This window comes from Roseomonas genomospecies 6 (genome assembly GCF_008365375.1).
Taxonomy (GTDB): Bacteria; Pseudomonadota; Alphaproteobacteria; order Azospirillales; family Azospirillaceae; genus Azospirillum.
In genome coordinates this window covers 279,200-334,716 of the sequence record NZ_QOKW01000003.1, presented here as the reverse complement: position 1 = coordinate 334,716, position 55,517 = coordinate 279,200, and the positions used below count along the sequence as shown (strand labels likewise).

Here is a 55,517-nt window from a genome sequence, read left to right as displayed (position 1 = left end):
ACCGGGATGATGTATTCCGGCCCGTAGCGCAGGCGGCGGCCCGAATAGGCGGCGTCCACCTCGTCCGGCACATCCTCGCGCGCCAGGGCGGCCAGCGCCTTGGCCGCGGCGACCTTCATCGCCTCGTTGATGGTGGTGGCCCGCACGTCGAGCGCGCCGCGGAACAGGTAGGGGAAGCCCAGGACGTTGTTGACCTGGTTGGGATAGTCGGAGCGGCCCGTCGCCACGATGGCGTCGGAGCGGACGGCCTTCACCTCCTCCGGCGTGATTTCCGGATCGGGGTTGGCCAGCGCGAAAATGATCGGCTTCGCCGCCATGGACCTGACCATCTCCGGGGTCATCGCGCCCTTGGCCGACAGGCCGACGAACACGTCGGAACCGGCCACCGCCTCCTGGAGCGTGCGCTTGTCCGTTTCCACCGCGAAGGACGACTTCCACTGGTTCATGCCGTCGGTGCGGCCCCGGTAGACGACGCCCTTGGTGTCGCACAGGATGATGTTCTCGCGCGGCACGCCCATGGTCGTGAACAGCTCGGCGCAGGCGATGCCCGCGGCCCCGGCGCCGTTCACCACCATCGTGATGTCCTTGATGTTCCGCCCGGTGATGTCGCAGGCGTTGATCAGGCCGGCGGCGGCGATGATGGCGGTGCCGTGCTGGTCGTCGTGGAAGACGGGGATGTCCAGAAGCTCGCGCAGGCGCTCCTCGATGATGAAGCAGTCCGGCGCCTTGATGTCCTCCAGGTTGATGCCGCCGAAGCTCGGCCCCAGGAAGCGGACGCAGTTGACGAACTCGTCCACGTTCTTGGTGTCGACCTCCAGGTCGATGCCGTCCACGTCGGCGAAGCGCTTGAAGAGGACCGCCTTGCCCTCCATCACCGGCTTGGAGGCGAGCGCGCCCAGGTCGCCCAGCCCCAGCACCGCCGTGCCGTTGGAGATGACGGCGACGATGTTGCCCTTGGCCGTGTAGTCGTAGGCCGTGCTGGGGTCTTCCGCGATGCGCAGGCAGGGAACGGCCACGCCCGGCGAATAGGCCAGCGACAGGTCGCGCTGGGTCGTCAGCGGCTTGGTGGGCGAAATCTCCAGCTTGCCCGGACGCCCGGAGGAGTGCAGCAGAAGGGCTTCTTCGTCGGTGACGCGCTTCGTATCGGGTTCGGTCATCGGGGTTCGGTTCCTGAGCGTAGGCTGTCGCAGCCGTTCTTCTTTGGGCCGGTCGTGTTTCTTGTGCGTGGTGCCGGCCGTTCGGGCGGGGGATGTTAGCCCGCGCGGGCGCGTCCCGCCAGAGCGGGATCGCACGAAAGATGCGAATTCTGAACGGAACGCGACATATCAGACCACCGAAATGATCGAAGCGATCATTTCGTGTCCGTAAGGAGGCTCAGCAGCCCTCGGCCATGTCGTAGATGGCGTCCATGTCGCTGATGAGGACCTTGTTGCCTTCCTGCAGCGAGATGGCCCCGGCGGTCTTCAACTGCGTGAAGGTGCGGCTGACCGTCTCGGTGGTCAGGCCCAGGTAATCGGCGATGTCGGCCCGGCTCATCGGCACGTAGACGGGGTTTTCCTTGTGGCCGCGCCGGGCGGCGCGCTGGGACAGCATCAGCAGGAAGGAGCAGATCTTCTCCTTCGCCGTCTTGCGGCCGAGCAGCAGCATCTGGTCCTGCGCCGCCGCCAGCTCGTTCGAGGCCATGGAGAAGAGACGGCGCTGCATCTTCGGGAACTCGTCCATCAGCGCGTCGATCTTCTTGCGCGGAAAGCGGCAGAGCGTCGCCGTGGTCACCGTCTCCGCGGTGTACGCGTAGCTTTCGTTGACGGCCAGCCCCAGGAAGTCGCCGGTGACGAGGAAGCCGGTGATCTGGCGGCGCCCGTCGGGCAGCAGCTTGTACAGCTTCACCGTGCCGGCGGTGACGTTGTAGAGCGTGTCCGCCGCGTCGCCTTCGCTGAACAGGGTCTGGCCGGCTTCGACGCGCGCGGTCTGGAGGATGTCGGCGAGACGGCGCAGCTCCTCGGGGTCCAGAGCGGCGCAGACGGTCAGGCTGCGCACGGGACAGGCCCCGCAGGGATTCATCTCACTCGCCACGCCCTTTTCGCGGGCGCGTCCCATGTCGAAGGGTGGCATGGCATGTCCCAACCCTTAGCCGTACATCGCGCCCATAATCGTCATAATCGGTCCGCTTCGCAACGGTGCTCACACGGGCCGTCACCGAATTGCCATAAGGCCCCCGGTGCGAGGGCTTATTTCTTGTCGGCGTCCGGGCGCGGCGGCTCGTCGTCGAACAGGATGCGGTGGGCCGCCCCGTCCAGATCGTCAAACTGCCCGGACTTGAGAGCCCACAGGAACGCCCCCAGGCCCATCAGCCCCAGGCTCAGCGCGATCGCGATCAGATAGAGAAGCTCGGTCATCCGTCAGGTCCTTGGTCACCGCGCCGCGGCTGAGCCGCAGGGCGTTGGCGATAACGATCAGAGAGGAGGAGGACATCGCCAGCGCGGCCAGAAGCGGCGTCAGCATGCCCGCCATGGCGATGGGCACCGCGAACAGGTTGTAGACCAGCGCGATGGCGAAATTCTGGCGAACCAGCCGCCCGGAGCGGCGGGACACCTCGAACGCCTCCAGGATGGGGCGCAGGCGGCGGCCCTGGAACACCACGTCGGCGGCGGTCTGGCTGACGTCCACAGCGGTGGACGGCGACATCGACACGCTGGCCGCGGCCAGAGCCGGGGCGTCGTTCAGCCCGTCGCCGACCATCAGCACCTTGCGCCCCTCGGCGGCCAGCGCGTCCAGAACGGCGGTCTTGTCGGCGGGCGTCTGGCCGGCGCGCCAGTCCTCGATGCCCAGTTGGGCGGCGACGGCGGCCACGGCGCCGCGGCGGTCGCCGGACAGCAGCCGCACGTCCAGGCCCCGCGCCTTCAGGGCGCGTACCACCGCCGCCGCGTCGGCGCGCGGCGCGTCGAGGAAGGTGATGCGGACCGGGGCGGCGCCGGGGCGGGCCAGCCACAGCTCCGGTCCGGCGGCGTCCTCCGCCGCGTCCGGCGCACCGGTGAAGGCGCGGCTGCCCAGCCGGATTTCCCCATCCGGGCCATCCAGGGCGAGGCCGGCGCCGGGAATCTCCCGCACGCCCGCGGCGACGGGGACGTTGGGCAGCGCACGGCTCAAGGCGCGCGCAAGCGGGTGGCGGCTGGCCCCGGCGAGCGAGGCGGCGAGGCGCAGGTCGTCCTCGGCCACCCCGTCGAGCTGCGGAACGGGTCGCCCCTCGGTCAGGGTGCCGGTCTTGTCGAAGACCACCGTGTCGATGACGGCCAGACGCTCCAGCGCCGTGGCGGTCTTCAGCAGGATGCCCTGCCGCATCAGCCGCCCGCTGGCGATCACCTGCACCACCGGCACGGCGAGCGCCAGCGCGCAGGGGCAGGTGATGATGAGGACGGCGACCGCGTTCATCAGCGCGTCCTGCCAGGGAAGGCCGCCCAGCAGCAGCCAGCCCAGGAAGGTGCCCAGCGCCGTCACATGGACGACCGGGGCGTAATGGCGCGACACGCGGTCGGCGATGGCGACGTATTTGGCGCGGCCCTGCTCGGCCACCTCCATCAGCCGGACGATCTCGGCCAGCAGGGTGCCCTCCCCCACCGCCGTGACGGTCACGCGCAGGGGGGCGGTCAGGTTCAGCATGCCGGCGAACACGCGGTCGCCGGGGCGCACGCTGCCCGGCACCGTCTCGCCGGTGATCAGCCCGGTGTCGAGGTCGGAGACGCCGTCGGCCACCGTGCCGTCCACCGCGACCCGCTCGCCCACCGCCACCAGGACGGTGGAGCCGGGGCTGACCTGATCCGGCGGAACGATGGCGCTGCGCCCGTCCTCGCTCAGAACCGTCACGGAGGTGGCGTGCAGGCCGAGAAGCTGTTCCGCCGCCGACCGCGCCCGGCCCCGCGCCCGCTGGTCCAGGTAGCGCCCGATCAGCAGGAAGAACAGCAGCATCATCGCGCCGTCGAAATAGGCGTGGTGGCCGCTGTTGATCGTCTCGAACAGGCTCATGCCGGTGGCGAGCAGGACGCCGATGGTGATCGGCACGTCCATGTTCGTCCGCCCGCGCCGCAGCGCCTGGAGGGCGGACCGCGCGAAGGGGCGCACGGCGTAGGCGATCGCCGGCATGCAGATCAGCGCCGACAGCCAGTGCATCAGGTCGCGCGTGGCGCTGCCCATGCCCGTGGCGTGGCCGGCCCAGACCGACACCGACAGAAGCATCACGTTGCTGGCGCCGAAGCCGGCGACGGCCAGCGAGCGCAGAAGCTCCTTCTCCGTCTTCGCTTGAGCGTCGCCCAGCCGTTCCGGATCGAAGGGAACGGCCCGGTAGCCGATGCGGGCGATGGTGTCGACGACGGTGTTGGCGTCGGTCTCGGCCTCGCGCCACGTCACCGACAGGCGGCGCGTGGTCATGTTCAGCCGCGCGTGGGTCACCCCCGGCTGGCGGGCCAGAGCGGTTTCGATCAGCCAGACGCAGGCGGCGCATTGCAGCCCGTCCACCATCAGGTGCAGCGAGGCGGTGCCGTCGCCGGCCTGCTTGGCGTGGGGGGCGTAGTCGAGCGGCGGCGCCTCCCCGTCCGGACGCAGGGGCCGGGCGGCGGGATCGACGCAGCGCCGCTCGTAATAGCGTTCCAGCCCGAGCCCGCGGACGAGGTCGTAGGCCGCCGCACAGCCGGTGCAGCAGAAGGGGCCGGCGCCGTCGGAGGCGGTGGTGCCGGTGCCCTCGGGATGCTCCTGCCCGCAGTGGAGGCAGACGGTCATGTCACGGAACCCGTATGCTCGTTTGTCCAGACGATCACTTCACGAAGATGCGCTGCTCGTCCTGATAGTCGCCGGTGGCGTGGTGGATTTCCACGCGCAGGTCCCACTGGCCGGCCAGCGGCAGGGAGACCGGGGCGGCGAAGCGGCCCTCACCCAGATAGGGCAGGTCAAGGCGCACGTCGTGGCCCTCGCTGGTCGGGCGGATGAAGGCGGCCTTCACCTCGGCGTCCTTCAGCAGGTTGCCGTGCTTGTCGCGCAGCGTCAGGGCGAGGATGCCCTTCTGCGGCTCGGTGCCCGTGAATTCGGTGGCGACCTTCCAGCCACGCTCGGCCTGGGCGCGGGCGCCGGCCAGATCCTGGTTGTACTTCAGGCCCTTCATGAAGTGCTGCTCGGTCTGGACGCCGGTCCAGCTCGAAAAGGCGAAGTGCAGCATCACGCCGTTGACCGCGATCACGACGGCGAAGCCCGCCACGAAGATCCAGGGGATGTACCAGCCGGGCTGGCGGCCGGTCCGGCGGGGCGGGTTGCGGCGGTTTCCGGCGTCGGTGGACAGCGTCATCGTCGTCTTGACCTTCAGTAAATGCGGCACAAACAGCCGGTCGGGATCAGTTCGCCGGCCCCATGAAGACGGAGTCGTAGGTCGCCGCCTCACCATCCGCCGAGGTTAGCCTGAAAGTAAGGGGCTGGGAGGCGCCTTGCAAACCGGTGCGGGGCACGGTCACGAAAATTCTGTAGGTCGCGACCATGTCCGGACCGGCGGTCAGGCGCTGGGTGCCGGCCTGCTCTTCCTGGCCTTCCCCGGCGACCGACAGGCTGGCCTCGTTCAGCCCCGCGACCGCCAGCGTGTAGGAGCGCGGGTCGCGGGTCATGTTGGAGATCTTGAAGGTGTAGGCGTTGCGCACCGACCCGTCGGACAGGGCGACGTACAGCGGGGCGCGGTCGCGCAGCACGCTGATGTCCAGCCCCGGCTTCAGCATCAGCCCGATCCCGATCGCGCCGGCGATGACCAGCATCATCAGCGAATAGAGGATCGTGCGCGGGCGCCACAGCCGGTAGGGCACCGGTTGGCCGCCGGTGGCGACGGCCACCTGGTTGGTCTGGGTGTCGAACGCGATGAGGCCGGTCGGGCGTCCGACCTTGGTCATGATCTCGTCGCAGGCGTCGATGCACAGGCCGCAGCCGATGCACTGCATCTGGAGCCCGTCGCGGATGTCGATGCCGGCGGGGCAGACATGGACGCAGTTGAAGCAGTCGATGCAGTCGCCCAGACCTTCGGCCTTGCGCTCCTCCCAGCTCTGCGACTTGCGCATCAGGCTGCGGCTCTCGCCGCGCCAGTCCTGGTAGGTGACGACCAGGCTGTCCTCGTCGATCATCGCCGACTGGAAGCGCGGCCACGGGCACATGTAGGTGCAGACCTGCTCCCGCGCGAAGCCGGCCAGGAGGTAGGTGGTGGCGGTGAACAGGCCGATGAAGCCGAGAACGGTCGAGGACACCTCGAAACGCAGAATCTCGCCCATCAGGGTCGGCGCGTCGGTGAAATAGAAGATCCAGGCGCCGCCGGTCGCCAGGGCGATCAGCAGCCAGATCAGGTTCTTCAGCGCCTTGCGCCCGATCTTCCGGGCGGACCATCCGCCCTGGTCCAGCCGGATGCGCTCGCCGCGGTCGCCCTCCACCAGCCGTTCCACCCAGACATAGAGGTCGGTCCACACCGTCTGCGGGCAGGCGTAGCCGCACCAGACACGCCCGGCCAGCGAGGTCGCCAGGAAGAGGCCCAGCGCCGCCAGGATCAGCGCGCCGGTCAGGTAATAGATCTGCTGCGGCCACAGCTCCACGAAGAAGAGGTAGAAGCGGCGGTTGGCGAGGTCGAGAAGCACCGCCTGATCGGGCGCGTCCGGCCCGCGGTCCCAGCGGACCCAGGGCAGCACGTAGTAGATGGCCAGCAGAACCGCCAGCGCCGCCCATTTGATGCGGCGGAACGTGCCCCGCACCGCCTTCGGATAGACCTTGGCGTGCTTCTGGTACATGGAGCGCGACGCGCGGCGCTGCGCCTTCGGCGGCGCCGCGGCAGGGGCCTCGCCGGGCACGACGCCCTGGGGCGCATCGGTTTGGAGCGGCTTCTGTTCGGTGGTCGTGCTCATGACCTCGCCTTTTTCTTCTGGCGTCCGCCCTGGGGCGGCTTGGCCATGCCGACATGGTTCGGCCGTGGCGAGGGGACTATGGCGGCAGAAGGTCACAGGGGCATTGCGATGGATCAAAGGATTTTTGCGGGGTCCCGCTGCCCACCGACCCGCGCTCGGCCCCTCGTTCCGGCAAAAGAAAAGTGCCGGGGAGTCGCCTCCCCGGCACCGAAGTCCGATCAAACCCGCCGGAGGGTGTCCCCCGGCTGGGGCGGCTTACTTGCCGCCGCCCAGGTTGTGGACGTAGACGGCCAGCGACTTGACCGTCGCGTCGTCCAGACGCTTCGACCAGGCGGGCATCACGCCGGCGCGGCCGTTCGTGATGGTCTCCACCAGCGACGCCTTGTCGCCGCCATACAGCCAGTTGGCCGTGACGAGCGGCGGAGCGCCGACGTCCAGACCGGCCGCGACCGAGCCCTGTGCATTGTCGCCGTGACAGGCGGCGCAGTTCTCGTCGTAGACGGTCTTGCCCTTCGCCGCGGCGGCGGCGTCGGTCGAACGCTTGTTCAGCGACAGGACGTACTCCGCGACCTGAGCGATCTGCTCGCGGTTCAGGATGCCGTCCTTGCCGAAGGCGGTCATGCCGATGCCGACGGTCCCGCGGGTGTCGGCGTCATCCGCACGGATGCCGTGCTGGATGGTCTTGTAGATGTCGGCGGTGGTGCCGCCCCACAGCCACACGTCGTCGGCGAGCGTCGGGAAGCCCTTGGCGCCCTGACCGCCGGCGCCGTGGCAGGCCGCGCAGTTCTCGTTGAAGTAGGACCGGCCGCCGGCCATCGCGAAGGCAAGGAGGTCCTTGTTCTTCTGGATGTCCTCGACCGAGGTCGCCGCGATGGCCGTCAGGTACTTTTCCTGAGCCTTCTTGCCTTCGGCGATCTTCTGAACGACTTCCTCGCGCTGCGAGTAGCCGAGCAGCCCCTTCGTGTAGCTCTTGCCCAGCGGCCAGGCCGGGTAGAGCACGTAGTAGACGAGCGCCCACGCGATGGAGGCGTAGAAGATGTACAGCCACCACTTGGGAAGGGGGTTGTTCAGCTCCCGCAGGCCGTCCCACTCGTGGCCGGTGGTTTCGACGCCGGAAAGGGCGTCCTTTTCCTTTTGTGCCATGGCCTAAAACTCCTGACCATCTTCCTTGAGCGGGATCCGGGAGGCGTCTTCGAACTTGCCCCGGTTGCCTGGCCACATGGCGTAAACCACGATGCCGGTGAAGAGCAGGGCCAGCCAGACGGTCCAGAAGGACCGCAGGGCGACAGTGATCGAATCCAAATCCATGGACCCCTCCCGGTTACTGCTGGAGCTGCTTGGGCGACTGGTACTTGGTGAAGTCCACCATGGTGCCCAGGACCTGCAGGTAGGCCACCAGCGCGTCCATTTCGGTGACGCCCTTGTTGCCAGTGAAGTTCGCCACGACGGCCTTCGGATAGCGCTTCAGCAGAGCGGCCGTGTCGGCGTCCGGGTTCTTCTGCGCTTCGAGGTCAGCCTTGGCGTTGGCGATCTGCTCGTCCGTGTAGGGGACGCCGACGATGCGCAGGGTCTTCATGTGATCCTGGATGTCGGTGTACTTCAGCGGACGATCCTTCATCCAGGCGTAGCCCGGCATGATCGATTCCGGCACCACGGCGCGCGGCTCGACCAGGTGGGCGACCTGCCAGTCGTTGGAGTACTTGCCACCCACGCGGGCCAGATCCGGACCGGTGCGCTTGGAACCCCACTGGAAGGGATGGTCGTACATGCTCTCCGCGGCCAGCGAGTAGTGACCGTAACGTTCCACCTCGTCGCGGAACGGACGGATCTGCTGGCTGTGGCAGTTGTAGCAGCCTTCGCGGTAGTAGATGTTCTGGCCAGCCAGTTCGAGCGGCGAATAGGGACGGACCCCGTCCACCTTCTCGATCGTCGACTCGATCGTGAACAGCGGGACGATCTGGACGAGGCCGCCGATCGACACGGTGATCAGGATCAGGACGATGAGCAGAAGCGTGTTCCGCTCGATCGTGTCGTGACTAAAGCCCTTTTTTTCCTCAGCCATTTTCTCAGTTCCTCCGGCGTCAGGCCGCACCGACCGCCGCCTTGTGCGGGGCGGAGGCATAGGGCTTCTCGATGCGGACGTCACCCTTGGCCGTGCGCCACAGGTTGTAGACCATGATGAGGGCACCCGCCAGGAACAGGACGCCGCCCAGAGCACGGATCACGTAGAAGGGATGCATGGCCGCGACCGTCTCGACGAACGAGTACTGGAGGAAGCCGAGGTTGTCGTAGGCGCGCCACATCAGGCCCTGCATGATGCCCGACACCCACATGGCGGTGATGTAGAGCACGATGCCGATCGTGGCGGTCCAGAAGTGGTAGCTGACCAGACGCATGCTGTAGAGCTGCGAGCGCTTCCACAGGACCGGGACCAGATAGTAGATCGCGCCGAAGGAGATGAAGGCCACCCAGCCGAGCGCGCCGGAGTGCACGTGACCGATCGTCCAATCGGTGTAGTGCGACAGGGCGTTGACCGGCTTCACGGACATCAGCGGGCCTTCGAACGTGGACATGCCGTAGAAGGCCACCGACGTCACGAGGAAGCGCAGGACCGGATCGGTGCGCAGCTTGTCCCAGGCACCCGACAGGGTCATGATGCCGTTGATCATGCCACCCCAGGACGGCATCCACAGCATGACCGAGAAGGTCATGCCCAGCGTCTGCGCCCAATCCGGCAGAGCGGTGTAGTGCAGGTGGTGCGGGCCGGCCCAGATGTAGAGGAAGATCAGGGTCCAGAAGTGCACGATCGACAGGCGGTACGAATAGACCGGCCGCTCCGCGCGCTTCGGAACGAAGTAGTACATGATGCCGAGGAAGCCGGCGGTCAGGAAGAAGCCGACCGCGTTGTGGCCGTACCACCACTGCACCATGGCGCTCTGCACGCCCGAGACGAACGGGTAGGACTTCATCCCGGTCAGCGACACCGGGACGTTGACGTTGTTGCCGATGTGGAGGATCGCGACGGTCAGGATGAACGCCATGAAGAACCAGTTGGCAACGTAGATGTGCGACTCCTTGCGGGTCATCACGGTGCCGATGAACTGGATGGCGTAGATGACCCAGATGACCGTCAGGTAGAGGTCGAGAATCCACTCCGGCTCAGCATATTCCTTGCCCTGGGTGTAGCCGAGCACGTAGCTGAGCGCCGCCAGGACGATGAAGATGTTGTAGTTCCAGAAGACGAACTTCGCGAGGCCCTCGCCGCCGAACAGGAACTGGCGGCTGGTGCGCTGCACGGAGTAGAGCGAGGTGGCGAACAGGACGTTGCCGCCGAACGCGAAAATCACGGCCGAGGTGTGGACCGGCCGCAGGCGCCCGAAGCTCGTCCACTCAAGGCCGAGATTCAGCGCCGGAAAAGCGAGCTGCAGCGCAATGAAGACGCCGGCCAGGAAGCCGACGACACCCCAGAACACTGAAGCGATGACGAAGAGTCGGACGGCGTCTTCGTAGTAACGCACATTTTCCGACACCCGCTGGCTGCCCAGGGCGGCCCCTGGCGTCAGAGTCGCTGATGTCATTCAATCTCTCCCGTTTGCCCCGGGCGGCTCGGGCCGCTCCCTCTGAGGTTGCACCACCGCTGGGTACGTACTGTTAAGGAGGGGGGCAGGTTCACATACGATGCACTCTATGCGGACGCCGGTTGCGCCTGCCTCCAATAATCCCAATATGTGTAGGGGTGGACCTTGCAACATTGATCTACGTCAACGACCGGTCTTACCGGTGTTTGCCATCGTTCACCGTCCTTCACGCGGTCGGACGGGCATGGACGAAAGCTTCATCGCGAAACCTCTCGGTCAGCGTCAGATCGACCAGGCCTATCCGCTGGTGCGGGCCATCGCCCCGGACCTGCCGGTGGAGCAATGGCGCGCATTTGCCGCAGCACTTATCGGGTCGGCCGATACCCCCGTGACGCCGTCCGGCATCATGACCGTGCAAAACGCACGGGGGTACCTCCATGGGCTTTTCTCATACGCCATTGCGGAGCATCTTCGCCATGGTCGAATTCTGGCCGTGGAGAATTTCGTCGTGCTCGACCTGTTCGACATGACGGGTCCGGCGGAGACGTTGCTGCGGTCCATGGACCGTCTGGCGCGCAGCCACGGCTGTGCCGCGATCCACACGGCCCTGCCGGAATCGCTGGCCGGGCGGGCGGAGTCCCGCAGCCCGCTGCTGTCCTGCTTCCACCAGGAAGGACACCGCACGGAAACCTTGCGGCTGTGCAAGGCGATGGACGGCGCCAACGACAACCGCGCGCATCCGTCGCAGGTTGAAACGCCGCACGGCATACCATAGGGCACGCCGGAAAAGGCCGGCGCGCCGGCCCGCCCTTCGAATCCGCCCTCGCCTCCCCCGAATCCATCAATGTGACCGTTTGCTCGGCGGGCGCGAGCGGCTAGGATGCGGCATCATGACCGACACCCCCACCACCCCCGTCAAGTACCGGGCGATCCATCTGCAGGCCGGCCGCCAGCGGCGCGTCCTGCACGGCCACCCCTGGGTCTATTCCAACGAAGTCCAGATGGACACGGCGGCCAAGTCCATCCCGCCGGGCAGCCCGGTGCGCCTGCTGGACCCCGGCGGGACTCCGCTGGGCATCGCCACCTTCAACCCGCACACGCTGATCGCCGCGCGGATGCTCTCCGCCGATCCGGCGACGGTGGTGGACCACGCCTTCCTCGCCGGGCGCCTGAAGCGCGCGGTGGAGATGCGCGAGGCTCTGTTCGACCGGCCCTACTACCGCGTCGTCCACGCGGAGGCCGACGGGCTGCCGGGGCTGATCGTGGACCGCTACGGCGACGTGGTGACGGTCCAGGCCAACAGCGTCTTCATGGACCAGCGGATCGACGCCATCCTGGCCGCCATCGACGAGGTGCTGGCCCCGCGCGCGGTCATCCTGCGCAACGACAGCACCCAGCGTGGCCTGGAAGGGCTGCCGGAGGAAAGCCGGCTGGTGAAGGGCGAGATCGACGGCCCGATCCGGCTGGAGGAGAACGGCGCCACCTTCTTCGCCGACCCGCTGGGCGGCCAGAAGACCGGCTGGTTCTACGACCAGCGCGACAACCGCGCCTTCATCGCCAAGCTGGCGAAGGGCAAGCGGGCCATCGATTTCTTCAGCTACAACGGCGGCTTCGGCGTGCTCTGCGCCGTCGAAGGCGCGTCGTCGGTGGTGTCGGTGGACCGCTCGCAAGGGGCGCTGGACAACGCCATCCGCGCCGCGGAGGCGAACGGGGTGGCCGACCGCTTCGAGGCGCGCCGCGCCGACGCCTTCAACGAGCTGGAGCGGCTGAACGCCGAGGGCGAGCGGTTCGAGGTGGTGATCGCCGACCCGCCGGCCTTCGTGAAGTCCAAGAAGGACCTCGCCGTCGGCTGCCGCGCCTACCGCAAGATGACCCGGCTGGCCGCGAAGATCACCGCGCCGGGCGGCTTCCTGCTCTGCGCGTCCTGCAGCCACAACGTGGACCCGCCGACCTTCGCCGAGCAGGTCGCCCGCGGGCTGCACGACGCCGGGCGCACGGGCCGCATCCTGCGCAGCGCCGGGGCCGGGCCGGACCATCCGGTGCACCCGCATCTGCCGGAGTCGGCCTACCTCAAGGCCATCGTGATGCAGTTGGATTGAGTGGTTTGGGGGGCGGAGGTTTTCACCACGAAGACACGAAGGCACGAAGATTTTCACGAAGGGGCATCGGCTGGCGGAGGACCGCTTGGCTCTGCTGGACCTTCTTTGTGAAATTCTTTGTGTCCTTCGTGTCTTCGTGGTTCCCCGTCTCCATCGCAGCACTTACCGGGTGAACACCCCGACGACCTCGACATGGGCGGACCACAGGAACTGGTCCACGGGGTAAACGCGGTTCAACACGTACCCCCCATCCACCAGGGTACGGGCGTCGCGGGCGAAGGTCGCGGGGTTGCAGGACACCGCCACCACGCGCGGCACCTTCGACCCGGCCAGGGCCTGCGCCTGGGCGGCGGCACCGGCGCGCGGGGGATCGAAGACCACCGCGTCGAACCGCGCCAGCTCCTTCGCCGTCAGCGGGTTCTCGAACAGGTCGCGGCGCTCCGTTGTCAGGCGCAGCGCCCCCGCCGCCTTGTTCAGAGCGGCCAGCGCCGGGGCGTCCCCCTCCACCGCATGGACCGCCGCCCGCCGGGCGAGCGGAACCGCGAAGGTGCCCAGCCCGGCGAACAGGTCGGCCACCCGCTTCGGCTCCCCGATGTTGCCGAGGACAGCGGCGACCAGAGCAGCCTCCCCCTCGGCGCTCGCCTGGAGGAAGGCGCCGGGCGGCGGGGTCACCGGCAGGCCGGCGAAGGACACCGCGACCGGGCGGCGGTGGGCGATGGGCTCCGATCCGCCACGGCCATCCGGCTGTCGTTCATCCGCCTGCCAGGAGATGCGGGCCACACCCTCCCCTTCTCCGAAGGCCACCAGCCGTTCCCGCGCCGCGCGGTCCAGACTGCGCGGGCCGACCAGAACAAGGTCGATGCCGCCCTCCAGATCGGTGGCGATCACGTCGCAGCCGCCACCGTCCGGCAGGACCGACAGCAACAGCGCACGCAGCGGCTCGACCAGGGCGAACAGCTTCGGTAGCAGGACCGGACACTCCGTCAGGTCGGTCAGCCGGTGGCTCATCCGCTCGTTGAAGCCGAGCCAGACGCGCCGCCCCCGTTTCAGCGCCGCGAAACGGGCGCGTCGGCGCGCTCCCGGCGGTGTTCGGGACAGCGGTTCCAGAGGCACGTCGCCCAGCCCGACACGGGCCAGCGCGCCCTGCACCAGCCCGACCTTCCAGGCGGCGTAGGCCGCGTCCTCCATATGCTGGACCGTGCAGCCGCCGCAGGACCCGAAATGGGAACAGGGCGGCGCGGCGCGTCCGGGGCCGGGTTCCAGAATTTCCAAGAGATCGGCGCGCAGGCCCTCCCCTTTCGCGTTGGCAGGGTCCTTCACGGCCACGCGCACATGGTCGCCGGGAACGGTCAGCGGCACGAAGAGCTTGGTGCCTTCGAAAGCGGCAATGCCGTCGCCGCGCGCCCCGACCTCGGTGACGGTCACGTCTGCGGTGCAGGGGGCGGTGCTGCGGGGAGCGGTGCTTCGGGGGGATGGGCGGTGGTGTTTGGGGGCTGGTCGTTTCACGCGGTCACTCTCAGGACGGCCATCATGCCGGTCTCCTGATGCTCCAGAACATGGCAGTGGAGCATCCAGTCGCCGGCCTCTTCGGCCACGAAGGCGATCTCGGCCGTCTCATTGGGGCCGAGCAGGACGGTGTCGCGCCATTCGCGGTGCTCGGCCGGCTGGCCGTTGCGCGACAGGACGCGGAAGGGAAAGCCGTGCAGGTGCATGGGGTGCCACCAGCCGGTTTCGTTGACGAAGGCGGTCACCTGCGTCTGGCCGCGTTTGACGGTGATGAGCGGTTCCAAATGATGATGTCCCATGGCCGCCACGCCGTTCAGCGCCCAGAAGGGGCCGCGCGGCCCGGCGTTCTTCGGCATGGCGCCGTGCATCCCGCCGTCCAGCACCACGTCCTGGCGGACGGCCCCGGCAAGGTCGGGTTCGGGCAGCGGGTTCGGAGCCAGCGCGATGGGCGCGTCCAGCGGTGAGTCGCGCAAGGGCGCCTCGGCGCTGTAGGTCAGCCGGGTCAGCCGGTAGGCCATGCGCGGGTAGAAGCCGTCGACCACGTCGAACCCCTCGCCCGGCCTGCCCGCCATGTCGATCACGAGGTCGGCGCGCTGGCCGGGTCCCAGCACGACCTTGCCGCCCGGCGGGGCGTGCGGCGTCACCGGCTGGCCGTCCAGAGCGATCACCCGCGGCGCGTGCCCCTGGAAGTCGAGCGCGAAGACGCGCGCGTTCGCCGCGTTGATCAGGCGCAGGCGGACGCGCTCCCCGGCGCGGACCGGCACGCTGTCGCGGATGGCGCCGTTGATGGTGACGGTGTTTCCGATGCGCCCGGCGTGGGTGGCGTCCATGGGATGGCCGAAGCCGCCGGCCAGTTCCGCCTCCTTCGTCAGCCGCCAGTCGCCGAGCAGCCAGAGCAGGTCGCGGTCCACGCGGATCGGCTCCCGCTCCTCCACGATGAAGGCGCCGGTCAGGCCATGGGCCACCTGCACCCCGCTGTTGACGTGGGGATGGTACCAGAAGGTGCCGGCGTCCTTCAGCGGGAACTCGTAGTCGAACCGCCCGCCCGCCGGCACCGGCGGCTGCGAGAGGCCCGGCACCCCGTCCATGGCGTTGGGAACGCGCAGGCCGTGCCAGTGGACGGTGGTCGGCTCCGGCAGCTTGTTCGCGAAGGCGATGCGCGCCGTGTCGCCTTGGCGGAAACGCAGCTCCGGCCCGGGAATCCGCCCGTCATAGGCCCAAACCGACGTGTCAGGAAAGCCCTTCCCCGCCAGATTGACGCGGGCCGGACCGGCGGAAAGGGTCACGCCCCTCCCCTCCCCCACCGCCGCTTGGGCCGCCGCTCGGGCCGCGCGCGGCAGCAGGAACCCGGCCCCGGCGAGCAGGGCGGAACCGGTCAGAAGGGTGCGGCGGTCGAGGGAAAGGGGCGGCACGGGTGTCCTCACAGATAGCGGGCCAGAGCGTCGCGCAGATCCGCCGGAACCGGGGTCGGGCGGTGACTGTCCTTGTCCACGATGACGCAGACGGCCTCCTGCACGGCGATGCAGCGGTCGCCCTCGAAGATCGCCGCCCCCAGGACGACGGACGTGTTGCCGACCTTCACCACCCGCGCCCCGATGCGGACGTCCGCCGGGAACAGCAGTTCGGCCTTGTAGTCGATGACGCTGCGCGCCAGCACCACGGTCCAGGGGGAGTCGCCACGGAAACCGCCGCAGTCATGGACCAGCGACACGCGGAGCTGCTCGAAATACACGCCGATGGCGTTGTTGTTGACATGGCCGAGCGCGTCGAGGTCGGCGAAGCGCACATGCTCCGCGATCCAGAAACGGTAGAGGTCGGGGCGGGTCGGATCGGTCATGGTCGCCTGTCGGATGGTGGTTCCGGCCGAATGTGGCCGGTGCGGCGGGCCGGGGCAAGCCCGGGCATGACGGTCATGCCCCGTACCGTCCCGATTTGCCGCGCCAAGCCGGGCGGGCCGGTGTTATAGGAGTCGCACCACACACCCGCAACGGACCGCAAGATGAGCAAGGACAGCACCAACCAGACGGCCGAGGCCCTGTTCGAGAAGGCCCTGTCGGTCGCCGAGAAGCATCTCGACGCGGCGATCAAGGAAGGCGGGGTCCTTGGCCCCTACATCGCCGTCGCCATGATCGAGGCCGCCGTGAACACCGCCGTGGACGAGACCAGCCACGAGGACGTCATCGACATGCTGCGCGATCTGGCCGCCCAGATCGAGGCGGACGCGGACGAGACGGAAGAATAAGGTCTGCCGCCGTCACGCGGGGTCCGGCTGCCGGCGCGCTTCGCGCCGGCGCAGGATTTCGTAGACGACGGCGCCCAGGATGGTCAGCGCGATCAGGATCAGCGACAGCGCGTTGACCGCGGGCGTCAGGCCCGTGCGCACCTTCGAGGCGATGTAGATCGTCAGCGTGGTGTCCAGACCGCGCACGAACAGCGTCGTGTTGTAGTTCTCGAAGCTCTGCAGGAAGGCCAGGAAGGACGCCGACAGGATGGCCGGCGTCAGATAGGGCAGCGTGATCCGCCGGAACACCTGCCCGTGGGTGGCGCCCAGATCCAGCGCCGCTTCCTCCAGCGTCGGATCGAACCGTTGCAGCCGCGCCAGGAACAGCAGCATCGCATAGGCCGCGATGAAGCTGGACTGCGCCAGGATGGTCAGGAACAGGCCGCCGGTCACCCCGAACCACTCCCGCCAGAAGACCAGCGTGGAGATGCCGACGATCACCCCCGGCGTCAGCAGCGGCGACACCATCACGGCGTAGAGGAAGGTCCGCGCCCGGCTGTGCAGCCGGTCCAGCAGCAGCGCCGCCGCCAGCCCCAGCGGCACCGCCACCGCGATCACCCCCGCCCCGACGAGAAGGCTGGTGCCCAGCGCCTGCCACATCCGCTGGTCGGCCCACAGGGCGCCGAACCATTGCAGGGTGAAGCCCATCCAGGGGGTGATGGTCGGGAAGCGGCTGCTGTTGAAGGTCGCCGCCGCCATGATCCCCAGCGGCAGGAACAGATAGCCGAAGAACAGGACCAGATAGGCTCCGGTGACCCAACGGCGGAAGCGTTCGGCGGTCATTTGGCGATATCCGTGAGGCCGACGCGGAACAGCCGCATCATCAGCAGGATGAAGGCGATGCACAGGATCAGAAGGATGAAGGCGTAGGCCGCCCCCTGGTTCCAGTTCCCGCCCTCGAAGAACCAGTTGTAGATGACCTCGGTGAACCAGCGGCTCTGCGGCCCGCCCAGCAGGGCCGGCACGGCGTAGCTGCCCGCCGCCAGCATGAAGGTCATGATGCAGCCCACCGCGATGCCCGGCTTGGAATGGGGGATGACGATGCGGCGGTGGATGCGCAGCCACCCCGCCCCCAGGTCGCGCGCCGCCTCGATCTGGTTGCGGTCCAGCGACTCCATGGCGTTCATGATCGGGAACACCATGAAGAGGATGTAGACGTAGACCATCCCGACGATCACCCCGACGTCGCCGCCCAGAAGCCGTTGCGGCTCCGAGAAGACGCCCAGCCCGACCAGAAGCGCGTTCAGCGGCCCGTTGTAGGCCAGGATGATGTACCAGGCGAAGGTGCGCAGAAGCTCGTTGATCCAGAAGGGGATCACCAGTATCAGCACCAGCGTCGGCAGGCGCCGCCGCGGCGCCACCTGCGCCAGATGGAAAGCCACGGGGTAGCAGACCGCCAGCGTGACGGCGGTGACGAGGCTGCTCGCCCAGATCGTCTTCAGGAAGATCGCCAGATGGATCTGGTTGGTCCACAGCGTCGCGTAGTTGCGCAGCGTGTAGACGTCCTCCGGCCCGCCGGCCTTGCTGGGCGGCAGCGACGGGCGGAAGGAGAAATCCACCATCAGCACTTGCGGCAGCACGACCAGCAGCAGCAGCCACGCGGCCACCGCCAGCAGGATCGCCGCGGTCAGCACCGGACCGTACCGGCGCAGAACGCCGCCCATGACCACCCCCACCCGCCGATATTCTAGGATCGAAAGCCTCTCACGACCCTGGGCCGGAGCGCAAGCGAGGCCGTGCCCCGGCAAAAGACCACATTTTTATTGCCTTTTTTCGGTTCCCCGACTGTGCCCATAGTGGCGCCATGCGTGCATGGCGGACCTCTGGCGTGATGAAGGACGTGACAGCGTGGTGCGCCGCGCTGGTGCTGGTCTTCCACGCCCTGGTCATGGCCACCCATGTCCCGGCGCCGCTGGCGTCGGTGCTGGTGGACGCGCAACGCGCGATGGCGGGCTCCATCTGCCATTCCGGCGCCGCGCCCGACGCCTCCGCGGCGCGCCATGCGGACCATGGCCCCGCCCAGGACGGCACGCCGGGGCACGTCACCTATTGCCCGATCTGCCTGTCGCTGGGCGGCGGGTCGCTTTTGGGTCCGGCCGTGGCGCCGGCCCCGCTGCCGCCGGCTGGGACCGTGCTGGCCGCCGTTCCGTTGCCGAAGGACGACGAGCCCGGAACCGGGCGCGCCCCGCGCGCCTTCTCCGCAAGAGCGCCTCCGGTGGGTGTCTGAACCGAGATCCCTCACGGACACACGACATCCATAGGCGCGGACCTGCGGCTGAACGGCCTTTCCCGACACGCGATCACCTCTCTTCCCGTCGCTTCCCATCGTCGCTGACGTTGCCCCCACCCCAGCCCTCTCCCGCGAGAGCGGGGAAGGGCTGGGGTGGGGGCCAGTTGTCCGAAAGCAACGCTTACGCGCGAAAGCTGGAATACGGTCGAGAGACGCGGCAAGTGGTCGGAAGAAGGCCGAACGGCTGAAGCCAGCGCCTTCACACACCGGAGATTGCCCATGATCCGCAACACCCGCGGCGCCCTGCTGGCCGCCGCCGCCGTCCTGGCTTGCCTGCCCCTTTCCGCCGCCCTCGCCCACACCACGCTGGAGACCAAGCAGGCTCCCGCCGCCAGCACCTACAAGGCCGTGCTGCGCGTCGGCCATGGCTGCGGCGCCTCCCCCACCATCGCCCTGCGCGTGCGGATTCCGGAGGGCGTCATCGCCGTGAAGCCGATGCCCAAGCCCGGCTGGACCCTGACAACCAAGGAAGGCCAATACGCCAAGGCCTATGATTACTACGGCGAGCCGCTGAGCAAGGGCGTCACCGAGATCGCCTGGACCGGCGGTTCCCTGCCCGACGCCCATTACGACGAGTTCGTGTTCCGCGCCCGCCTGCCGGACGCCGCCCCCGGCACCGTGGTCTATTTCCCCGTGGTGCAGGAATGCGAGACGGGCGTGCACCGCTGGATCGAGATCCCGGAGCCGGGCAAGACCGACCACGATTACAAGGAACCGGCCCCCGGCGTCACCCTGACCGCCAAGCCGTAAGGAAAAGGGGAAACGCATGCGCCGGCTGGTCGTGGGGTGGATCGCCGCCCTGATGCTGCTGTCCCTGTCCGCGCCGGTCCTGGCGCATGCCGTGCTGGTGGACAGCGCCCCGGAGGACGGGACACGGTTGGACAGCCCACCCGCCGAGGCCGTCCTCCGCTTCAACGAGCCGGTGCGCCCGGTGTCGGTGAAGCTGCTCGGCCCCGGCGGGGTGGACCTTCCCCTCTCGGCTTCGCCCGCCGCGGGGGATGGGGAGTTGCATGTCGACCTGCCCGGCGGGCTGGCGGCGGGGACCCACATCCTCAGCTACCGGGTCAGCTCGGCGGACGGTCACCCGGTCGCCGGATCGATCCTGTTCGGGATCGGTGCGGAACCGGAACGACCGGCGGAGCTGGGCGGAGCCACCCCACCGGCCACGCTGCTGGCCGCCGCGGCGGTGCGGGCGCTCCATTACGGAAGCCTGCTCGCCGCGGTGGGCGGCGGGCTGTTCCTGGTGCTGGTGGCGGGGCGGTGGAGCCCGCTGAACCGCCGCCTGCGCCCCGGCCTGTGCCTGGGTGTCGGCATTGCCGCGCTGGTGGCGGTGCTGAACGCCGGGCTGGCCGGCGCGGTGCTGGAAGGGGCACCGCTGTCCGCTCTGGCCGGCGCCCCGCCCTGGATCGCCGGGCTGACGAGCACGGCGGGGCTGAGCGCCGTCCTGGCCCTGCTGAGCCTGATCGCCGCCGCGCTGGGGCTGGCGCTGGAGGAGCGGGGGACGGCGGGCCGCGTCCTGCTGGTCATCGGGGCGGTCGGGGCGGCGCTGGCGCTCGCCGCCACCGGCCACGCGGCGACGGCGGAGCCGCGCTGGCTCGGCGTGCCGCTGGTCGCCCTGCACGGGCTGGCGGTGGCCTTCTGGATCGGTGGTTTCTGGCCGCTGGCCGTGCTTCTGCGGACGGAGCCGCCGGCCGAGTCGCTGCGGCTGGTCCGGCGCTTCTCGGGCTGGGCGGTTCCGGCGGTGGCGGTCCTGCTGCTGTCCGGGGCGGGGCTGAGCGCGCTGCAACTGGCCGACCCGAGCACCATCCTGACCACCGCCTACGGGCAGATCTGGTCCGCCAAGATCACCTGCGCGCTGGTCCTGCTGGCACTGGCGGCCTTCAACCGCTGGCACCTGACACCGCGGCTGGAGGATATGGGCCGGGATGCCGCCAAACGGCTGCGCGCCAGCGTCCATACGGAGATGGTGGTGGCCGCGCTGGTCCTGCTGTTCACCGCCGGGCTGGGCACCACGCCGCCGCCGCGCACCGACTCCCCGCCGGTCTTCGCCGAGAAGCCGGCGGGCTTCAGCACCGCGGTCGTGGCGCGCGGGCGGACGGCCATCGTGACGGTGACCCCGGCCACGCCGGGTCCGAACCGCATCGAGATGCGCCTGACGGGTCCGGACGGCGCGCCGCTCAACGCGCTGGAGGTGTCGGCGGAGCTGGCCCTGCCCGCCGCCGGGATCGAAGCGATCACCCGCCCCCTGCCGAAGGCGGCGCCCGGTGTTTATGCGGCGGACGGGATCGCGCTGCCGGTGGCCGGGTCCTGGGCGCTGCGGCTGGACGCGCTGGTCAGCGATTTCGAGAAGGTGCCCTTCCGCGCGGCGGTGCCGGTCGGGCGTTGACGCCCTTTACGCTGGCGCGTCCGGCAGGATCACGGCGTCCTCCGCCCGAAAGGCGATCCGGGCGGGTTCGCCGGGGGTCAGCGGCGGCTCGTCGCCCCGATGAGGGACCTGGACGGTGATGTCGCCCTCCAGGAAGGCGTTGATGAAGGCGCCCTCGAAATCCCGGTGGGTGACCCGCGCCTCCAGCGCGTTTTCGGCGCCCGCCCCCGCCGCCATGCGCTCCGGCCGGACGAACAGGGTAGCGCGGTCGCCGGGCGACAGGCGGCGCGGGTTGCGCCCGATCAGACGGCCATAGGGCGTGTCCAGCGCCGCCTGCCCGCCCGCCGACTCGGTGACGGTGCCGGGAAAGCGGTTGTTCTCCCCCACGAAGGAGGCGACGAAAGCGGTTTCCGGATGGTCGTAGATGGCCCGCCCGTCGCCCACCTGCTCCAGCACGCCCTTGGACATCACGCCGATCCGGTCGGACATGGTCAGCGCCTCGCCCTGGTCGTGGGTGATGTAGATGAAGGTCACGCCGGTCCGCTTCTGCAGGTCGCGCAGTTCGGCGCGCATGTGCTGGCGCAGCTTCAGGTCCAGCGCCGACAGCGGCTCGTCCAGCAGCAGGACGGCGGGCTCCACGGCCAGCGCGCGGGCGATGGCGATGCGCTGGCGCTGGCCGCCGGACAGCTCCGTCACCTTCTTCTCCGCGGCGTCCGGCAGGGCCACGAGGTCGAGCAGCCTGCGCACCCGCCCCTTGCGCTCCGCCGAGGGCACGCCGCGCACCTCCAGCCCGAAGCCGATGTTCTCCGCCACGGTCATCAGCGGGAACAGGGCGAGGTTCTGGAAGATCAGCGCGGTCGGGCGCTTGTTCGGGCCGATTCCGCGCATGTCCCGCCCGCCGATGCGGATGGCGCCCTCCGTCGGCTCCATGAAGCCGGAGATCATGCGCAGGATCGTTGTCTTCCCGCAGCCCGACGGGCCGAGGAAGCTGAAGAACTCCCCGGCGCGGATGCCCAGGGAAACGTCGCGGACGGCGGTGACGGAACCGAACCGCATTGTGACGGAGTCGAGCTGGACGTCCTGGCTCATATGCACCTGATTGGAAGTTCCAAACTCCCTCCCCCGCCCCGGGGGAGGGTCGGGGTGGGGGTACCGACGAGGATCGCGGCGCTGATTCTCGGCTTTACCCTCACCCGACGCCTCCGGCGTCACCCTCTCCCGGGACGGGAGAGGGATTTACGGTCACGCCGCCAGGAAGCGATCCTGGTATTCGTTGCGGATGGACACGTACCAGGCTTCCTGGATCGGCCACCACCACAGCTTCTGCAACGCGTCGCCCGGATAGGCGTCGGCGAAGAACTGCTTGTTCAGGTCGGACAGATGCGCCTCCGCCCCGACCGCCGTGCTGGAGATGCCGGAATGGTTGGTGTAGAGGGCGCCCGCCTCCGGCGTGTAGAACCAGTTGATCCAGGCATAGGCCTGTTCCAGGTTCGCCGCCTTGGCCGGAATGGCGAAGCCCTCCATCCAGGCCAGCGCCCCTTCCTTCGGCGCCAGGAAGCGGACCGGCAGCCCCTCCTTGCGCAGGGCGACGGCGGTCGAATCCCAGGTCTGGCCGATGACGCAGCCGTTGGTGCGGAAGGCGCCCTGGGCCTCGTTCTCGTTCGACCAGAACTGGCCGATGGCCTTCTTGTTGGCCGCGGCGGCCTGAAGGATCGCGTCGAAGTTGGCCCGCGCCTTCGCCTCGTCCTTGAACTGCTCGCGGATCGGGTGGGGCAGCTTGCCCTGGCCTTCCAGCCACAGGCCGATGCCGATCAGGCCGGAATGGCCGCGCACCGTCACCTTGCCCGCATGCTCCGGCTTCCACAGGTCGCCGTAGCTGGCGGTGCCGTAGGTCAGCGGGGCCTTGGCCTGGTCATAGGCGATGGCCTCCGTACCCCAGTCGGCGGGGGCGAGGAAGCGCTTGCCGCCGACCACGCCGCCCATGGTGGCGGAGCCCTCGACCGCCGACTTCAGGCAGCCGTCCCACTTGACCTTCGATTCGTCCAGCGGCTGGACCAGCTCGAACTCCACATAGTTCGGCACGCGGTCCACCGTGGGGTGGATGATGTCGAAGCCGGCGCCGCCCGTGGCCTTGAGCTGGTTCAGCAACTCGTCGTTGGTGCCGTATTCGGTCAGGGTGGCCTTGATGCCGGTCCTCGATTCGAAGTCGGCCAGCATGTCCGGGCTGATGTAGCCGGCCCAGGAGAAGATCTTGACGCTGCCCGACGCGGCGCGGCCCTCGCGCAGGATGAAGGGACCGACGGAAGCGACGCCCGCGACCGCGGCGGCCCCCTGGAGCAGCAGGCGGCGGGTGAAGCCCTTGGCGGCGCGCTGGGTCTCGGCGCTGGAGCGCCGTTCCAGGCTGATGGTTTCCGGAACCTTGGTCATGACACCCTCTCTCCCGTTTCTTATTGGCCGTCATTCTCCTCGACTGTGCCGCGATATCCGGGCGCCGTCCATGGCTCAAGCGGGAGTGGGCGCAAACTTCATCGGCCCGTAACGCCCCCGGGCCGGGCCGGACGCTACATCACGTAGAATCGGGCCTTCACCACGACGCCGTCGATGCCGCAGACCACGGTGCGGTTGCGCCCGCTGTTCTTGGCGAAGTAAAGCGATTCGTCGGCCCGCGCGATCAGGTCGGCCACCGTCTCCGTCCCGTCCGCCGGGCAGATGCCGATGCTGACGGTGAAGGCGAACAACGCGCCTTCCGCGGTCCTGGCGGTCAGCGCCTCCGTCGCCGTGCGGATTTCCTCCGCCTTGGCGATGGCCGTCTCCACCTGCGGGGTGGGCAGGACCATGCAGAACTCCTCCCCGCCCATGCGCCCGAGGAAGCCGCCGGGCGGCACGCGGGCGGCGCAGGTCTCGGCGAACAGCTTCAGCGCCATGTCGCCGTTGGAATGGCCGTAGGTGTCGTTGATCCGCTTGAAATGGTCGATGTCGAACAGCGCCACGGCGAAGGGCATGGCCTTCTCCGCCCCATCGCCGCTCCGGGACCCGGCCTGAAGCAGACGGTGCTGCTGCTCCAGCCGTTCCATGAAGCGGCGGCGGTTCAGCACGCCGGTCAGATAGTCGGTGTTCAGCATCTCCACCATCACCCGGTGGGTGCGGGTGATGCGTTCGCCGGCGCGCACGCGGGCGCGCAGCATGGGCATGTCGATGGGCTTGGTCAGGAACTCGTCGGCACCCGCGTCGAACGCCTCGATCCGGCGCTGGATGTCGTCGTCCGCGGTCATCAGGATGCAGAAGGTGCGGTGCTGGTCGTCCTCCGCCCGGATCAGCCAGCACAGCTCCAGCCCGTCCATGCGCGGCATTTCCAGGTCGGTGATGAGGATGTGGATGTCGTTGCCGTGATAGATGTCCAGCGCTTCCTGCCCGTCGCGGGCGAGAAGAACCCGATAACCATGTGTCTCCAGATGGTCCTTCAGGATCTTCCGGACGACGGAGGAATCATCGACGACGAGGACGTTCGTCTCCGTGGTTGAGCCGGAACTCATGGCAGCGACCCCTTGCACGCACCAGAGCCGGTGTTTACAAGGATTTTAAATAAAATGCCATCATTTTTGCAGGGCTATTTGACGCGAACGGCGGAACCGCTCAGCTTTCCAGCATGCGGCGGAGAAGCTCCACATCCTCGGCGAAGGCCGGATCGGTGGTGCGCAACTCCTCCACCTTCTTCACCGCGTGCATCACGGTGGTGTGGTCGCGCCCGCCGAACTTGCGCCCGATCTCCGGCAGGGAGCGTGCGGTGAGCTGCTTGGCCAGATACATGGCGACCTGCCGCGGGCGGGCCACGGCACGGGCGCGGCGGGCCGAATGCATGTCGGCGACGCGGATGTTGAAATGCTCCGCCACCCGCTTCTGGATCTCGTCGATGGTGACGCGGCGGTCGTTGGCGCGCAGCAGGTCGTGCAGCACCTCCTGCGTCGATTCCAGCGAGATGGCGCGCCCGACCAGTTCGGCGTGCGCGACGATGCGGTTCAGTGCCCCTTCCAGCTCGCGCACGTTGGACGTGATCTTGTGGGCCAGGAATTCCAGAACCTTCAGCGGGATGGCCGCGTTCAGCGCGTCCGCCTTGGCCTGGAGGATGCCGAGCCGCAGCTCGTAGGTGGTCGGGTGGATGTCCGCCACGAGCCCCCAGCCGAGGCGGGAGCGCAGCCGCTCCTCCATCCCTTCCAGGTCGGACGGGCTCTTGTCGGCGGAGATGATGACCTGACGGTTCTGGTCCACCAGCGCGTTGAAGGTGTGGAAGAACTCTTCCTGGGTGCTGTCCTTGCCGCTGATGAACTGGACGTCGTCGATCATCAGCACGTCCACCGAGCGGAACTGCTGCTTGAAGGCCATGGTGTCCTTGAAGCGCAACGCCCGGATGAACTGGTACATGAACTTTTCCGCCGACAGGTAGATCACCTTGCGGTTCGGATCGTTCCGCCGGATCTGCCACGCGATGGCGTGCATCAGGTGCGTCTTGCCCAGCCCCACCCCGCCATAGAGGAACAGCGGGTTGAAGGTGACCGACGTGGCGTCGGCGACGCGCCGGGCGGCGGCGTGCGCCAGCTCGTTCGGCTTGCCGACGACGAAATTCTCGAAGGTGAAGCGCGGGTCCAGCGGGGCGGAGATGTCGGTCCGGTCCTCCAGCACCGAGGCGACCGCCGTGGGCGACTCGTCCGACGCGAAGGAGGGCGGCCCCGCCGAATAGGAGGACCCGATGTAGGAGGTGGCGTTGAAGGAGGCCGGCTGGCTCAGCGCCGCGGACCGCGGGGCCGGAGCGGGGCCGGGCACGACGGACCCGTCCACCGGGCCGGAGTCGGGGGACGCCCCCTCTCCATCCTCGTCGGATGACAGCATGGACGGCGCATTGGCGGAGGCGACCACGACGTCGATCGACAGGACGTCCGGATTCTCCCCGGCCCACAGGTTGCGGATGCGGTCGGCGTAGTGGGTCAGCACCCAGTCGCGCATGAAGCGCGTGGGCACCACGATCCGCACCTCCCCGCCGCGGATGCCGGCGAAGGACAGCGGCTGCAGCCAGCTCCGGAAGGCGATCTCGCCCACCTCGTCCTTGAGGCGGCCACGGATGCGGGCCCACTGCTGATCCAACGACGCGCCGACCGACATGCTTCCCCTACCCCGCTCCTTTCCCCCTGGACGGCCCCGCGCCGCAGGGGCACCGTCCCGCTCGACTTAAATTAGGCCCCGTCCGTTCAAAACCTTCCTCTCCTGAAGACTCCAACGGTGGATGCCTCCCAACTGGATGGCAGCACTATCCCTTCGGCGAAGTTGGACTCCGCCTTTGCCACGTCGAGTTTTAAGAAAAGCATCGCTCCAGGAGCAACGGGTCGAGTCGAGCTTCTTGAAGCGTCCCGCAGCCTTGCCCGCAGCCTTGAACGTCTCCGTCCCTCAGCGATCGGCGCGTGACATCGAAGGCAACATCGATGCGCCATTCCCAACGGATCGAAAGTCTAATCAGCCGCTCCCTTCGTGGCAATAGGACAGAAAGCGAACGGTCCGGAATGCGGCAAAAATCACGCAGCTTCCCCGAACCCCGCTCTCCGGCTCCACGGAAGACCTTGACCGCCGGAGACGAGTCGCCATCCAGCAGCCGCAGGCTCCGGTCCCACCGGATTTCTGCCGGAGGACTCGGAAAGAACGGTGACTGTACTTATCAGAAACGCAAAAAGCCGCGCCCAGATCTGGTGCGCGGCTTTATAACGCCGAGTAAACTCAGAGAGCCTTGATGCGGGCCGACAGGCGCGACAGCTTGCGCGACACGGTGTTCTTGTGCAGAACGCCCTTGGAGGCTCCACGCATCAGTTCCGGCTGCGCGGCCTTGAAAGCCTCAGCGGCTTCGGCCTTGTTGCCGGACGAGATCGCCGTCTCGACCTTCTTCACGAAGGTGCGGATACGGCTGACGCGGTTACGGTTGATCTCCGTACGACGCGCGGTTTGACGAATGCGCTTTTCAGCAGACTTATGATTGGCCATGAAAACCCTACTCCGGACGACACGCCTGTCCCAGTGCGAGGAGGCCTTATACGCTCCAGCCGAAGGAGAGTCAAGGCGCCGTCCAACACTGTTTCGCGGCAAATGAAAGGAAACGAGATCTTGTCGGATTCCTGCCCCTTCCCCGCTAGATGCGGGGGAGGGGCCGGTGTATGTCAGCGATGCTTCCAGTCCGGCTGGCGCTTTTCGGCAAAGGCGGCCATGCCTTCCTTCTGGTCTTCGGTGGCGAAGGTGGCGTGGAAGATTCGGCGCTCGACGCGGATTCCTTCGGACATGGTCGTCTCGTAGGCGGCGTTGACGGCGTCCTTGGCCATCATGACGACCGGGCGCGAGAGCTTGGCGATCTTCTCGGCGACCTTCACCGCCTCGTCCACCAGCTCCGCCGCCGGGACGACACGGCTGACGAGGCCGGCGCGCTCGGCCTCCGCGGCGTCCATCAGGCGGCCGGTCAGGCACATCTCCATGGCCTTGGACTTGCCGACGAAGCGGGTCAGGCGCTGCGTGCCGCCGGCGCCGGGGATGGTGCCGATGGTGATCTCCGGCTGGCCGAACTTCGCGGTGTCGGCAGCCAGGATGAAGTCGGCCATCATCGCCAGCTCGCAGCCGCCGCCCAGCGCGTAGCCGGCGACCGCCGCGATGGTCGGCTTGCGGCACTTGGCCAGCCGTTCCCACTTGGCGGTGATGAAGTTGGCCTTGTAGACGTCCATGTAGGAGAAGTTCTGCATCTCCTTGATGTCGGCGCCGGCGGCGAAGGCCTTCTCCGAACCCGTGACCACGATCGCGCCGATGGCGTCGTCGGCCTCCAGCGCGTCCAGCGCATGGCCCAGCTCGGTCACCAGCAGGTCGGACAGGGCGTTCAGCGCCTTGGGCCGGTGCAGCGTGACGAGCCCGACCGGTCCGCGGGTTTCGACGAGAATGGTTTCGTACGGCATGATGCAGCAGGCTCCCGTGGTTTGGCCCCCTTCTCTGGACGGGGGCGTTCTGGTTTGCTCTTGGTCTCTGGCTCTTGGTCTTACGGCGGTCAGCGCGGAATCAGGGAGAAGCGGACGACCGTGGCCGCCATCCTCGGGGCGGCGGCGGTGCGGGCCGGCTCGATGAATTCCAGGCGCAGTTCCTCGCCCTCCCGCAGGAAACTGGCGCCGCCGCCCGCGCGTTGCGGGGCGCGGCTCCAGCCGAGCTGCGGCATGGTCTGGTTGTAGAAGGACAGAACCGCGCCGCGATCCATCGCACCCGCCATCACGGACTGCGCGATGCGCCCGGCGGGCTTGTCGAAGACCAGCGGCGCCTCTTCGGCGGGGGCGAGTCCCGGCATGACCGGCACATCCCCCATCCCTTCAACGTAGCGGGCGGATTCGGCGGCCTGGGCGAGCGGGATTGCGGGCGACGTGAGCCCGGCCAGACCCGCGAAGGCGGGGCCGGCGAGGAGAAGGGCGGCGAGCGCCGCCCTGGCGGTGGCCGATGGAGCCGTCATACCCTCCACGTATATCAACGCTGGCGTTGCGGACAATAGAAAGTCGACCGGCCCGCCTGGACGATCCGGCGGATGCCCCCGGTCTTCGCCACGTCGCAGGTGCAGCCCGGGCAGGGCGCGCCCTCGCGGTCGTAGACCGAGAACTGGTGCTGGAAATAGCCGAGTTCCCCCGACGCCTGCCGGTAGTCGCGCAGGGACGATCCTCCGGCGGCGATGGCCCGGTCCAGCACCGCGCGGATGGCCGCCGCCAGACGCTCCGCCCTGGCGCCGGTCACCGTGGCGGCGATGCGCTTGGGGCTGAGGCGGGCCAGGAACAGGGCCTCCGACACGTAGATGTTGCCGAGCCCGGCGACCACGGCTTGGTCGAGAAGCGCGGCCTTGATGCTGGTCATCCGCCCGGCCAGCCGGTCGGCCAGCACCGGGCCGGAGAATTCGTTGCCCAGCGGCTCCGGCCCCAGGCTGCGCAGCAGCGGATGCTCGGCCAGACTCTCCGCCATGGCGAGGTCCATCAGGCCGAAGCGGCGGGCGTCGTTGAAGGTCACCACCGTCCCAGCGTCCGTTTCCAGCACGACATGGTCGTGGGCGCCCCAGGCGGCGGGCCGCTCCTGCGCGATGATCATCCGCCCGGACATGCCGAGATGGGCGATCAGCACCGTCCCGTCGTCCAGATGGAGCAGGATGTACTTGGCGCGGCGGCGAACCGACTCGACGCGGCGCCCGGTCAGCCGCTCGCAGAAGCCGGGCGGAAAGGGAACGCGCAGGTTGGCGCGCCGCTGGAGCACCTGGACCAGCGTCCGCCCCTCCAGATGCGGGGCGAGGCCACGGCAGACGGTTTCGACTTCGGGAAGCTCGGGCATGATGCCAAGGAGGATGGTGGGAAGCGCCGGTTGACGCAAGGGGCACCTGTCGATGCCCTTTGGGAGGGGGTGCCTGCGGCGAAGAACGGGAACCACGGAGACACGGAGAGAGCCGATCACATGCCCCGGCCCTCATATCTCTGTGCCTCTGCGCCTCTGTGGTGAAAAAGCCCTGCGGTTGTCCGAAATGGCGTTGCCCTTAGTCGCCCGAACCTTCGACCAGCCGCCGCAAGGCCCGCGCCGCCGCCTCCACCGGGGCGGACCAGCCGCCGCCGTGGGTTTGCCGGAACAGGCGGGCCGTCGGGTACCAGGGACTATCGTCCCGCCCATAGAGCCAGCGCCAGTCGTTCTCCCAGGGCAGCAGCACCCAGACCGGCCGGGCCAGCGCGCCGGCCAGATGGGCGACCGCCGTGTCCACCGCGACGATCAGGTCCAGCCCCTCCACCGCCGCCGCCGTCTCGGCGAGGCTGGTCAGCCCGTCCGACAGGTCGATGACCGGAAAGGGAACCTCCGTCCTCTGCCGCGCGGCCTCCCCGACCTGAAGGGAGAAGAGCGTCACCCCCGGCACCGCCGCCAGCGGGGCCAGGGCGGCCAGGGGCATGGAGCGGACGGCGTCGGCGTGGTACTGGGGCCGCCCCGCCCAGACCAGCCCGACCCGCAGCCGGGCGTCGGGCGCCGCGTGCCGCAGACGCCGCGCCCAGAAGCCGCGCCGCTCCTCCGGCGCGCCGAGATAGGGCACGCGGGCCGGAATCGCCTCCAGCTTCGGGCAGAACAGCCCGGCGAGGCTCATCAGCGGAATCTGGACGTCGGTCTCCGGCAGGCCGCCCACCCCCGGAAAATCGGGCGTCCGCGGGATCACCGTCACCCGCGCCGGATCGGTGTTGCCCTCCAGAAGGGAGAGCAGCGGACCCTGCGCCTCCAGATGAACGCGCGCCGGGTTGGCCCGCAGCACCGCCTCCAGGAAGCGGACGAACTGAAGGGTGTCGCCCAGGCCCTGCTCCGCATGGACCAGGATGGTCCGCCCCGTCAGGTCGGTGCCGTCCCAGAGCGGCTGAAGGAAGGGGCGGCGCTGCCCGGCCAGAGCCTCGCTCCGCCAGCGCCACTCGTACTCGGCCCAGCCGGCGGCGTAATCGCCCAGGCGCAGCAGCAGATGGGCCAGATTCCAATGGGCGGGGACCAGTTGCGGCGCCGCGCGCTGGGCGCCGCGGAAGGCATCCACCGCCTCCCGCGGGCGGTCGAGCCGCACCAGCGCATCGCCCCGGACGACCAGCGCTTCGCCGAGGTCCGGGGCCAGCCGCAAGGCGCGGTCCGCCAGCCGCAGGGCCTGCGCGTCCTCGCCGATCTGAATCGTCAGCGCGCCGAGGTTGGACAGGGACGGTGCGTGCGCCGGATCGCAGGCCAGCGCCGCGCGGCAGGCGGCCATCGCCTCCGCCCGCCGCCCCCGGGCGGCCAGCGCCAGCCCCAGCTTGGCGTGGGCCTCCGCCTCCCGCGGGGCCAGCGCGCAGGCGCGGCGGGCCAGCCGCTCCGCCGCCGCGTCGCGTCCGTCGATCCGGCACAGCGACAGGTTCCACAGCGCCATGGCATCCGCCGGCTGGACGGCCAGAAGCCCGCGGAACAGCCGGGCGGCCTCCGCCGGCCGGCCGTCGCGGTAGAGCGCGGCAGCGTGGGCGGAAAGGATCGGCACGCCCACCGACTCCGCCACCGGACGGGTGAGCCGCGCCACCGCCCGCCCGGTCTCCCCCTGCGCCAACAGGTCCCGCCCCTCCCGCTCCACCGCCCGGTCGGCGAGGTAGCGGGCCTCCAGGCTGTCGGGCTGCAGCGTCAGGAGCCGTTCCAGGGTCAGCAGCGACTCGGCGTGCCGCCCGACGCTGCGGCAAGCCAGGGCGAGCTGGAACAGGGCCGCCGCGTGGTCGGGCTGGAGCGCCACCGTCCGGCGCAGGGCAGCCACCGCCCCCTCCCCGTCCTCCAGGATCAGCCGGACGCGGGCGAGGTCGTAGCGCAGGGCCGGGTTGTCCGGAACCAGCCCGATGGCCCCCACGAACAGCGCCGCCGCCAGCCTGGGCCGGTCCGTCTGGCCGTAGAGCACCCCCAGCAAATGCAGAGCGGTCGCCTGATGGGGATCGGCGTCGAGGATGCGGCCATAGAGGATCTCGGCCTCGGCCAGACGGCCGGCCTCGTGATGGTCGAAGGCGATGGCCAGGGCTTCCGCGATTGTCGCCATGTTTCCGTGCCGGCCAATGATGGGAAAGAGATGAAGGGAAAGAGGTGAGGGGAGCGAAGGGTAGCAGACCTACCGGAACAGCGCGCGCAGCCGGTCGGCCACGGCGCCCAGCGGAGTCCGCCAGTCCCCCGCCGCCGGTTGCCGGAACAGGCGGGCGGAGGGGTACCAGGGCGAGTCGTCCCGCCCGCGCAGCCAGCGCCAGTCCGGCGCGTGGGACAGCAGCACCCAGACCGGATGCCCCAGCGCGCCGGCCAGATGGGCGGTCGCGTTGTCGATGGTGACGACGAGGTCCGTGGCGGCGATCTGCGCGGCCAGCCCGTCCAGGTCGTCCTTGCGGTCCAGGCCCGGCGGCAGCGCGATGGCGATGCCCTCCTCCGCCAGCGCGGCCACCTCCTCCGCCCAATCGCCGTATTGCAGGACCACCATGTCGGCGCCCGCAGCGTGGAGCGCGCGCGCCAGATCGGCCAGCGGCACGTTGCGCAGGCGTCCCCATTTCGGGTTGGTGGTGTGCCAGGCGATGCCGACCAGAGGGCGCCGCCCCGTTCGCCGGACCGGCGGCGTCCGCGCCGGGTCCGCGGCCAGGGCGGGGCGGAGTCTTCGGAAGCCCTCCTCCCCACGCAGCAGACGGCGCGGCAGGCCGCCGGACGGGATTTGCGCGGCGATGTCCGCAGCGAACAGGCGCGGGTCCGGCGCCGCACCGCGCGGCACCACCTCCACCCCCGGAAGCGAGCGGGCGAACAGCGGCGCCAGCCGGGCGTCGCATTCCAGCAGAATGCCGGACGCGGCCTCGGTTGATGATTGCGTCTCTTCCGTTGACGATTGCGTCAACAAAGGAAGCAGTGTGGCGAACATCAGCTCGTCGCCCACCCCCTGCTCCCCCCAGACCAGCAGCCGACCGCCATCCAAAGGCTGCCCGCTCCACGACGGCTGCGGGAAGCGCCCGGCGGTCCGGCACCAGGGCTCGGCGGACCAACGGTCCTCCCAGGCGTCCCACCCCTCCGCGAAGCGCCCGAGCGCCAGCAGCGCCGTCGCCCGCGCCACCCGCGCGTCGGCCAGGGCGGGAGCGCGGGCGAGCGCCGCCTCCGCCTCCGCCAGCGCCGCAGCCGGATCGCCGCAGAGCATGTGGGCGTCGGCCAGATTGTTGCGGATCGCCGCCGACTCCGGCTGGAGCGCCGCCGCCCGCCGCAGGACATCCCGTGCGCCTACCGGATCGCCCTGCCCCTTCAGCAGGTTGGCCCGGTTGTTCCACAGCGCGGCGTCGGCGGGGTCCAGCGCCAGACCGCGTTCATAGGCATGGCGGGCTGCGGGCAGGGCGCCGCGGTCCTTCCGCCCTGCGCCCAGCCGGTTCCACAGTGGAACCCGCTCCGGGTCCAACCGCAGGGCGCGGCGCAATTCCGCCTCCCCCGCGTCGGGCCGCATGGCAAGCACGCCGAACAGTGCGGCGTCGTCCGGGGCCAGCAGGACGGCCACCCGCCGCTGGGCCAGAGCCTCCCCCGACCGCCCCAGCGCGTCCAGAGCCTGGGCGAGGTTGATGCGGGGATCGGCCAGCCCCCGCTGAAGGTCCACCGCAGCGCGAAGAGCCCGCTCCGCCGATTTCGGATCGTCGGCGGCCAACCGGCGCACCGCGAAATTGTTGAGAAGCGCCACGCGCTCCGGATCGAGGGTGGCGGCGCGGGCCAGCGCCTCCGCCGCCGCACCGAACCGGCCCAACGCTTCCAGAAGGTTGGCGTGGTTGGCGTGCAGGTCGGGCTGGCTTCCATCCTGAAGGTCGGTGGCGGCGATGGCCTGCCCGACCAGCGCGCAGCCCTCCTCCAGCCGTCCGCATTGGGCGAGCAGAAGGCCGCGCAGATGCAGGGCCGGCGGATGGCCGGGCACGGCGTCGAGGATTTGTCCGTAGACCGAGTCGGCCTCGGCGAAGCGCCCCTCCCGCTGGAGGTCGAAGGCGATCAGCAGGGCTTCCCGCACCGTGGCCATGGTCCCCCGTCCGTCCGCCATCGTCCACCGGCGGGCACGGTGGCGAAGCCGCGGCGCGGGGTCAAGCCCGCAAAATCCGCGCGTGGCGGGTGCGTCACGGCAACGCCCCGGCTGGCGCAAGCCCAGGGCGCGCGCTATGTTGCGCGCCATGACCGATCCGCGCACCCCCTCCTCCCCGTCCCAGCCCGCAACTCCGGCCCCCGACAAGGCCCCCGGCGTCTCCGCCGGTGCCGAAGGGAACTGGTTCGGCTACCGCCCCGTGGACCCCGACGCCAAGTCCGGCCTCGTCCGCGCCGTCTTCGACAGCGTGGCCGGGCGCTACGACCTGATGAACGACCTGATGTCGGGCGGCATCCACCGGCTGTGGAAGGACACGCTGATGGAGATGGTGGCGCCCAAGGCCGACATGACCCTGCTGGACGTGGCGGGCGGCACCGGCGACATCGCCTTCCGCTTCCTGGAGCGCGGCGGCGGGCGGGCCGTGGTCTGCGACATCACCGAGTCGATGGTCCGCGTCGGGCGCGACCGCTCCTATGACCGGAACCTGCTGACCGGGGTGGATTGGACGGTCGGCGACGCGGAAAGGCTGCCCATCGCCTCCCGTTCGGTGGACGCCTATACCATTGCGTTCGGCCTGCGCAACGTCACGCGCATCGACGCCGCGCTTTCCGAGGCGCGCCGCGTGTTGAAGCCCGGCGGAAAGTTCTTCTGCCTGGAGTTCAGCCACGTGGTCCTTCCGGTCCTGCGCGAGATCTACGACGTCTATTCCTTCCAGGTCCTGCCCCGGCTGGGCCGGATGGTGGCGGGGGACGAGGACAGCTACCGCTATCTGGCGGAGAGCATCCGCCGCTTCCCCGAGCAGCAGGCGCTGGTCAAGCGCATCGAGGCCGCGGGATTCGGGGCGGTGCGCGTGCGCAACCTGACGGGCGGCATCGCCGCCATCCACTCCGGCTGGCGGATCTGACCGGATGCCGTTCCGGACCGCCCGAAACATCGGCCGCCTCTTCGTGATCGGCCGCACGCTGGCGCGCTACAACGCGCTGCCCGAAACGCTGCCGCAGACCGCCCCCGGCTTCGCGGTGTTCTGGCGCTGGATCGGCAACGCGAAGGAGCCGGGCCGCGTCGGCCAGCGGCTGGCCCGCGCGCTGGCCGATCTGGGGCCGACCTACATCAAGCTGGGGCAGCTTCTGTCCACCCGGTCCGATCTGGTGGGCGAGCGGATGGCGCTGGATCTGGCCGAGCTTCAGGACAAGCTGCCGCCCTTCCCCGGCGCCCAGGCCCGCGCCATCGTGGAGGAGGAGCTGGGCGCCCCCATCGGCAAGCTGTTCCAGAGCTTCGACGAGGTTCCGGTCGCCGCCGCCTCCATCGCGCAGGTGCATTTCGCCGTCACCGCCGACGGGCGGGAGGTCGCGGTGAAGGTGCTGCGCCCCGGCATCGAGAACGCCTTCGAGCGGGACATCGACCTGTTCTATTGGCTGGCCGAGCTGGCCGTCATGGTCATGCCCAAGCTGAAGCGGCTGCGCCCGCGCGAGGTGGTGGACACCTTCGCCCGCACCTCCCGCCTGGAGATGGAGCTGCGGATGGAAGCCGCGGCGGCGTCGGAGCTGGGGGACAACTTCAAGGGCGACCCCACCTTCAGCGTGCCGGCCATCGACTGGGACCGCACGGCGCGCCGCGTCCTGACGCTGGAGCGCATCCGCGGCTTCAAGGTGGACGAGTCGGAAAGGCTGGACGCCGCCGGCTTCGACCGCGACGAGATCCTGGCGAAGGCCTCGGCCAGCTTCTTCAACCAGGTCTTCCGGGACGGCTTCTTCCACGCCGACCTGCACCCCGGCAACCTGTTCGTGAACCAGGACGGCAACATCACCGCCGTCGATTTCGGCATCATGGGCCGGCTGGACCGGGCGACCCGGACCTATCTGGCCGACATGCTCATCGGCTTCCTGACCGGCGACTACCGCCGAGTCGCGGTGGTGCATTTCGAGGCGGGCTACGTCCCCCGCCACCAGTCGATCGAGGTCTTCACCCAGGCCTGCCGCGCCATCGGCGAACCGTTGCAGAACAAGCCGCTGAGCGAAATCTCCGTCGGACGGCTGCTCGCCCAGCTCTTCGCCGTGACCGAGCAGTTCGAGATGGAGACCCAGCCGCAGCTTCTCCTGCTCCAGAAGAGCATGCTGACGGCGGAAGGCGTGGGCCGCATCCTGAACCCCAACATCAACATGTGGGAACTGGCGCGCCCGCTGATCGAAGACTGGATGCGCGAGAACCGCGGGCCGGAAGCCCAGATTCTCGACGATCTGGAGGCCACGGTATCGACGATCCGACGCCTGCCCCGTCTGGTGAATCAGGCCGAGCGCGCCGCCACCCAGATCGCGGAAGGCGGCCTGCGCCTGCATCCCCAGTCGGTCCGCTACATGCTCGACCGCTGGATAGAGCGCCGGCTGAGCGAGCGGATCGCGCTGTGGATCATCGTCGCCCTGCTGACGGTGATCGCGGCGAGGCTGTTCTAGGCGGCGCGGAAGGGGTGCGGCAGCGTGCCCCTCCTCCTTGGGCGCCCTTGACCCCGCCGGGGACCGGTCGGACACTGGAGGCGGCTCAACCGCTTGCGGAGGGAAGCCATGGCCCGCGACGAATTCCAGGCGCTCCTCACCTACATCCGGACCGACCAGCTTCAGCCGCACCGGCCCCACAGCGGTCCGCTGGAGTCCGCGCCCCCCGTCGTCACCATCGCCCGCGGCCACGGCAGCGGCGGCGAGGCGATCGCGGCGAAACTGGCCGGGTCCCTGGGGGTGTCCTGCTTCGACAAGGAAATCCTCGACGCCGTCGTGGCAACGGCCACGTCCGATCCCACGCTGATGCGCCAGCTCGACGAGAAGCTGCCGGAGCGGGCGGGGATGTTCCTCTACGCCAGCCTGATGGGGCTGCACGACCCGCTGACCGAATACCAGCAATTGCTGACCCGCGTGGTGAACGGCATCGCCTTCCGCGGTGGGGTGATCGTCGGGCGTGGGGCGCATCTGCTGCTGCGCGGGGCGCCGCGCTTCCGCGTCCGGATCGTCGGGTCCGACGAGATCTGCGCCGCGCGGCTGGCCGGCGGCGATCCGGCCAAGGTGGTCGACGCGCTGCATGAGGTGCAGAGGGTCAACACCGCCCGCGCCAAGTACTTCAAGGAGTTCTTCAAGGTCTCCAACGACGATCCGCTGCAATACGACCTGACCGTCAACACCGACCGCTTCCCGGATCTGGACGCCGTGGCGACGCTCATCCTCCAAGCCTACCGGGTCCATGGCGGGCATGCGGAGGCTCAGCCGCCCTCCTCCACCCACCAGGATTCGACGAGCGGGCCGTAGAGGGGCGTCGCCTGCGGGCGCTTCAGCCGCGACCAGCGGGCCATGCGGTCCACCGGGCTGTGGAACAGCGGCACCATGTAATGGCCCCACAGCAGCACCCGGTCGAGCGCCCGGACGCGGGCCACCAATTCCGCGCGCGTCCGCGCCTCGGCGATGGAGGCGGCGATGGCGTCCACCACCGGGTCGCGGATGCCGGGGTAGTTGCGGCTGCCCGCCTGGTCCGCCGCTTCGGAGCCGTAATAGTAAAGCTGCTCGTTCCCCGGCGAGAGGCTGGAGACCCACCAGCGCAGGGTCATATCGAAATCGAAACCATCCAGCCGCGCCTGATACTGCGCGTTGTCCACCGTGCGCACCGTGGCGGCGATGCCCAGCCGCTCCAGCGAGCGGGCGTATTCCAGCGCCACCCGTTCGTCCGCCGGGTTGCCCAGCAGGATTTCGAAGGCGAAGGGCCGCCCCGCCCCATCCACCAGCCGTCCCCCGCGCACCTGCCACCCCGCCTCGCCCAGCAGGCGCAGCGCCTCGCGCAGGTTGGCCCGCGCACCCGCCGGACCGCTGCCGTCCGTCTGCGGCAGGGCGAAGGGCCGCGTGAACAACTCCGGCGGCAGGCGGTCGCGGAAGGGCTCCAGAACCGCCGCTTCGTCCGGCCCCGGCAGCCCGTCCGCCGCGAGTTCGGAGTTCGGGTAGTAGCTCGCCGTGCGGACCAGCGCGCCGTGGAACAGGGTCTTGCCGATCCACACGAAATCGGTGGCGAGGCCCAGCGCTTGGCGCACGCGGATGTCCTGGAATTGCGGGCGGCGGGTGTTGAAGATCAGGCCGCGGGCGAACTCCGGACGGCGGTGCGGCAACTCCTCCAGCACGATCCGCCCCTCGCGGAGCGCCGGGCCGTCATAGCCGGTGGCCCATTTCGCGGGGTCGGATTCGCGCCGCACATCGCCCTGTCCGGCCATGAACGCCTCCAGCGCCACCGAGTCGTCGCGGTAATAGGTGAAATCCAGCGTGTCGGCGTTGAACAGCCCGCGCCGCGACGGCAGGTCACGCCCCCAATAGTCCGCCACCCGTTCGTAGACGATGCGCCGCCCGGCCTCCGCCTGTCTCACCCGGTAGGGGCCGCTGCCCAACGGCGGGTCGAGCGTCGTGCGCTCGAATTCCCGGCCCGCCCACCACGCCTTGGAATGGATCGGCATCAGCCCCATCAGGAGCGGCATTTCGCGGTCGTAACGACCGTCCGGACCGGGGGTGAAGGTGAAGCGGACGGTGCGGTCGTCGGGCGCCTCGGCGCTCGCCACCTTGGCGTAGAACTGGCGCCGGTTCGGCGTGCCGTGGGCGCGCTGGACCTCCAGCGAGAACAGCACGTCGGAGGATGTCACGGGCGCCCCGTCGTGCCAGCGCGCGGCGGGGTTCAGGTGAAAGGCGGCGGCGCTCCGGTCCTCCGGCACCTCCAGGCTCTCGGCCAGCAGGCCGTAGAGGGAGAAGGGTTCGTCCCAGGATCGGGTCAGCATCGTTTCGAAAACGAAACCAAGACCCAGGGCGGGAACGCCCTTCACCACATGGGGGTTCAGCGTGTCGAAGCCGCCGGTGACCGCCTGGCGCAGCGTACCGCCCTTCGGGGCGTCGGGGTTGACGTAGGCGAAATGCGCGAAGCCCGGCGGATAGGCGGGCTCCCCATGCATCGCGATGGCGTGGGCAGCCTTCTGCGGAGAGTCGGCCCGCGCCGGAAGGAGAAGCAAGGCGGACAGGAGCAGCGCAAGGAGGACGTAGGGCATGGCGAAGGCTCGTCCCTTTGCCGCACCTGCGCAAGTGGCTTTGACTTATGCACGCATCTGCCTAAAACTCCGCGCGCGCGGCGTCCGGAGCTTTGACCGGCGCCATCAATCCAGAGCAACCCGCTTTTTGCAGTCGAAGGATAGTTTCCATGGATCTCAGCAAGGTTCCGGTCGGCAAGAATGCCCCGTGGGACGTGAACGTGGTCATCGAGATCCCGTTGCGCGGCGAGCCGGTGAAGTACGAGATCGACAAGGAGTCGGGCGCGATGTTCGTCGACCGCTTCCTGCACACGGCCATGTACTACCCCTGCAACTACGGCTTCATCCCGCACACCCTGTCGGGCGACGGCGACCCGGTGGACGTCTGCGTGGTCGGCCGCCATTCGGTCATCCCGGGCGCCGTCCTGCGCTCGCGCCCGATCGGCGTGCTGTACATGGAGGATGAGGGCGGCGAGGACGAGAAGCTGCTGGCCGTTCCGGTCGACAAGCTGCACCCGTTCTACAGCAGCGTGAAGTCCTACAAGGACCTGCCGGAGATCACCACCGAGCAGATCGCCCACTTCTTCCAGCACTACAAGGATCTGGAAAAGGGCAAGTGGGTGAAGATCCTGCGCTGGGGCGACGAGCAGGAAGCCGCCAAGAAGATCCAGGAAGGCATGGAGCGCGCCGCCGCCGCCAACAAGGGCCAGCCGGGCCCGGTGGTCTGACGGGCGCCTCGACTCGGGCGCCTCGACTGGACGGGTTGCAAGGGCCGGCTCCGCATCGCGGGGCCGGTCCTGCAACGCGGACCGGCCCCGCACTTTCCCTCTCCGTTACGGCAGCGACTTCTCCACCGACGTCACCGCCTCCTTCAGGATCTCCGCGCTGCGCTTCAGCGCCGCGCTCTCCTCGTCCGACAGGTCGGGCATCACCGTTTCCAGGACGCCGCCGGCCCCGATCACCCGCGGCAGCGACAAAGCCACATCCGGCACCCCCAGCACCTCCTCGTTGAGGATGGAGCAGGTCAGCACCGCCCGCTCGTCCCCCGCGATGGCCGCGACGATGCGCGACAGGCCGCCGGCGATGCCGAAGGCCGTGTGGCCCTTGCCGTCGATGATGTGGTAGGCGGCGCGGCGCACGCCCTCGTCGATGGCCGCACGGTCCTCCGCCGTCAGGGGGCGCTTCAGCCGTTCGGCACCGCGGCTCACCGGCAGTCCGGCCACGGTGGCGCCGGACCACAGCAGGACTTCCGAATCGCCATGCTCGCCCACCACATGGGCGTGCACCGACTTCGCCGTCACCCCCAGCCGGTCGGCCAGCAGGGCGCGGAAGCGCGCGGTGTCCAGGATCGTGCCGGACCCGATCACCCGGGACGGCGGCAGGCCGGAGATGCGGGTGGCGATCTGCGTCATAACGTCCAGGGGGTTGGTCGCCACCAGAAGGATCGCGTCCGGCGCCGCCGCCAGAACCGAGGGGATGATGGCGCCGAAGACCGCCGCGTTGCGCTCCAGCAGTTGCAGGCGCGTCTCGCCGGGGCGCTGCGCCACGCCGGCGGCCAGCACCACCACGCCAGCCCCGGCCAGCGCCGGATAACCGCCGTGGCGCACCTGGGCGGCGCGGGCGAAGGGCACGGCGTGGGCGATGTCCTGGGCCTGGGCCGCCGCCAGCTTCCCGTTCATGTCGACCAGCACGACCTCGCTGGCCGATCCGCTCATCACCATGGCGAACCCCGCCGTCGCGCCCACCGCGCCGGCCCCGACGATCCCGACCTTCATGGCTCTCTCTCCCTGTCTTTCTCCTTTGGAACCCCAACAGGGTGGAGCAACGCGCCCGCCCGCTCAAGCTCCGATGCGTGGGAAGGATATCCGGTATGGAGGGGGGCGCGACAAAGGGCGCCTGTACAACGGTATTACCAAAGTGTATGTTGCACCGCAGCATAAGCGGCGATCGGTCGCGTTCCCGCCCAGCGATTGCCTCTTTACCAATGATTGCAACTCGACGGTCCCAGCCCGATCTTTACCGGAATGGCGGCTGTTCGAGCCCTGCTGTGTGAGACGAACCTCCGGAACCCGGCCATGACCGTTCGCAACCTCGACCGCCTGTTCAAGCCCACCTCCATCGCCCTGATCGGAGCGACCCGCAAGCCGAACACCATCGGCGCCGTGGTGGCCCGCAACCTGTTCAACGCCGGTTTCGACGGTCCGATCATGCCGGTCACCACCGAACGCGCGGTCGAGGGGGTGCTGACCTACAAGACGGTGGACGATCTGCCGGTGGCACCCGATCTGGCGGTGATCTGCACCCCCGCCGCCACGGTGCCCGCCACCATCGACGCGCTGGGCAAGCGCGGGACCAAGGCGGCCATCGTCATCTCCAGCGGTTTTTCCAAGGAGCAGACGCAGACCCTGCGCGAGGCGGCGAAGCCCCATCTGATGCGCGTGCTCGGCCCCAACAGCCTGGGCATCATGGTTCCGGGCCGCGGGGTGAACGCCAGCTTCGGCCATGTCACGCCGAAGAAGGGCGACGTGGCCCTGGTGGCGCAGTCCTCCATGGTGGTGACCTCCATCGCCGACTGGGCGACGGCGCGGGGCATCGGCTTCTCGCACCTGATCTCGATGGGCGACAAGGCGGACGTCGATTTCGGCGACCTGCTGGACTATCTGGCCGGCGACGCCACCGTGCGCGCCATCCTGCTCTACATCGAGAGCATCACCGACGCGCGGAAGTTCATGTCGGCGGCGCGCTCCGCCGCCCGCCAGAAGCCGGTCATCGTCATCAAGTCGGGCCGCACGGACGAGGCGCTGGAGGCCTCCACCTCCCACACCGGGGCGCTGGCGGTGTCCGACGCGGTCTACGACGCCGCCTTCCGCCGCGCCGGCATCCTGCGCGTCAGCGGCCTGGACGAGCTGTTCGACGCGGTGGGCACGCTGGCCACCGGCGCGCCGATCACCGGCGACCGGCTGGCCATCCTGACCAACGGCGGCGGCATGGGCGTGATGGCAACCGACAGCCTGATCCTGTCCGGCGGGCGGCTGGCCCAGTTCGCGCCGGAGACGATGGACGCGCTGGAAAAGGCGCTGGGCGCCGGCAGCGCGCGCAACCCGCTGCGCATCGGCGGCGACGCCCCGCCCAAGCGCTACGCCGACGCGCTGAACGCGCTGATGGCCGATCCCGGCAACGACGCCGTCCTGGTGCTGAACTGCCCGACCGCGGTGACCGACAGCCTGGCCGCCGCGCAGGCGGTGGTGGACACCATGATCGCCAACAAGACGCGCAAGCACCCGGTGCTGACGAGCTGGCTGGGCGACAAGACGGCGGTGGAGGCCCGCAAGCTGTTCGCCGCCAACCGCGTCCCCACCTACGACACGCCCAGCCACGCCGTGCGCGCCTTCCTGCATCTGGTGGAATACCGCCGGAACCAGGAACTGCTGATGGAGACCCCGCCCTCGGTGCCGGAGGATTTCCAGCCCGACGACATCGGCGTGCGCCGCATCATCTCCCGCGCCATCGCGGAGAAGCGCGATTGGCTGACCGAGTACGAGGCCAAGCGCGTGCTGGCCGCCTACGGCATCCCCGTGGTGGACACCCGCCGCGCCGACACGCCGGAGGAGGCCGCCCACTGCGCCGAGATGATCGGCGGGCCGCTGGCGCTGAAGATCCTGTCGCCGGACATCACCCACAAGTCGGACGTCGGCGGCGTCGCCCTGCACCTGACCGAGCCGGCGGAGGTCAAGGCCGAGGCCGAGGCCATGCTGGCCCGCGTGCGCGAGGCCGTGCCCGACGCCCGCATCGAGGGCTTCACCGTCCAGGAGATGGCCGTCCGTCCCGACGCCTACGAGCTGATCGTCGGCATGACGGAGAACGAGCTGTTCGGCCCCGTCCTGCTGTTCGGCGAGGGCGGCATCGGGGTGGAGGTGGTGGAGGATTATGCGCTGGCATTGCCGCCGCTGAACATGAAGCTGGCGACGGAGCTGATGGGCCGCACCCGCATCTGGCGCCAGTTGCAGGGCTACCGCTCGCGCGCCGCGGTCGATCTGGAAGCGGTGGCGCTGACGCTGAACAAGATTTCGCAGCTCATCGTCGATTTCCCGGAGATCGCCGAACTGGACGTCAACCCGCTGCTGGCCGATTCGGACGGCGTTCTGGCGCTCGACGCCCGCATCAAGGTCGGCGTTCCGGCCCTGCCCGGCGCCAAGCGTCTGGCCATCCGCCCCTACCCCAAGGGGCTGGAGGACCGGATCACCATCAAGGACGGCCGCCAGTTCGTCGTCCGCCCCATCCTGCCGGAGGACGAGCCGCTGGTGCACCACATGGTCGCCAACCAGACGCAGGAGGATTTGCGGCTGCGCTTCTTCGCGCCGCTGAAGCGGCTGTCGCACCAGGCCGCCGCCCGCCTGACCCAGATCGACTACGACCGCGAGATGGGTCTGGTCGCCGTCGGGCCGGACCCGGAGACGGGCGAGACCATCATGTACGGCGTGGTCCGCATCACCGCCGACCCCGACAACCTGCGCGCCGAATACGCCGTGATGGTGCGGTCGGACATGAAGGGCCAGGGGCTGGGCTACCAGCTCATGAACAAGATCCTGGACTACGCCCGTTCCCGCGGGATCAAGGAGGTCTACGGCGAGGTCCTGCGCGAGAACACCAACATGCTGGGCATGTGCCGCGCGCTGGGCTTCATCCGCAAGGAGAACCTGGACGAACCCGGCGTGGTCGAGGTCCGCATCGAGCTGGGCGGCGGGCTGGCCGCGGAATAACCGCGGCGGCCTCTTGGATGGCGGGAAGGAGAGGGCCATACTCATGGGCATGACCGATCCGGCACCCCGCCCGATGACCGTGGAGGAGTTCCTCGTCTGGGACGACGGGACCGACACCCGCTATGAGTTGGTCGGCGGCCAACCCGTCGCCATGGCGCCGCCGTCCGATGCGCACGCCCTTTTGGCGGCCAATGTCGTGGTGGAGTTCGGAAAGCGCCTCCGCCCGCCCTGCCGGGCGCGGGTCGAGGCCGGCATCCTCCTCCCCGATCGTGACGATGCCTGGTTCCAGGCCGATGTTGCCGTCGGTTGCGGGCCGACATCGAGCAAGCCGGGGACGGTGGACCCGACGATCATCGTCGAGATCCTGTCGCCGTCCACCGCCCAGTTCGACCGCGGTCGCAAGCTGGCGATCTATCGGGAAATTCCGTCCGTTCAGGAAATCCTGCTGCTCGACTCGACGAAGCGCTGTGCCGAGCTGTGGCACCGGGAGGACGAACAGAGCTGGGTCGTCCGCGACATCATCGGGGGCGGGACGCTGCGCTTCCCCTCGGTCGGGATCGAGATTCCCATGGCCGCGCTGTACGAGGGCGTTCTTTAAGCGCCCTCGCACGGCAAACCTTACAGCAGCGTTTCCAGCACGCGGTCGGGCGGGGCGTGGCCGTCCACGAAGGTCTTGATGTTGATGATGACCTTCTCGCCCATGTCGATGCGCCCCTCGATGGTGGCGGACCCCATGTGCGGCAGCAGGACCACGTTGTCGAGCCGCAGCAGCTTCGGGTTCACCGCCGGCTCGTGCTCGAACACGTCCAGGCCGGCGCCGGCGATCTCGCCCTTCGACAGCATCCGGGTCAGCGCCGTCTCGTCGATCACCTCGCCGCGGGAGGTGTTGACGATGAAGCAGTGCGGGCGCAGCAGCTTCAGCCGGCGTTCGGAGAGCAGGTGGTAGGTCGCCGGGGTGTGCGGGCAGTTGATGGACACCACGTCCATGCGCGCCAGCATCTGGTCCAGGCTTTCCCAATAGGTCGCCTCGAGCTCCTGCTCGACGTCCGGATAGACGCGGCGGCGGTTGTGGTAATGGATCGACATGCCGAAGGCCCGCGCACGGCGCGCCAGCGCCTGCCCGATGCGGCCCATGCCGAGGATGCCCAGCCGCTTGCCCTGGATGCGATGGCCGAGCATCGTCGTCGGTCCCCAGCCCTTCCACTGGCCGGAGCGCACCAGCCGCTCGCCCTCCGCCAGCCGGCGGCCGACCGCCAGCAGCAGGGCCATGGTCATGTCCGCCGTGTCTTCCGTCAGAACGCCCGGCGTGTTGGTGACGCTGATCCCGCGCTCGCGCGCCGCCTTCAGGTCGATGTGGTCCACGCCCGTGCCGAAGGAGGCGATCAGGCGGAGCTGCGGTCCGGCCTTCTCGATCACGTCCCGGTCGATCCGGTCGGTGACGGTGGGGACCATCACGTCGGCCACCTGCGCCACCTCGATGAGCTGCGCGTGGGTCAGGGGTTCGTCGTCGGAATTCAGCCGTGCGTCGAACAGCTCCATCATCCGCGTCTCGATGACGTCGGGCAATTTCCGGGTGACGACGACGAGCGGCTTCTTCTTTTCGGTCATTGGACGGTGTCTCCCCCATTCCGGGCCGACGCTTGTCCTATCAAGCGGTTGGGAAGCTGTCCAGATGGCAGTGACGATTCGGCGCGCCGCAAGGCCCGTCCCTCACCCATTCACCCGGCCGTTCATGTGACAAGAACCATCGCCGCGCGCCCGCCTGCGCCTTGCGCTTGCCCCTGGCGGCTACCCCTAATTATAGTGCGGCGCACATCTTTCCGTTCGAAACCACTGCACGGGGCTGCCGGTGTTGCCGTTGCCGACGACGTCTGCCATCCGCCGCGCGCTTGCCGTCCTGGCGCTGGCCGCCGCCACGCTGGTCTCGGCCACGCCCTTCTCCGCCGACGCGTCCGAAGGCGGGCGGCGCGAGAAGGACCCGACCCACGCGTCCGGCCTGCCGATCCCCCGCTTCGTGTCGTTGCGCTCGGGCGAGGTGAACGCGCGCACCGGCCCCAACGTGCGCTATCCCATCGAATGGGTCTTCACCCGCAAGGAAATGCCGGTGGAGATCACCCAGGAATTCGACACCTGGCGCCGAATCCGCGATTGGGAGGGCAGCGAGGGCTGGGTGCACCAGAGCATGCTGTCCGGCAAACGCAGCATCATCGTCACCGGCGACATCCGCACCGTCCGCAAGGAACCGCGCAGCGACGCCACGGTCGTGGCCCGTGCCCAGCCGGGCGTCATCGGCTGGCTGCGCAAATGCAAGGGCGAGTGGTGCGAGGTGGAGTTGAAGGGCTATCGCGGCTGGATGACCCGCGGGGAGTTCTGGGGCGCCTACAAGGACGAGTCGTTCGAGTAACCGGCGGGGGCAAAGGTCTCCCTACGCGAAATCCCCGGCAAGCTCCGCCCGCACCGCTTCCGGAACCACGGCCATGTGGCCGTAATGGGGATGGCCGATGCCGAGGATCACCTCCGTGCCGGGCAGGCGGAAGGCGGCGATCTGTTCGGGCGCGAAGTCGAAATGCAGGAAGTGGACGGCGGAGGTCTTGCCGGCCTCGTTCGTGCGCTCCAGGTCGTCCTCCGGACGGGCGGCGACGGTGTGGCCGGCGAAGCGCAGCGTCACCATCTTCTCCACCCCGCCCAGCCGGCCAAGCTCCACGGCGCGCCGCGCCGGGTCGGCAATCTCGAACATCACCGTGGCGACCAGTTCCGCCCCCTTGGGGATCAGGCTGTTGTAGGCGCGCAGTTCACCGGCGATCTGCTCCTCCCCACCCCTCTCGATGTGGAGCATCTCGTGGACCTGCTGCCACATCGTCTCGTAATTCTCGAAATGGGCCACGGCGCAGGGGCCGACCGCGACACGGCGGTTCCGCTTCACCGCGACCAGCGCCTTGCGGCGGGCGGCCCGTTCGAGGGCATAGCGGTCCGGGGGAAGGATGTCGGCGCGGGTGATCTCGGTCCGGCGGACGGTCATGAAGAAATCTGGTCCAGCACCTTCTGGAAGCGTCCGGCGTGGCTCTTCTCGGCCTTGGCGAGCGTCTCGAACCAGTCCGCGACCTCCTCGAAGCCTTCTTCGCGGGCGGTGCGGGCCATGGCCGGATACATGTCGGTGTATTCGTGGACCTCGCCGGCGATGGCGGCCTTCAGGTTGCTGACCGTGTCGCCGATCGGCAGGCCGGTGATGGGATCGCCGGCCTCTTGCAGGAATTCCAGATGGCCGTGGGCATGGCCGGTCTCGCCCTCCGCCGTGGAGCGGAAGACGGCGGCGACATCGTTGTGGCCCTCCACATCGGCCTGCTGGGCGAAATAGAGATAGCGGCGGTTGGCCTGACTCTCACCCGCAAAGGCCGCCTTGAGGTTCTGCTCGGTCTTCGTGCCCTTCAGCGACATGGCGGCTCCCTTCAAACGGGTTCTGTCCGGCCCGGCCGGGCGTGGGCGTATGGCCTCGGGCGGCCGAGCGTCGGCTACGGCTTATGCCACCGCTCCCCAAGGTGCGTCAATGTTCGGAAAATTCTCTAAAGACTTGAGAGGGAGACGGATTTTTCCCGAAAACGGGCATCGTCCGGAAGACCGTTACCGGTCGGCCGTGCCCTGCTCCGCGCTCAGCCGGATGATGACGTCCACCCGCGCGATGCGCGTTCCGGCCGGGGCCGGCGGCAGATGCTGCACCACCACGTCGTCGCCGGGGATGTCCTCCAGCCGGCCCGTCCCTTCCAGGAAGAAGTGATGGTGGTCGCTGGTGTTGGTGTCGAAGTAGGACTTCCCCGCCTCCACCACCACCTCGCGCAGCAGGCCCGCGGCGGTGAACTGGTTCAGCGTGTTGTAGACCGTGGCGAGCGACACGCGCAGGTCCGCCCCCATGGCCTCCGTATGGAGCTGCTCGGCGGTGACGTGGCGGTGCTCCCCTTCGAACAGCAGGCGGGCCAGACCCAGACGCTGGCGCGTCGGGCGGAAGCCTGCCGTCTGCAGGCGGTCGAGGGCGCGCTTGAAGGGTCGGGTGCCGGTCATCGTCGTCTGTTCGCCGTGGTTCAGGGGGTGGTGACCGCCGGTCATGCTGCGGTGAACGCGAAACGGACCGCGGCGATCTGCCGCAGTCCGCTCACTTTAGAACGATTTCAGGTCGGGGGGCAAGAGTCCCCGCAAACGCCGCCCGCCGGGGTCAGTAGCCGGTGGCGATCCGCTCGACAAGCTGCTTCACCGTCGGAATGAACCCGTCCTTGTAGTAGGGGTCCGACGCGAAGCGGAAGGCGTTGTGACCGGCGAACATGAGCTGGTTCTCGCAGTCGTCGGTGTGGCTGACCGCCTGCAGGGTCTTCTGGATGCAGTAGGAGCGCGGATCGGCGCGCTTGCCGTTCGTGCCTTCCTCGTTCTGCGCCCAGTTGGAGAAGTTGCAGGCCGACAGGCAGCCCATGCAGTCCACCTGATCGCGGTGGATGCGCTCCGCCTGTTCCGGCGTGACGAAGATGACCGTGCTGTCCGGCGTCTTCAGGCCGCTGGTGAAGCCCTGGGACAGCCAGCCTTCCGCGCGGGCCTTGTCCGTCTCGGTCACGTAGACCGGGCGGCCGCGCGGCCCCAGCGGCAGTTCGGCAGAATGTTCGCCCACCGGCTTGGGCAGATAGGCCACCTGACGCTCCGACCGGGCCATCAGGTCCATCAGGAACGGGTTCTTGACGGCGGAGGAGTAGAAGCCCGTCGGCGAGAAGCGGTTCAGGAAGACGTCGCCTTCCTTCAGCGTCAGCAGCCGGCGCTTCCAGGCCATGGAGATCGGGCTTTCCTGGGTCAGCAGCGGGCGCGTGCCGAACTGGAAGGCCACCGGGCCGAGGTCGGGGTTGTCGATCCAGTCTTCCCAGTCCGACAGCCACCAGACGCCGCCCGCCATGACGATGGGGGTGTCGTTCAGGCCGAAGCTGTTCAGCATCTGGCGCAGCGCCAGGACGCGGGGGAACGGGTCCTCCGGCTTCAGCGGGTCCTCGGAGTTGGACAGGCCGTTGTGGCCGCCGGCCAGCCACGGGTCCTCGTAGACCACGCCGCCCAGGTTCTCCCGAAACTTGTGGTAGGCGCGCAGCCACAGGGCGCGGAAGGCACGGGCCGAGGAGACGATGGGGTAGTAATGCACGCCGTAGCGCACGGCGATCTCCGCCACGCGGTAGGGCATGCCGGCGCCGCAGGTGACGCCGTGGATCATGCCCTGCGAGCCTTCCAGCACGCCGTGCAGGATCTCCTCGGCACCGCCCATCTCCCACAGGACGTTCATGTGGATGCGGCCTTGGCCGTTCGACGTCTCGTGCGCGATGCGGGCCTGCGAGATGCCGCCCTGGATGCCGAACTTGATCAGCTCGTCGTGGCGTTCGCGGCGGGTCTTGCCGTGGTAGACCTGCGGGAGGAGGTTCCCGTTCTCGTCATAGCTGTCGGCGTTCACACCCGAGAACGTGCCGATTCCCCCGGCCGCCGCCCAGGCGCCCGAGCTTTCCCCGTTGGAGACGGCAATTCCCTTGCCACCCTCGACGAGCGGCAGAACCTCCCGGCCAGACATCAGCAACGGCTTAAGCGCCTTCAACGAAACCTCCAAAACCATGAGAGCGCCCGTGCACGGGCACCCGGACAGCGCGACCCGACAGACGACGAAAAACGCCGCCGGGAGTCCTGCTCCCGACGGCCTAGCCGTCATGAGCGATCTATATATGAGGAAATTTCCGTGCGGACGAGCGGATTCGCGGTGCTGGAAAAAAATCTGTCACAGCGACAGTTCCGCAAACGTCAACCTTCGGTCCCATGGGCACCCTTCATAAGGGCCTTCACAGGGGCGTCCTTTCGGCCAGTTCCGCCGCCAACCGGCCCGGAGCGTCGGTGAAGACGCCGGCCACGCCCCAGCCGAACAGCGTCCGCGCCCGCGCCGCGTCGTTGACGGTGTAGGCCAGGACCGGGCGCCCGGTGGCGCGGTAGGCGGCGACGCTCTCCGCCGTCTGGCGATCCTGATGCACGTTCAGGGTGGCGGCGCCGATGCGATCGGCGATGGCCGCCCAGTCGGCGGGCGGGTCCCACAGCAGGTAGCCGCGCGTGATGTCCGGCGCCAGATCGCGGGCGACCTCCAGGCAGGGCACCTCGAAGCTGGAGACCAACAGGGGCAGGCCGGCGGGCCACAGCCGCTTCAGCAGCTCCAGCGCGGCCTCCGCCGTGGGCACGTCCTGGCCGGGATAGGGCTTGATCTCCAGGTTCAGGCCCAGGCCGAGCTTGCGGAGCAGGCCCAGCGCCTCCTCCAGGGTCGGCACCGTTTCGCCGGCGAAACGGGGATCGAACCAGGAGCCGGCGTCCAGCGCCTTCAACTCCGCCAGGGTCAGTTCCGGAACCGGGCCGGTGCCGCTGGTGGTGCGCTCCAGCGTGTCGTCGTGGATCAGCACCGGCACGCGGTCGCGGGTGAGCATCACGTCCACCTCGACCCAGGCGGCGCCCTGGCGGGCGGCCTCGCGCAGGCTGGCGAGCGTGTTTTCCGGCGCGTTCTCCTTGGCGCCGCGGTGGCCGATCAGGCGGGGAAGAGTCGACAGCATGGGTCCTGCGGGAGTAAGAGCGGGTCCCCTATATAGGACGCAAAGCGGTGAGTCGGGAACGAGCGATGAAGGCTGCGCACAGCCTGTCCGATCTGGTGGCCGCCGGGCTGATGACTCCCGAGGCGGCCGAGGCGGCCTCCGGGGTGGCGGACCGCTACGCCGTCGCGCTGACTCCGTACCTGCTGGAAAAGCTTGAGGGTACGCCCCCCGGCGATCCCCTGTACGCGCAGTACGTTCCCTCTCCCGAAGAGACGTACACCGCGCCGGAGGAGCGCGCCGACCCCATCGGCGACGTGGCGCGCAGCCCGGTGAAGGGGATCGTCCACCGCTATCCCGACCGCGTTCTGCTGAAGCCTCTGCACGCCTGCGCGGTCTATTGCCGCTTCTGCTTCCGGCGCGAGATGGTCGGCCCCGGCGGCGAGGCCCTGTCTCCCGACGAGCTGGACGCGGCCCTGGCGTACGTGCGTGCGCACCCGGAGGTGTGGGAGGTCGTGGTGACCGGCGGCGACCCGTTCCTGCTGTCACCGCGGCGCCTGTCCTACATCGTCCGCACCCTGTCGGACATCCCGCATGTCGGTGTGGTGCGGCTGCACACCCGCATCCCCGTCGCCGACCCGGCGCGCGTGACGACGGAGTTGCTGGATGCGCTGAAGGCTCCGGATGTGGCGACCTGGGTGGCTGTGCACGTCAACCATGCGAGCGAATTGACGGAGGAGGCGCGCGGCGCCTTGGCCCGGCTGGCCGAGGCGGGCATTCCTCTGCTGGGCCAGACCGTGCTGCTGAAGGGCATCAACGACGATGCGGCGTCTCTGGAGGCGCTTTTCCGGGGATTGGTTCGGAACCGGATCAAACCCTATTACCTGCACCACCCCGACCTTGCCGCCGGCACCAGCCATTTCCGCCCGACCCTGGCCGAAGGGCAGGCTCTGGTGAAGGGACTGCGCGGGCGCGTCTCGGGCCTCTGCCAGCCGACCTATGTGCTGGACATCCCCGGCGGGCACGGCAAGGCCCCCGCTGCTCCGGGCTGGGTGCAGCCGGACGGCGAAGGCGGGTATGTGGCGGAGGACTTCACCGGGGCGACGCACCGTTACCGGGGGTGATCAGCGCGTTCCCAGCCCCGGGCCCAGCCCGAACAGCGGGTCCGGGTTCAGCACGACGCCATGCACGGCCACGACGGAGGCGAAGCCGGTCCACAGAACCAGCGGCATCCAGCTCGCCGCGATGGCCCGGTCGTCCGGCCAGACCAGCAGCACGCAGGTGGACGCGATGATGAAGTAGGCCATGGTCCAGGCCGCCGCCATGACCGGGCTGCCCAGCGTGAAATAGATGAAGCCGAAGCTGGCGTAGAGCAGCCACAGCGCCCCCTGCATGCCGATCAGCGCCGGACGCCAGCGGATTGTCCAGGTCGCGTTCAGCAGGCGCACGCAGCCCCAGAGCTGGATCAGGCTGATGCTGAACCAGACGACCGGAAAGGCCCAGCCCGGCGGCTGCAACGGCGAGGGCTGATAGCCGGGAAACGGCTCCCCTCCCCGCTCGAACACGCCATAGGTGTTGGTGAGCAGCCAGAAGATCAGCGCGTGCCACCAGTGCACGCGGAAGGGCAGCGGGCCGGTGTCGGTTGCGGGGTCGGTCGGGACGAAGGAGCGGTGGTTCATGCCCTACGAAATGGCACGGCCCCGCTTCCGGTCAAGCGCGTGCATTGACGCATCCGGCGGAGCGCAGGAACAGCCGCACCCCCTCGCCGGTTTTCCTCTGGCAATGCGGCGGCGGAGGATAGGGCGATGCGGTGGCAGGACGGTCGCGAGAGCAGGAATGTCGAGGACCGGCGCGGCATGTCCGGAGGCGGCCCGCTCGGACGGGGCGGCTTCCGCACGGGCGGCATCGGCATCCCCATCGGGCGCGGCGGAATCGGGATCGGCGGGCTGGCGGTGATCGTGGTGGTCTCGCTTCTGCTGGGCATCAACCCGCTGGACCTGCTGCAAGGCACCGCCCCTCAGGACCAAGCCCGCTACGAGCAGTCCGATGCCCCGCGCAGCGGTGCCGACGATGAGTTGAAGCGCTTCGTCTCCGTCGTTCTGGCCGATACGGAGGACACATGGCGCGCCCAATTCCAGCAGATCGGCCGCACCTACCAGGACCCGGCATTGGTGCTGTTCTCCGGCACGGTCGACTCGGGCTGCGGCTTCGCCCAGGCGGCGATGGGACCCTTCTACTGCCCGCTGGACCGCAAGGTCTACATTGACCTCAGCTTCTACCGCGACCTGCGCGACCGCTTCCGGGCGCCCGGCGACTTCGCCCAGGCCTATGTGATCGCCCACGAGGTCGGGCACCATGTGCAGAATCTGCTGGGCATTTCCGATCAGGTGCAGCAAGCCCAGCGGCAGGCGGGGTCCCAGGCAGAAGCCAACGGGCTGTCGGTGCGGCTGGAGCTTCAGGCCGACTGCTTCGCCGGCCTGTGGGCCAACCACGCCAACCGCGAGCGCCAGATCATCGAGCCCGGCGACGTCGAGGAAGCCCTGACGGCGGCCAGCGCCATCGGCGACGACCGTTTGCAGAAGCAGTCACGCGGCACCGTGGCCCCCGACAGCTTCACCCACGGCAGCTCCGCCCAGCGGGTGCAGTGGTTCCGCAAAGGGCTGGAGACAGGCGAATTGCAGGCCTGCGACACTTTCGGGGCGGAGCGGCTGTAGCCCGTTCTCAGCCCCCACCGATGAACAGTCCCTCCGGCGGGAGAAAGCGGCTGTGCAGACGGAATGGCGGGAAGCCGGCGGGTATCCGGTAGTCGAAACCGCCCCAGTTCATCTCTTCCAGCGGCGCGCCGCCGCCCTGGCTGACCGGGAAGGGGAAGAAGGGCGCGATGGCCGCGAAGGGGTCGGCGCCGTCCGCCGGGTCCAGATCGGCGCCGCTGCCAGCCCCGCTGCCGATGTCGCCCGCCAGAGCCGGGCGGTTGCGGACGATCAGGCTGAGATCCACCGTGTTGACGTAGCGCGCCTCCGCGCAGTCGAAACCGGCCAGCACCAGATGATAGCAGAGGAGCCACGCGTTCCAGCTCGACACATGGCCGGCCACCATGCGGTCCGGCGGGTGGGTCGGCACGCTGATCGCCAGCACACCGTCCGGGGCGAGGCAACCGCGCAGCTTTTCCAGGAACGTGCCGGGGTTGCGCTGGTGTTCCAGCACATGGGAGCACCAGACCACATCGAAGGTCCGGTCGATGACCGCGTCCATGAAGTCGGCGCGAATGTTGGCGTCGCGGTGCAGATCGACCGTCACCACCTCCTTGCCGATGTGGCGCAGCAGGCGCGCGTGGTCGCCGCCGCCCGACCCGACGTCGAGCACCGTGCGGAATTCATAGGAGTCGATGAGGCGGAGAAGACCTTGCAAACCCCAGTCGATCCGGAAGGACGGTTCGTCCGGCGGAAAGGCGGCGTTCTCGGAAGGCTGATCGGGCATGGAAGGACGCGCGTCCCGCGGTGGTGGTGATTCCACCTTGTAGCACAAGGGGCGGGGGCGGTCGTAGATGTGGGAAGAGCGGAAGTGGTTTGCCCCCTCCCCGACCCTCCCCCGCTTTCGCGAGGGAGGGAGAAGAGAGGCACCCTCCCCCGCTTTCGCAGGGGAGGGAGAAAAAGACCCTACTATCAGGCGGCGGGGCCGTCCTTCTTGGTCAGGTCTTCGCCAGTGGCCTGATCGACCTGCTTCATCGACAGCTTGACCTTGCCGCGATCGTCGAAGCCGATGACCTTCACCTTCACCGAGTCGCCCTGCGACACGACGTCCGACACCTTGCCGACGCGCTGCTGCGCCAGTTCGGAGATGTGGACGAGGCCGTCGCGGGAGCCGAGGAAGTTCACGAAGGCGCCGAAATCGACGACCTTCACGACCTTGCCGGTGTAGATCACGTTCATTTCCGGCTCGGCGACGATGCCCTTGATCCAGTCGATGGCGGCCTGGGCGGCCTTGGTGTCCACCGCGGCCACCTTCACCGTGCCGTCGTCCTCGATGTCGATCTTGGCGCCGGTCTGCTCCACGATCTCGCGGATCACCTTGCCGCCGGAGCCGATCACGTCGCGGATCTTCTCCTTCGGGATGTTGATCACGGTGATGCGCGGGGCGTTCTCGTTCACCGCCTCGCGGGCGCCGGTCAGAGCCTTGGCCATCTCGCCCAGGATGTGCAGGCGGCCGTCCTTGGCCTGGCCCAGAGCGATCTTCATGATCTCCTCGGTGATCGAGGTGATCTTGATGTCCATCTGGAGCGCGGTGATGCCCTTCTCGGTGCCGGCGACCTTGAAGTCCATGTCGCCCAGGTGATCCTCGTCACCCAGGATGTCCGACAGGACCGCGAAGCCGTCGTCTTCCTTGATCAGGCCCATGGCGATGCCGGCCACCGGACGCGCCAGCGGGGCGCCGGCGTCCATCAGCGACAGCGAGGTGCCGCAAACCGTCGCCATCGACGACGAGCCGTTGGACTCGGTCACTTCCGACACCACGCGCAGGGTGTAGGGGAAGTCTTCCTTCTTCGGCAGCAGCGGGTGGATGGCGCGCCACGCCAGCTTGCCGTGGCCGATCTCGCGGCGGCCCGGCGAGCCCATGCGGCCGGCCTCGCCCACCGAATACGGAGGGAAGTTGTAGTGGAGCATGAAATGCTCGCGGTACTCGCCCTGCAGCGCGTCGATGATCTGCTCGTCCTGGCTGGTGCCCAGCGTGGTGACGACCAGGGCCTGCGTCTCGCCGCGGGTGAACAGCGCCGAACCGTGGGCGCGCGGCAGCACGCCGACCTCCGACACAATCGGGCGGACCGTCCTGGTGTCGCGGCCGTCGATGCGGCGGCCGGTCTTCAGGACGGCGCCGCGCAGAATGTCGGCCTCCAGCTCCTTGAACTCGGTCGCGATGGCCTGGGTCTCGAAGGACTCGGCCAGAGCCTCCAGCGCCTTCGCCTTGGCGGCGCCGATCTTCTCGTAGCGAACCTGCTTCACCGTCTCGGTGTAGGCGGCCTCCACGTCGGCGCCCACGGTCTCGCGCAGCTTCGCCTTGAGCGTGGCGCGGTCGTAGGCCGCGGCCGGCAGGTCCCACGGCTCCTTCGCGCACTCTTCGGCGAGGTCGATGATCGCGTCGATGACCGGCTGGAAGCCGGTGTGGCCGAACACGACGGCGCCCAGCATGACCTCCTCGGTCAGCTCCTGCGCTTCCGATTCGACCATCAGCACGCCGTCGCGGGTGCCGGCGACCACGAGGTCGAGCGCGGAACCGTCAACGGCGTCCATGGTCGGGTTCAGCACATACTGGCCGTCGATGTAGCCGACGCGGGCGGCGCCGATCGGACCCAGGAACGGGATGCCGGAGATCGTCAGCGCGGCGGAGGTGCCGACCATCGCGACGATGTCAGGATCGTTCTCCAGATCGTGGCTCAGCACGGTGCAGATGACCTGCGTCTCGTTGCGGAAGCCATCGGCGAACAGCGGACGGATGGGACGGTCGATCAGGCGGCT

51 protein-coding genes (2 of these 51 running past the window's edge) are annotated in these 55,517 nt (G+C 69.0%); 15 read left to right on the top strand and 36 right to left on the bottom strand.

The genetic code is table 11. The features are described 5' to 3' along the window. The 10 genes from DS843_RS06140 to ccoN form a co-directional block, all read right to left on the bottom strand. A protein-coding gene (locus DS843_RS06140) for an NADP-dependent malic enzyme (protein ID WP_149467994.1) crosses the window boundary here: on the bottom strand, nucleotides 1–1,157 show its 5' portion. It extends 1,114 nt beyond the left edge of the window; the window shows 1,157 of its 2,271 coding nt (coding positions 1–1,157); it begins with the start codon at nucleotides 1,155–1,157; its stop codon lies beyond the left edge, outside the window. 217 nt (nucleotides 1,158–1,374) lie between these two features. After that, a complete protein-coding gene (locus tag DS843_RS06135; protein WP_286191962.1) occupies nucleotides 1,375–2,112 on the bottom strand; it encodes a Crp/Fnr family transcriptional regulator in 738 nt (245 codons plus the stop codon). A 116-nt stretch (nucleotides 2,113–2,228) separates the two neighbouring features. Continuing rightward, a complete protein-coding gene (gene ccoS, locus DS843_RS31740; RefSeq protein WP_286191973.1) occupies nucleotides 2,229–2,348 on the bottom strand; it encodes a cbb3-type cytochrome oxidase assembly protein CcoS in 120 nt (39 codons plus the stop codon). Next, nucleotides 2,302–4,770: a heavy metal translocating P-type ATPase gene (locus tag DS843_RS06125; protein WP_149467992.1), complete on the bottom strand. Its 2,469-nt coding sequence runs from the start codon at nucleotides 4,768–4,770 to the stop codon at nucleotides 2,302–2,304. Before DS843_RS06125 ends, ccoS begins: the two co-directional genes overlap by 47 nt. Before the next feature lie 34 nt (nucleotides 4,771–4,804). Continuing rightward, entirely contained in the window at nucleotides 4,805–5,329 is a 525-nt protein-coding gene (locus DS843_RS06120) for a FixH family protein (RefSeq protein ID WP_149467991.1), read from the bottom strand. Between the two features lie 46 nt (nucleotides 5,330–5,375). Then, nucleotides 5,376–6,908 carry a cytochrome c oxidase accessory protein CcoG gene (gene ccoG / locus DS843_RS06115; RefSeq protein ID WP_286191961.1) on the bottom strand — a complete coding sequence of 511 codons (1,533 nt, stop codon included), beginning with the start codon at nucleotides 6,906–6,908 and terminating at the stop codon, nucleotides 5,376–5,378. Between the two features lie 255 nt (nucleotides 6,909–7,163). Continuing rightward, entirely contained in the window at nucleotides 7,164–8,051 is an 888-nt protein-coding gene (gene ccoP / locus DS843_RS06110; RefSeq protein ID WP_149467990.1) for a cytochrome-c oxidase, cbb3-type subunit III, read from the bottom strand. A 3-nt stretch (nucleotides 8,052–8,054) separates the two neighbouring features. Next, nucleotides 8,055–8,216, bottom strand: coding sequence for a cbb3-type cytochrome c oxidase subunit 3 (locus DS843_RS06105; RefSeq protein ID WP_014238792.1), 162 nt, complete (start codon nucleotides 8,214–8,216; stop codon nucleotides 8,055–8,057). A 13-nt stretch (nucleotides 8,217–8,229) separates the two neighbouring features. Continuing rightward, a complete protein-coding gene (gene ccoO, locus DS843_RS06100; RefSeq protein ID WP_149467989.1) occupies nucleotides 8,230–8,970 on the bottom strand; it encodes a cytochrome-c oxidase, cbb3-type subunit II in 741 nt (246 codons plus the stop codon). A 19-nt stretch (nucleotides 8,971–8,989) separates the two neighbouring features. Next, nucleotides 8,990–10,486 (bottom strand): cytochrome-c oxidase, cbb3-type subunit I, encoded by a 1,497-nt coding sequence (gene ccoN, locus DS843_RS06095; RefSeq protein WP_149467988.1) that lies wholly within the window; start codon nucleotides 10,484–10,486, stop codon nucleotides 8,990–8,992. Between the two features lie 244 nt (nucleotides 10,487–10,730). Between ccoN and DS843_RS06090 the strand changes: the two genes are divergently transcribed. After that, nucleotides 10,731–11,261: a hypothetical protein gene (locus tag DS843_RS06090; RefSeq protein ID WP_149467987.1), complete on the top strand. Its 531-nt coding sequence runs from the start codon at nucleotides 10,731–10,733 to the stop codon at nucleotides 11,259–11,261. Nucleotides 11,262–11,376: 115 nt separating this feature from the next. Continuing rightward, the gene (locus DS843_RS06085; RefSeq protein WP_149467986.1) at nucleotides 11,377–12,585 is read left to right on the top strand and encodes a class I SAM-dependent rRNA methyltransferase; all 1,209 of its coding nucleotides are present in this window, start codon (nucleotides 11,377–11,379) and stop codon (nucleotides 12,583–12,585) included. Nucleotides 12,586–12,747: 162 nt separating this feature from the next. Here DS843_RS06085 and DS843_RS06080 read toward each other — a convergent pair whose 3' ends face one another. The 3 genes from DS843_RS06080 to DS843_RS06070 form a co-directional block, all read right to left on the bottom strand. Continuing rightward, entirely contained in the window at nucleotides 12,748–14,010 is a 1,263-nt protein-coding gene (locus tag DS843_RS06080; protein ID WP_286191960.1) for a class I SAM-dependent RNA methyltransferase, read from the bottom strand. Between the two features lie 77 nt (nucleotides 14,011–14,087). After that, on the bottom strand, nucleotides 14,088–15,503 hold the full coding sequence (locus tag DS843_RS06075; RefSeq protein WP_149467984.1) for a multicopper oxidase family protein: 1,416 nt from the start codon (nucleotides 15,501–15,503) through the stop codon (nucleotides 14,088–14,090). Between the two features lie 8 nt (nucleotides 15,504–15,511). Continuing rightward, nucleotides 15,512–15,928 carry an acyl-CoA thioesterase gene (locus DS843_RS06070; protein WP_149467983.1) on the bottom strand — a complete coding sequence of 139 codons (417 nt, stop codon included), beginning with the start codon at nucleotides 15,926–15,928 and terminating at the stop codon, nucleotides 15,512–15,514. 162 nt (nucleotides 15,929–16,090) lie between these two features. On the opposite strand from DS843_RS06070, the gene DS843_RS06065 reads away from it, so the two are divergent. Beyond that, entirely contained in the window at nucleotides 16,091–16,333 is a 243-nt protein-coding gene (locus tag DS843_RS06065; protein WP_149467982.1) for a hypothetical protein, read from the top strand. A 12-nt stretch (nucleotides 16,334–16,345) separates the two neighbouring features. Here DS843_RS06065 and DS843_RS06060 read toward each other — a convergent pair whose 3' ends face one another. Then, nucleotides 16,346–17,155 carry an ABC transporter permease gene (locus tag DS843_RS06060; RefSeq protein ID WP_149467981.1) on the bottom strand — a complete coding sequence of 270 codons (810 nt, stop codon included), beginning with the start codon at nucleotides 17,153–17,155 and terminating at the stop codon, nucleotides 16,346–16,348. After that, a complete protein-coding gene (locus tag DS843_RS06055; protein ID WP_149467980.1) occupies nucleotides 17,152–18,036 on the bottom strand; it encodes an ABC transporter permease in 885 nt (294 codons plus the stop codon). Before DS843_RS06055 ends, DS843_RS06060 begins: the two co-directional genes overlap by 4 nt. A gap of 167 nt (nucleotides 18,037–18,203) precedes the next feature. On the opposite strand from DS843_RS06055, the gene DS843_RS06050 reads away from it, so the two are divergent. The 3 genes from DS843_RS06050 to DS843_RS06040 all read left to right on the top strand — a co-directional run bounded on the left by DS843_RS06050 (nucleotide 18,204) and on the right by DS843_RS06040 (nucleotide 21,048). Then, a complete protein-coding gene (locus DS843_RS06050) occupies nucleotides 18,204–18,599 on the top strand; it encodes a DUF2946 family protein (protein ID WP_167525202.1) in 396 nt (131 codons plus the stop codon). Between the two features lie 282 nt (nucleotides 18,600–18,881). Then, nucleotides 18,882–19,412, top strand: coding sequence for a YcnI family copper-binding membrane protein (locus tag DS843_RS06045; protein ID WP_149467978.1), 531 nt, complete (start codon nucleotides 18,882–18,884; stop codon nucleotides 19,410–19,412). 16 nt (nucleotides 19,413–19,428) lie between these two features. Beyond that, nucleotides 19,429–21,048, top strand: a complete 1,620-nt coding sequence (locus DS843_RS06040; protein ID WP_149467977.1) for a copper resistance CopC/CopD family protein — start codon at nucleotides 19,429–19,431, stop codon at nucleotides 21,046–21,048. A gap of 6 nt (nucleotides 21,049–21,054) precedes the next feature. Here the strand turns inward: DS843_RS06040 and DS843_RS06035 are convergent, their stop codons facing one another. The 10 genes from DS843_RS06035 to DS843_RS05990 form a co-directional block, all read right to left on the bottom strand. Next, nucleotides 21,055–22,116, bottom strand: coding sequence for an ABC transporter ATP-binding protein (locus tag DS843_RS06035; RefSeq protein WP_149467976.1), 1,062 nt, complete (start codon nucleotides 22,114–22,116; stop codon nucleotides 21,055–21,057). Nucleotides 22,117–22,269: 153 nt separating this feature from the next. Next, a complete protein-coding gene (locus DS843_RS06030; RefSeq protein ID WP_208852185.1) occupies nucleotides 22,270–23,454 on the bottom strand; it encodes an extracellular solute-binding protein in 1,185 nt (394 codons plus the stop codon). A gap of 134 nt (nucleotides 23,455–23,588) precedes the next feature. Further along, entirely contained in the window at nucleotides 23,589–24,560 is a 972-nt protein-coding gene (locus tag DS843_RS06025) for a GGDEF domain-containing response regulator (protein WP_149467975.1), read from the bottom strand. Nucleotides 24,561–24,660: 100 nt separating this feature from the next. Then, complete coding sequence (gene dnaA, locus DS843_RS06020; protein ID WP_149467974.1) at nucleotides 24,661–26,181, bottom strand: chromosomal replication initiator protein DnaA; 1,521 nt, start codon at nucleotides 26,179–26,181, stop codon at nucleotides 24,661–24,663. Between the two features lie 606 nt (nucleotides 26,182–26,787). Further along, nucleotides 26,788–27,048, bottom strand: coding sequence for a 30S ribosomal protein S20 (gene rpsT / locus DS843_RS06015; RefSeq protein ID WP_094301467.1), 261 nt, complete (start codon nucleotides 27,046–27,048; stop codon nucleotides 26,788–26,790). A gap of 173 nt (nucleotides 27,049–27,221) precedes the next feature. Beyond that, the gene (locus DS843_RS06010; RefSeq protein ID WP_149467973.1) at nucleotides 27,222–27,998 is read right to left on the bottom strand and encodes an enoyl-CoA hydratase; all 777 of its coding nucleotides are present in this window, start codon (nucleotides 27,996–27,998) and stop codon (nucleotides 27,222–27,224) included. An 89-nt stretch (nucleotides 27,999–28,087) separates the two neighbouring features. Then, complete coding sequence (locus tag DS843_RS06005; protein ID WP_149467972.1) at nucleotides 28,088–28,537, bottom strand: hypothetical protein; 450 nt, start codon at nucleotides 28,535–28,537, stop codon at nucleotides 28,088–28,090. 14 nt (nucleotides 28,538–28,551) lie between these two features. Then, nucleotides 28,552–29,394 (bottom strand): bifunctional DNA-formamidopyrimidine glycosylase/DNA-(apurinic or apyrimidinic site) lyase, encoded by an 843-nt coding sequence (gene mutM / locus DS843_RS06000; protein ID WP_149467971.1) that lies wholly within the window; start codon nucleotides 29,392–29,394, stop codon nucleotides 28,552–28,554. Nucleotides 29,395–29,593: 199 nt separating this feature from the next. After that, nucleotides 29,594–31,615: a tetratricopeptide repeat protein gene (locus tag DS843_RS05995; protein ID WP_149467970.1), complete on the bottom strand. Its 2,022-nt coding sequence runs from the start codon at nucleotides 31,613–31,615 to the stop codon at nucleotides 29,594–29,596. 69 nt (nucleotides 31,616–31,684) lie between these two features. Next, a complete protein-coding gene (locus DS843_RS05990) occupies nucleotides 31,685–33,589 on the bottom strand; it encodes a tetratricopeptide repeat protein (protein WP_149467969.1) in 1,905 nt (634 codons plus the stop codon). A 148-nt stretch (nucleotides 33,590–33,737) separates the two neighbouring features. Between DS843_RS05990 and DS843_RS05985 the strand changes: the two genes are divergently transcribed. From DS843_RS05985 to DS843_RS05975, 3 genes are all read left to right on the top strand, one after another. Continuing rightward, nucleotides 33,738–34,553 carry a class I SAM-dependent methyltransferase gene (locus DS843_RS05985; protein ID WP_286191957.1) on the top strand — a complete coding sequence of 272 codons (816 nt, stop codon included), beginning with the start codon at nucleotides 33,738–33,740 and terminating at the stop codon, nucleotides 34,551–34,553. A 4-nt stretch (nucleotides 34,554–34,557) separates the two neighbouring features. Then, nucleotides 34,558–36,099, top strand: coding sequence for a 2-polyprenylphenol 6-hydroxylase (gene ubiB, locus DS843_RS05980; RefSeq protein WP_149467967.1), 1,542 nt, complete (start codon nucleotides 34,558–34,560; stop codon nucleotides 36,097–36,099). 108 nt (nucleotides 36,100–36,207) lie between these two features. After that, the gene (locus DS843_RS05975) at nucleotides 36,208–36,939 is read left to right on the top strand and encodes a cytidylate kinase-like family protein (RefSeq protein ID WP_149467966.1); all 732 of its coding nucleotides are present in this window, start codon (nucleotides 36,208–36,210) and stop codon (nucleotides 36,937–36,939) included. Here the strand turns inward: DS843_RS05975 and DS843_RS05970 are convergent. After that, on the bottom strand, nucleotides 36,894–38,702 hold the full coding sequence (locus DS843_RS05970; RefSeq protein ID WP_149467965.1) for an extracellular solute-binding protein: 1,809 nt from the start codon (nucleotides 38,700–38,702) through the stop codon (nucleotides 36,894–36,896). The genes DS843_RS05975 and DS843_RS05970 overlap by 46 nt on opposite strands. Nucleotides 38,703–38,851: 149 nt before the next feature. Here DS843_RS05970 and ppa point away from each other — a divergent pair, with 149 nt between their 5' ends. Further along, nucleotides 38,852–39,409 (top strand): inorganic diphosphatase, encoded by a 558-nt coding sequence (ppa, locus tag DS843_RS05965; protein ID WP_149467964.1) that lies wholly within the window; start codon nucleotides 38,852–38,854, stop codon nucleotides 39,407–39,409. A gap of 105 nt (nucleotides 39,410–39,514) precedes the next feature. On the opposite strand, the gene DS843_RS05960 is transcribed toward ppa, so the two are convergent. Further along, the gene (locus DS843_RS05960) at nucleotides 39,515–40,456 is read right to left on the bottom strand and encodes an L-lactate dehydrogenase (protein WP_149467963.1); all 942 of its coding nucleotides are present in this window, start codon (nucleotides 40,454–40,456) and stop codon (nucleotides 39,515–39,517) included. A gap of 300 nt (nucleotides 40,457–40,756) precedes the next feature. On the opposite strand from DS843_RS05960, the gene DS843_RS05955 reads away from it, so the two are divergent. Beyond that, the gene (locus DS843_RS05955) at nucleotides 40,757–43,441 is read left to right on the top strand and encodes a bifunctional acetate--CoA ligase family protein/GNAT family N-acetyltransferase (protein WP_149467962.1); all 2,685 of its coding nucleotides are present in this window, start codon (nucleotides 40,757–40,759) and stop codon (nucleotides 43,439–43,441) included. Nucleotides 43,442–43,484: 43 nt separating this feature from the next. After that, nucleotides 43,485–44,039, top strand: coding sequence for a Uma2 family endonuclease (locus DS843_RS05950; protein ID WP_149467961.1), 555 nt, complete (start codon nucleotides 43,485–43,487; stop codon nucleotides 44,037–44,039). Nucleotides 44,040–44,059: 20 nt separating this feature from the next. On the opposite strand, the gene DS843_RS05945 is transcribed toward DS843_RS05950, so the two are convergent. Beyond that, entirely contained in the window at nucleotides 44,060–45,049 is a 990-nt protein-coding gene (locus tag DS843_RS05945) for a 2-hydroxyacid dehydrogenase (RefSeq protein WP_149467960.1), read from the bottom strand. Between the two features lie 250 nt (nucleotides 45,050–45,299). Here DS843_RS05945 and DS843_RS05940 point away from each other — a divergent pair, with 250 nt between their 5' ends. Then, complete coding sequence (locus DS843_RS05940) at nucleotides 45,300–45,845, top strand: SH3 domain-containing protein (RefSeq protein ID WP_475849047.1); 546 nt, start codon at nucleotides 45,300–45,302, stop codon at nucleotides 45,843–45,845. Nucleotides 45,846–45,866: 21 nt separating this feature from the next. Here the strand turns inward: DS843_RS05940 and DS843_RS05935 are convergent, their stop codons facing one another. From DS843_RS05935 to DS843_RS05915, 5 genes are all read right to left on the bottom strand, one after another. After that, nucleotides 45,867–46,460, bottom strand: coding sequence for a DUF3501 family protein (locus DS843_RS05935; protein ID WP_149467958.1), 594 nt, complete (start codon nucleotides 46,458–46,460; stop codon nucleotides 45,867–45,869). Next, a complete protein-coding gene (locus tag DS843_RS05930) occupies nucleotides 46,457–46,876 on the bottom strand; it encodes a rubrerythrin family protein (RefSeq protein WP_149467957.1) in 420 nt (139 codons plus the stop codon). Before DS843_RS05930 ends, DS843_RS05935 begins: the two co-directional genes overlap by 4 nt. Before the next feature lie 183 nt (nucleotides 46,877–47,059). Then, complete coding sequence (gene irrA / locus DS843_RS05925) at nucleotides 47,060–47,539, bottom strand: iron response transcriptional regulator IrrA (RefSeq protein WP_475849046.1); 480 nt, start codon at nucleotides 47,537–47,539, stop codon at nucleotides 47,060–47,062. Nucleotides 47,540–47,645: 106 nt separating this feature from the next. Continuing rightward, nucleotides 47,646–49,061: an NAD(P)H-dependent flavin oxidoreductase gene (locus tag DS843_RS05920; protein ID WP_149467956.1), complete on the bottom strand. Its 1,416-nt coding sequence runs from the start codon at nucleotides 49,059–49,061 to the stop codon at nucleotides 47,646–47,648. A 220-nt stretch (nucleotides 49,062–49,281) separates the two neighbouring features. Next, entirely contained in the window at nucleotides 49,282–50,031 is a 750-nt protein-coding gene (locus tag DS843_RS05915; RefSeq protein WP_149467955.1) for a glycerophosphoryl diester phosphodiesterase, read from the bottom strand. A 65-nt stretch (nucleotides 50,032–50,096) separates the two neighbouring features. Here DS843_RS05915 and DS843_RS05910 point away from each other — a divergent pair, with 65 nt between their 5' ends. Next, nucleotides 50,097–51,131, top strand: a complete 1,035-nt coding sequence (locus DS843_RS05910) for a lysine-2,3-aminomutase-like protein (protein ID WP_149467954.1) — start codon at nucleotides 50,097–50,099, stop codon at nucleotides 51,129–51,131. Here the strand turns inward: DS843_RS05910 and DS843_RS05905 are convergent, their stop codons facing one another. Further along, on the bottom strand, nucleotides 51,132–51,686 hold the full coding sequence (locus DS843_RS05905; RefSeq protein ID WP_149467953.1) for a TspO/MBR family protein: 555 nt from the start codon (nucleotides 51,684–51,686) through the stop codon (nucleotides 51,132–51,134). Between the two features lie 126 nt (nucleotides 51,687–51,812). Between DS843_RS05905 and ypfJ the strand changes: the two genes are divergently transcribed. Further along, a complete protein-coding gene (ypfJ, locus tag DS843_RS05900) occupies nucleotides 51,813–52,721 on the top strand; it encodes a KPN_02809 family neutral zinc metallopeptidase (protein WP_149467952.1) in 909 nt (302 codons plus the stop codon). A 7-nt stretch (nucleotides 52,722–52,728) separates the two neighbouring features. Here the strand turns inward: ypfJ and DS843_RS05895 are convergent, their stop codons facing one another. Together DS843_RS05895 and pnp are read right to left on the bottom strand one after the other, a co-directional pair. Continuing rightward, nucleotides 52,729–53,484, bottom strand: coding sequence for a class I SAM-dependent methyltransferase (locus DS843_RS05895; protein ID WP_149467951.1), 756 nt, complete (start codon nucleotides 53,482–53,484; stop codon nucleotides 52,729–52,731). Nucleotides 53,485–53,669: 185 nt separating this feature from the next. Beyond that, nucleotides 53,670–55,517, bottom strand: the 3' portion of a protein-coding gene (pnp, locus tag DS843_RS05890) for a polyribonucleotide nucleotidyltransferase (RefSeq protein ID WP_149467950.1). The gene runs 273 nt beyond the window's last position; the window shows 1,848 of its 2,121 coding nt (coding positions 274–2,121); the start codon falls outside the window, past its right edge; its stop codon occupies nucleotides 53,670–53,672.

What these genes read in the sequence shown, in the direction of transcription:
- DS843_RS06040 (WP_149467977.1), top strand. Translation starts at nt 19,429, where the DNA reads ATGCGCCGGCTGGTCGTGGGGTGGATCGCCGCCCTGATGCTGCTGTCC.
- DS843_RS05955 (WP_149467962.1), top strand. Translation starts at nt 40,757, where the DNA reads ATGACCGTTCGCAACCTCGACCGCCTGTTCAAGCCCACCTCCATCGCC.
- DS843_RS06055 (WP_149467980.1), bottom strand. Translation starts at nt 18,036, where the DNA reads ATGGGCGGCGTTCTGCGCCGGTACGGTCCGGTGCTGACCGCGGCGATC.
- DS843_RS06125 (WP_149467992.1), bottom strand. Translation starts at nt 4,770, where the DNA reads ATGACCGTCTGCCTCCACTGCGGGCAGGAGCATCCCGAGGGCACCGGC.
- DS843_RS06005 (WP_149467972.1), bottom strand. Translation starts at nt 28,537, where the DNA reads ATGACGGCTCCATCGGCCACCGCCAGGGCGGCGCTCGCCGCCCTTCTC.
- ccoG (WP_286191961.1), bottom strand. Translation starts at nt 6,908, where the DNA reads ATGAGCACGACCACCGAACAGAAGCCGCTCCAAACCGATGCGCCCCAG.
- ccoP (WP_149467990.1), bottom strand. Translation starts at nt 8,051, where the DNA reads ATGGCACAAAAGGAAAAGGACGCCCTTTCCGGCGTCGAAACCACCGGC.
- DS843_RS05915 (WP_149467955.1), bottom strand. Translation starts at nt 50,031, where the DNA reads ATGCTGTCGACTCTTCCCCGCCTGATCGGCCACCGCGGCGCCAAGGAG.
- mutM (WP_149467971.1), bottom strand. Translation starts at nt 29,394, where the DNA reads ATGCCCGAGCTTCCCGAAGTCGAAACCGTCTGCCGTGGCCTCGCCCCG.
- DS843_RS06090 (WP_149467987.1), top strand. Translation starts at nt 10,731, where the DNA reads ATGGACGAAAGCTTCATCGCGAAACCTCTCGGTCAGCGTCAGATCGAC.
- DS843_RS05970 (WP_149467965.1), bottom strand. Translation starts at nt 38,702, where the DNA reads ATGCCCTACGTCCTCCTTGCGCTGCTCCTGTCCGCCTTGCTTCTCCTT.
- rpsT (WP_094301467.1), bottom strand. Translation starts at nt 27,048, where the DNA reads ATGGCCAATCATAAGTCTGCTGAAAAGCGCATTCGTCAAACCGCGCGT.
- irrA (WP_475849046.1), bottom strand. Translation starts at nt 47,539, where the DNA reads ATGACCGGCGGTCACCACCCCCTGAACCACGGCGAACAGACGACGATG.
- DS843_RS05985 (WP_286191957.1), top strand. Translation starts at nt 33,738, where the DNA reads ATGACCGATCCGCGCACCCCCTCCTCCCCGTCCCAGCCCGCAACTCCG.
- DS843_RS05960 (WP_149467963.1), bottom strand. Translation starts at nt 40,456, where the DNA reads ATGAAGGTCGGGATCGTCGGGGCCGGCGCGGTGGGCGCGACGGCGGGG.
- DS843_RS06070 (WP_149467983.1), bottom strand. Translation starts at nt 15,928, where the DNA reads ATGACCGATCCGACCCGCCCCGACCTCTACCGTTTCTGGATCGCGGAG.
- DS843_RS06030 (WP_208852185.1), bottom strand. Translation starts at nt 23,454, where the DNA reads ATGACCAAGGTTCCGGAAACCATCAGCCTGGAACGGCGCTCCAGCGCC.
- ypfJ (WP_149467952.1), top strand. Translation starts at nt 51,813, where the DNA reads ATGCGGTGGCAGGACGGTCGCGAGAGCAGGAATGTCGAGGACCGGCGC.
- DS843_RS06050 (WP_167525202.1), top strand. Translation starts at nt 18,204, where the DNA reads ATGAAGGACGTGACAGCGTGGTGCGCCGCGCTGGTGCTGGTCTTCCAC.
- ccoO (WP_149467989.1), bottom strand. Translation starts at nt 8,970, where the DNA reads ATGGCTGAGGAAAAAAAGGGCTTTAGTCACGACACGATCGAGCGGAAC.
- DS843_RS05950 (WP_149467961.1), top strand. Translation starts at nt 43,485, where the DNA reads ATGGGCATGACCGATCCGGCACCCCGCCCGATGACCGTGGAGGAGTTC.
- DS843_RS06105 (WP_014238792.1), bottom strand. Translation starts at nt 8,216, where the DNA reads ATGGATTTGGATTCGATCACTGTCGCCCTGCGGTCCTTCTGGACCGTC.
- DS843_RS06025 (WP_149467975.1), bottom strand. Translation starts at nt 24,560, where the DNA reads ATGAGTTCCGGCTCAACCACGGAGACGAACGTCCTCGTCGTCGATGAT.
- DS843_RS05990 (WP_149467969.1), bottom strand. Translation starts at nt 33,589, where the DNA reads ATGGCCACGGTGCGGGAAGCCCTGCTGATCGCCTTCGACCTCCAGCGG.
- ppa (WP_149467964.1), top strand. Translation starts at nt 38,852, where the DNA reads ATGGATCTCAGCAAGGTTCCGGTCGGCAAGAATGCCCCGTGGGACGTG.
- DS843_RS05910 (WP_149467954.1), top strand. Translation starts at nt 50,097, where the DNA reads ATGAAGGCTGCGCACAGCCTGTCCGATCTGGTGGCCGCCGGGCTGATG.
- DS843_RS06060 (WP_149467981.1), bottom strand. Translation starts at nt 17,155, where the DNA reads ATGACCGCCGAACGCTTCCGCCGTTGGGTCACCGGAGCCTATCTGGTC.
- DS843_RS06010 (WP_149467973.1), bottom strand. Translation starts at nt 27,998, where the DNA reads ATGCCGTACGAAACCATTCTCGTCGAAACCCGCGGACCGGTCGGGCTC.
- DS843_RS06135 (WP_286191962.1), bottom strand. Translation starts at nt 2,112, where the DNA reads ATGCCACCCTTCGACATGGGACGCGCCCGCGAAAAGGGCGTGGCGAGT.
- DS843_RS05905 (WP_149467953.1), bottom strand. Translation starts at nt 51,686, where the DNA reads ATGAACCACCGCTCCTTCGTCCCGACCGACCCCGCAACCGACACCGGC.
- DS843_RS06065 (WP_149467982.1), top strand. Translation starts at nt 16,091, where the DNA reads ATGAGCAAGGACAGCACCAACCAGACGGCCGAGGCCCTGTTCGAGAAG.
- DS843_RS06045 (WP_149467978.1), top strand. Translation starts at nt 18,882, where the DNA reads ATGATCCGCAACACCCGCGGCGCCCTGCTGGCCGCCGCCGCCGTCCTG.
- DS843_RS06120 (WP_149467991.1), bottom strand. Translation starts at nt 5,329, where the DNA reads ATGACGCTGTCCACCGACGCCGGAAACCGCCGCAACCCGCCCCGCCGG.
- dnaA (WP_149467974.1), bottom strand. Translation starts at nt 26,181, where the DNA reads ATGTCGGTCGGCGCGTCGTTGGATCAGCAGTGGGCCCGCATCCGTGGC.
- DS843_RS05975 (WP_149467966.1), top strand. Translation starts at nt 36,208, where the DNA reads ATGGCCCGCGACGAATTCCAGGCGCTCCTCACCTACATCCGGACCGAC.
- DS843_RS06085 (WP_149467986.1), top strand. Translation starts at nt 11,377, where the DNA reads ATGACCGACACCCCCACCACCCCCGTCAAGTACCGGGCGATCCATCTG.
- ccoN (WP_149467988.1), bottom strand. Translation starts at nt 10,486, where the DNA reads ATGACATCAGCGACTCTGACGCCAGGGGCCGCCCTGGGCAGCCAGCGG.
- ubiB (WP_149467967.1), top strand. Translation starts at nt 34,558, where the DNA reads ATGCCGTTCCGGACCGCCCGAAACATCGGCCGCCTCTTCGTGATCGGC.
- DS843_RS05920 (WP_149467956.1), bottom strand. Translation starts at nt 49,061, where the DNA reads ATGGTTTTGGAGGTTTCGTTGAAGGCGCTTAAGCCGTTGCTGATGTCT.
- DS843_RS05995 (WP_149467970.1), bottom strand. Translation starts at nt 31,615, where the DNA reads ATGGCGACAATCGCGGAAGCCCTGGCCATCGCCTTCGACCATCACGAG.
- DS843_RS05930 (WP_149467957.1), bottom strand. Translation starts at nt 46,876, where the DNA reads ATGTCGCTGAAGGGCACGAAGACCGAGCAGAACCTCAAGGCGGCCTTT.
- DS843_RS06035 (WP_149467976.1), bottom strand. Translation starts at nt 22,116, where the DNA reads ATGAGCCAGGACGTCCAGCTCGACTCCGTCACAATGCGGTTCGGTTCC.
- DS843_RS05935 (WP_149467958.1), bottom strand. Translation starts at nt 46,460, where the DNA reads ATGACCGTCCGCCGGACCGAGATCACCCGCGCCGACATCCTTCCCCCG.
- DS843_RS05945 (WP_149467960.1), bottom strand. Translation starts at nt 45,049, where the DNA reads ATGACCGAAAAGAAGAAGCCGCTCGTCGTCGTCACCCGGAAATTGCCC.
- ccoS (WP_286191973.1), bottom strand. Translation starts at nt 2,348, where the DNA reads ATGGGCCTGGGGGCGTTCCTGTGGGCTCTCAAGTCCGGGCAGTTTGAC.
- DS843_RS05895 (WP_149467951.1), bottom strand. Translation starts at nt 53,484, where the DNA reads ATGCCCGATCAGCCTTCCGAGAACGCCGCCTTTCCGCCGGACGAACCG.